The organism is Psychrobacter sp. TB67, from assembly GCF_000511065.1.
GTDB classification, from domain to species: domain Bacteria; phylum Pseudomonadota; class Gammaproteobacteria; order Pseudomonadales; family Moraxellaceae; genus Psychrobacter; species Psychrobacter okhotskensis.
The window spans coordinates 57,672-115,342 of the sequence record NZ_AYYA01000044.1; the positions used below are offsets into that span (position 1 = coordinate 57,672).

A 57,671-nucleotide genomic window follows, 5' to 3' on the forward strand; every position below is an offset into this window, starting at 1 on the left:
CATTAGGGCGTGTCCTCATTTTAAAAATGGTCATAAAAATGAGATAAACTGCCGTCAAATGAGGAAAATAGCGCAAATAATATCGGGATATTAATCAGCTATTTGACGATACTTGGCAAGATTTAGCCCATTTAGAGACAAGCGCTTGAATTGAGGACATGCCCTAATAATGGATGAGTTTTTTTAATGATAAATGACTGCGAATAACAGCTCAGTACCTTTCTACACCGCTATATCTAAACTCCTAGGATAAGAATATATGCGCGTTCTACCAGCATAATCGCTTTTTCCATTATCAAGCAACCATTCAACGACTTGCTCACGCACCCTTCTACTATGAATTAAGTTCATATGATTGACGCCATAAAACACCGCTTTATGACCATCTGGGACAAATAACGCATGCTCGGCATCATCCTCGCCTAGCGCTGATGCGACCGATACCAAGCTATCGCCAAGTAAATCTGTCATCTTTGAATCATAATGAGTCTCGACCAAGGCACTAGCGACAAAATATGTTTTGATACCACTTGGCAGCCGTGCAGGATGGCGGAAATCTTGTGGTAGCACGCTACGACCTTCTAGAGACTTCCAATCAGCATCCCGAATGCTACCATGACGCAGATCAATAATACCGGCACTTCGCATATCGCCTAACTTGGCAAGTGAGCCTGCAAAGGGTAGCTTGGCGATAATATCTTGGACGTGGTTGCCGATGCGCTCAAGGACAGCCCCATGATGCGGCGAGCCTAACGTGATAAGATTGCCCACCCGTTTGACCCAATCCAAGCGTTCTTGCTGACCATAAAACAGTGCACTACGAGCGACCAAGCCGCCCATACTGTGCCCGACCAGATCTATCTGACTGATGTTTGGATTGTTATCCACTAAGTCTTTTAGCAATTGCGAGAATTTACGACCACTGCGTGAGATGCGTCGGCCAGTATTATAGTCCAGCAACAGCACAGTAGTGTCTGGCTGGGTGTTCTTGATGGCATCATCGATACCATTACCTTCTCGCGATTGCCAGCTCAAGTGGCTCATACACAAACCATGACACAAAATGGTGACACGCCCTGATAGCGCGTCACGTTGTAGATTGCCGTCTCTGTCGTATAGCACCATCGGCACCGCAAGCGCATTACCATTATTCACGAGGTGATCGCCCATGACACCATTGAGGACATTGACCAGCTTTTTTAACGAATCTGGTAGTGGTCGCGCACTTTTTTGACTGATGATATTTTTATAGATACGCAGCACCGATGCGAGATTATTGCCCACCATCAGCATGATATGGCGTATCGTGCCATAGATGCGTCCGGTGATACCACGTTGCCAATTGTTAACATTGCCTTCGTTAAAACGCCCCAAAGGACGCAAGATAACTTCGCGGTGGATGGCTTCTACAATCTCAGTGATCTCGACCACTCCCGTCGTCGCCAACTGCGCCAATCCTTCAAAAAAATCAGCAAAAGTGACAGGCGTTGTTGTTATTCCATTGCCTTCATCCGCGAGCAGTTTCATCAGCTCGTCCACATCGATGGCTTCGAGTTGGTCTATCTGCTCATACAAATCACTGTAGCGTGGCTCATTGTTGTCTGAGCCGAAATGCGCCTCAAGCTCATGCCGAGCTTTGGCGTCACTGTTAGCACTGCCATAGCTAACACTGTCGTGATAAAACAAGTCTGGATTGCTCATAGTGTTCATTACGTTGGCACATTCAGCGAAAAGAATAGTTGCCTATATTATCCTTTAAATACAGAAAATAAAAGAGAAGGATTTGACCTTCGCGTATGTTTCTTGACAAATAACTTAATAATTTTATAGAGATAAGCCTTAGACGATGTCATTGATCTCATAAAAACAAAAGAATCCCAAGCCATTACTTGGGATTTTTTTGACTGATTAATTTTTTATAAATTTGTTATATATAGTTAATCGCTTATATAAAGGACTCGGCCAGTATAACATCGCCATCCTCGCGCGTAATCATGACCGTGGCTGAACGTGGCGTACTGCCACCAGCGATGGCGCCCCAAGTATTACCAGGATGCTGAATATTGATAAACAGCGTTTTAAAATCTGGCGTCATGGTAATACCTGTCACTTCGCAGCCCTCAGGACCAACGAAAAAACGTTTGATATTGTTATCACTAGCAAGCATGCCGACTGGCGTTTGTTGCCCAGCCGAAGTGGTGGTCAGCGCACCATCATTCACCTTGCCCGGTAGCGCCGCCAGTAACATGCAGTTCGTGGTATCGGTATACGCACCATCATCGGTCTGAATCCACAACACACCACGTGGGTCAAAGTATAAGCCGTCTGGCGAGGACAAATCATTGCTGGCATTTAACTGCGATAAATTCTCTGCGGACAAACCACTAGGCGCAGCAAACAGATAAATATCCCATTCAAAGGTCGTTGCCGCATGATCGCCGCCCGCTTCTGCCCAGCGGATGATATGCCCATTGTCATTGCCACGCGCTTTGCCACCTGCTTCATAGCTGCGCGGATTGGATGCTGAAACGGGCTGGTCATCACGCTCGCCGCGATATTTATTATTGGTCAAGGTCACGTACACCTCGCCAGTCATGGGGCTGACTGACACCCATTCAGGTCGATCCATCTTGGTTGCACCTAGCGCGTCAGCAGCAGCACGGGCAAAGATTAAAACCTCATCCTGTCCATTAAAAGGCAAGTCGCGATTAGAAGCGTCCAGTCCATTTTGACCATGAATCAGTGCCTTCCATTCGCCTCGACCATTTTCATTAAAGGTCGCGACGTAGAGCGTGCCCTCATTCATATACTTGTCGCCAGCTTTTAGGCCGCCACCGATATCAGTATTTGACCATGTGGCTTTGGAGACGAATTTATAGATATACTCACCGCGTGCATCATCGCCCATATAAAAGACCACGGGCTTGCCTTGCTCAACAGGCGCGTAGGCACAGTTTTCATGCGCGAAACGCCCTAGTGCGGTACGCTTTCGTGGTACGGATTGCGGCTCAAACGGGTCAATTTCTGTGATATAACCAAAGGTATTAAAGCCATTACGATAATCATCGGCAGCGCTTGCTCCAACGGCAGTCATGTCCCAACGTGAGAATTCGTCAGGGATTTTGGCGTCTTTGGCCTCAGGTGTGTGCCATAAATATTCAAAGCCAGCAAAGTTCTCTGTTGCCCCATAGCGCTTGCGACCATAATTATGCTCAGCACTCAATTGACTGGCATCTTGTCCACGCGCGAATACCCCTAGGAAGTTCTCTTCGGTGGTCAGATACGTGCCCCAAGGTGACAGCCCTGCACCACAATTATTATTGATGCCGCGAGTCTGAAAACCGGTTGGGTCAAATTTGGTCTTAACCAAATCAGAACCAGCAACAGGCCCCGCCAATTGCGTCGTGGTACTACTGGTAATACGGCGATTGTATTTTGAATCAGTCACCATCTCATAGCCTATCCCATTGGCGCGTCGACTCATCTCAACCACCGCAACGCCATGGCAATTAACCTCTCGGCGTACATCGCTCGCGAGGCGACGGTTCTGGAATATCGGCGCAGCATCATTATCTTGAGTCACATAGTAGCCAAACGGGCTAAGCTCGCTACTATTCACGTACTCATGGTTCATGACCAGCAGACCATTGTCTGACGCTTTGGCATCATATGCGCCGCCTTTTTTGCCAAAGAACCACATACCATCATGGTTGTCACCCATGCGCCATTCGAACGACTCGGCAGACTGCTCACGATTGTCTTTCCAATCATCGATACCAGACATGAGCGGCGTACCCAGTGGTAATATCATCTCCGCTTTGTAGCCTTCAGCCACGCTCATCGTTTCGGCAGTGGAATGCGCTACTGCGGTAAACTTCAAGGCTTCCGGACGCTTAAGATCGCCCTGTGCAGGAATAGCAGCATTGTTGCCTGCGCTATTATTGATAGTATTGCTGTCATCGTCGTCACTACAACCGACCAACGGCAGCGCACCAAAAAAAGCAGCAGCCGTCAATCCCGTGCCACCTTTTAGGATACTGCGGCGGTTCAAGCGGCGGCTAATAATGGTTTGAAAGTCAATATTATTAGTAGGATTAGAGTCTTCAACGACTTCATGGGCAAGCAGTTGCTTATTATTCAATACGGTCATTATCAGTCACCTTGCTGTTGGCTGGATTGGCATAAAAAGGCTCGTTGCGGCGGTATTTTGTCCGCCACAACAATACGAATTACGCTTAAGTCTACCGAGCATTTATGACAGTACGTTGAAAGCCAGATGACAGTTTGATGACAATATTTCTGATAAAGAATGGCTGATGGACAGCTTTTATAGACACTGATAAAACAAAAACCCCAAGCGTTAACTTGGGATTTTTGATACTTCATACTTGAGACTAATTTTAGCAAGTTTAGTGTACTTGCGCCTGCCATTCATGTGCGCCCAACTTTAGCATGAGCTTATCACCTGCATGCAATATCCCAACGCCGCTTGGCGTACCAGTCATGATGACATCGCCTGCTTGTAAGCTAAACGCATGACTGATATTGGCCAATAATTCATAAACCGGAAACAACATCAAAGCGCTCTCGCCATCTTGCTTAAGCGTGTCATTGATGGTCAGTTGGTAGTGCACATCGGTAAAGTCATCGAACGCTTGTGGATCGAGCCAGTCAGCGAGTACACAAGCACCGTCGAAACACTTGGCACGCTCCCATGGATGACCTTTTTCTTTTAACTCAGTTTGCAAGTCACGCAAGGTCAAATCTAGTCCTAAGGTCACGCCACCAATCGCCTGCTGGGCTTGCCCAATGGTCGCAGCCGACAGGTCAGCTGACAGCTGAACGCATAGCTCTGCTTCGTAATGGGTCTCACCAAATACTTCTGGATTTGGGCGGATAACGCCTTGACGAATAGAGACCACCGCAGAGGCGGGTTTCATAAATAGCATGGGCGCGGCTGGCACCTCATTACCCAATTCGTGAGCATGAGCGGCATAGTTACGACCGACGCAGACGACCTTTCCGATGGGTGCGCGTAAGCTCTGATTGGCACTCGCAGCGCCGTCATCATCATTGACATTTGCGGCAATGGCATCGACTAATGACATATGTGGTGATTGGCTCATACTAGATTCTCACAGCAAAATTATGGAAATTTTTATTGGCAAATTTAGCATTATCCAATATGACTTTAGCGATAAATCACTTTAATAATAAATCATTAAGGAATCGTATTGGTCATCACATCTGGTGGCACATAGCTGGCATGACGGTTCATTCTTTTTTCAAACAGTCTAAAGCTAAATAAGATCACCCACGATAACAACAAATAGACGATACCGGCTGCAAAGAACAATTCCATCAAGGTATAAGTACGGGCACTAATCGTACGAGCAACGCCCGTGATATCCATCAAAGCAATGGTTGACGCCAGAGCGCTGCCCTTTAGCATAAAGATAACTTCGTTACTGTAAGCGGGAATCACAATGCCAAAAGCACGCGGTAAGGTAATACGAGTCAGCTTCTGCCATTTTGACATCCCAATCGCATCAGCAGCTTCGAGCTCGCCCACGGGAATGTTTTGAATCGCGCCGCGAATGATTTCTGCCAAATAAGCGCTGGTATTGAGCGTGAAGGCAATGATGGCACACCAATAGGCTTGGCTCAGCACTGGCTCCCATAAGAATGAATCACGTACCGCTTCGAACTGACCAAGACCATAATAAATCAAAAATATCTGCACCAGTAGTGGCGTGCCACGGAAAAAGAAGATATATAAAAAGGGCAGTATCTGTACCACCCAATTTTTAGACAGTCGTAACAGCGCTAAAATCAGACCAAAGAACAGTCCTATAATACCTGAGATGACCACAAGCTGAACGGTCAAAACCGCGCCGCCTAGTAAGTCAGGGATATGCTCAAAAATAACCTGCCAATTCCAATCCATAGTATCTCTCCTCTATCCTATGGTCGATTGACGTTGAACGGATTGACGACTCAGCTTTTTAGCATAGCGCGCCGCTGGGTTGGCACGCCATTCAAGCCACATCATAAAACCCGTAATCAGCACGGTTAAACCCAGATAGATAATCGCCGCCGCCATATAAAAAGTAAACGGCTGCTGTGTTGACTGCGCCGCGCGCGAAGACTGATACATGATATCTTTGAGACCAACCACCGATACCAATGCCGTGTCCTTAAGCAGCACCAAAAATAGATTGCCCAATCCGGGCAGCGCAATCTGCCATACTTGCGGTAGGGTAATACGATAAAAGGTCTGAAAAGGACGCATGCCTATCGCTTGCGCCGCCTCACGTTGGCCTATCGGAATCTCTTGAATCGACATGCGAAAAATTTCAGTCGCATAGGCACCAAAAGCAATCGACAACGCCATGACGCCGCCCCAAAAAGCACTAATTTCGACATAGTCGTTATAGCCGAACTTTTTGAGAATGCTCATCAGCAGTATAGAACCGCCATAATAGATAAACAGCACCAAGAGCAGCTCAGGAATCCCGCGCATCGTGGCGGTATAAACAGTCGCAAGCTTACGTAGCAGCCAGATATTTGACAGCTTAGCTGTGGCACCGAGCAGACCTAAAAACATGCCGATGACTAAACTGGTCATGGCAAGTTGTATGGTGACGGTAGCGCCGCTTAATAGAAGCGCGCCAAATCCTTGTAAATCAAACACAATTATCCACTCAGTCTCTTTATATTAGCAATATTAGCAAAATATGAGTTAAAAGAATCAGCATCAATAGCTGAGCGCTGCCTATAACCGTATTTTATATCAAATTGATACGGACAATCTGTTTAATAGCACGACAACAGATTAATACCATCATAGAAGCGGTAATTGACACAGTAGAAATGAGCGCCGATTTTATCATATTCGCTCGCCGCTATGTTAATACTGACACGTAAAAGCGCGCCCTAAATCGCCACTTATCTCTACAAAAAGAAAATAAATAAGCAAGATTTGACCAAAGTTGACCCTCAATATTGATTCAATCAGCAAGATGTCATCGAAGCGTTCAAATTATTACACAAAAGGTTGTAAGGCATTCTATAAAACAATAAAAAAGGACATCACCATTATAGTAATGTCCTCGTTATTAATACTAAAGTTTCAAACCTTACGATAATATTTATATTAAACGGTTATTGCGCGGTGCTATCTACCACTGGCTGCTCAGTATTTTCTAACGTAGCGTCCGTAACTATGCTGTTACTAGCGGCTGGCACGGCAAAGTACTTTTGATTGATTTTGTCATAAGTACCATTGGCCTTTAGATTGGCTAATGACTGATTGATCTTTGCTTGTAGTGCCTCATCATTAGGACGCACCGCTATGGCAAAGTTATCATTAATATCAATCTCATCACCTTTTAGCACATAATTACTGCCTGTGGGTGAGCTAAGCCACTCTAACGCCGGTAGTTTGTCAGATATCATTGTATCAACGCGACCGGAACCCAAATCTAAAAAGGCATTACTCAAGGTATCATAGAGCTTCATATTGGCTTTTGGATACGTATTCTCTAACCACTGCGAAGAGATGGTCGAGCGCTGCGCGGCAATCGAGTGCGCATTGATATCATCGCTGTTGCTTGGCTCAAAGCTGCTGTCTTTTTTGGCCAAAAAAACCAACGTATTACTAAAGTAAGGATCCGTAAAGGCAACTTGTTGCTCACGCTCAGGGGTCACTGACATCGCCGCGACGATGGCATCATATTTACCAGCCTTGAGACCAGGGATAATACCATCCCAGTCTTGGGCAGTAATCTCGCAGGTGACTTGCATATCATCGCAAAGGGCATTGGCCATATCCACATCGAAGCCGCCGAGTGTGCCATCTGCATTGGTATAGTTGAAAGGAGCATAAGCGCCTTCAGTACCGATACGTAGCACCTCCTCTGTCGCCGCAGTTGCGGTCTCAGTGGTCTCATTAGCTGCAGAGTTGCTGTCGTCAGCACTGTTTTGACTGTTGTTACAACCCGCTAAAGTAAAGACAGCAGCCATGCCCAACAGCGGCATAGACCAGCGGCTGGTCGTTACCAGCGTTCTGATTGAGGTACGAGTCATATTGAGGGCTGGGATAAGATAGTGGCTCATGATCATCCTTGATATTTATACAGTAGAAAACAGCTTAGTAAAACAACGCCTGCCTTTTATTAGGGCGTGTCTCATATTAGGACATGCCCTAGGCCAAACTCGTCCTAGTTGGTTGCCGTTTCTGTTTGTTCTTCTTCAGCAATCACTGCATTGGCATCGACATTACCTTCATCAACGACAACCACTTGCTCAACACTACCATTAGCGGCTGTTTTTTGTGCAGCAGCCGTTGTGCTAGTACCAAAATAGCTGCCAGTGATTTGATCATAGGTGCCATTGGCTTTTAGCTCTGCCAATGCTGCGTTAAATTTGGCAACTAGTGGATCACCTTTACGGAAGGCAATACCCATGGCGTCATCATTGGTGCTGATCTCTTGACCTTTGACTTCGTAGTCTTTGCCCGCTTCCGTTTTTAGCCAGTCAATACCCGTTACTTTATCAGACATCATCGCACGTACACGACCTGAGGTGAGATCTAGATAAGCGTTGTCCTGAGTATCATAAAGCTTGACATCGGCATCGGCATGTTCGTCCTGCAAGTACTGTGACGCAACGGTTGAGCGCTGTGAAGCGACTGGCTGACCTTGTAGTGACTCTACTGTAATATCATCACCTTTTTTACCGATTAAGATGATGCCACTGTGGAAGTAAGGGTCGCTAAATTCCACGACTTCTTTACGCTCAGGGGTGATTGACATCCCTGCGATGGCCGCATCAAATTTCTGTGCATTCAGTCCCGGAATCAGACCATCCCAATCTTGGGAGATGACTTCACACTCTGCTTTCATTTGCGCACATAGTGCATCGACCAGCTCAATCTCATAGCCGATCAGTTTGCCATCGGCATCTGTGTAGCTAAAAGGCTTATAGCTTGATTCGGTGGCGATTTTGATGTTCAACGGTGTATCAGTTGCCGCATCAGCTTCGGCACTGTCTGTTGGTGCTGAGCTATTATTACACCCTGCTAGCATTAGCATGGCAGCGCTGAGCGGCGCAAGCCAAAAGGCTTTTTTGGTCATTAATGATGTCATTGAAATGGTCATGTTTGCTATTCCTTAATATATTTACCAGCCGTGTATTAACCCACTATTCGTTGATCGACGCTTATTCGTTAAAGCTTATTCATCAACGCTTACTGATCAAAGTTAATTTGCTCAAGACGTGCCAGCTCACCATTACTACGGATTTCGCTAAGCGCTTTGTTAAATTCGTCTCTGAGTGGGTCGCCTTTACGGACAGCAATAGCAATATTATCGTCGTTATCAATCTCATCACCAACGACGCCGAAGCCTTCAGTATTGTCTGCTAACCATGACTTGGCTGAGACTTTTTCAGCCAATACCGCATCGCTACGTCCAGATTTTAGATCCAAATAAGCATTGTCATAATTGTCATAAAGCTTGACGGTGTTGCCGTCTTTGCCTTCATAGTTGTCTTGTAGGTACGCGCCTGGCGTCGTTGAACGTTGACCGCCAAGGGTTAGGTTTTTGATTGCCATCGGATCAAAGCTGCCTTTGGTATCGGTCAGCCATACCATAGTATTGGCAAAATAGGGCTCACTGAAATCGACTTTTTCTTGGCGTTCAGCGGTGATAGACATACCAGCGACCACAGCATCATACTTTTGTGCCAACAAACCCGGAATGATACCGTCCCAATCTTGGGCAACGATTTCACATTTGGCTTGCATCTGATCACACAGGGCATTGGCAACGTCAATATCAAAACCGGCCAGCGTACCATCGGCATTGGTGTAGTTAAAAGGAGGGTAAGCGCCTTCGGTTGCGATACGAATGGTTTTGCCAGCCGTTTCTGCTGCTGGCGCATCGGCGTTGGTAGCAGCCGTTTCATCAGCAGGTTGACTACAAGCACTCAGCATTAACGCTGCAGTGACGGTCATCGATGACCATAATAGGCGAGAATTCGACATCATACATTCCTTAAGTTCTAATGGGTTTTTTAGGGTTCTGATATTTTGTTCTCTGACTTCCCTGCCAGACAAGCAATATAGATAGCAGAAAATGCAAGCAACCGTTATTAACGACCGCCTGTCAACCTTTTGATAATACCTGAGTAAAATATCAAAAACAAACGTTTTGCATACCGACTGTTATTATTGGGTAATAAATGGTCAACGGTACTTACCAATCAGCAGTTTGCGCAGCATAAGCCCATGTGCAATAAAAGCTTAATCACCATGAGCGACGATACATTTTATCGGAATGCATCATCATTCTAAATGTCATTGGCTAAATATTATTGGTCAAGCGTCAGTGGTTATAGGTGTTGACGATGCGATGCCATAAAGTCTTTGACACGCTCAGAGGTAGGATTGTCAAAGACTTGTTCGGGCGTACCCATCTCTTCAACGATTCCTTGATGTAAGAATACGACTTGGCTGGAGACTTCACGGGCAAAACGCATCTCATGAGTGACGATTAGCATGGTGCGCCCCTCTTCTGCCAATTCACGCATGACCGCCAGTACTTCATTCACCAGCTCTGGATCTAACGCTGACGTTGGCTCATCAAACAATAATACTCGTGGCTGCATAGCAAGGGCACGGGCAATAGCGACGCGCTGGCGCTGACCACCGGATAAATTGGCAGGATAAGCGTCTTTTTTATCCAGCAGACCCACTTTATCGAGCAGTTTTTCAGCATCGCTAATGGCTTGATCTTTTTTAATCTTTAAAACTTGCGTTGGCCCTTCGATGATGTTTTGCAAAATCGTTTTGTGTGGCCACAAGTTGAAGTTCTGAAAGACGAAGCCCACCCGCGCACGCAAACTCTCTAATTGCTTGATATCTGCGGCTTGAAGCTCACCTGATTTACTGGGCTTTAACATCAGCTCGTCGTTACCAATGATGATACGACCCTGATTGGGCTTTTCAAGCAGATTAATACAGCGCAATAAGGTAGATTTACCAGAGCCAGACGAGCCTAAAATAGAGATCACATCACCATCATAGGCGGTGAGCGACACCCCTTTTAGTACTGCCAATGAGCCATAGCTTTTATGGACGTCTTGTAAATCTAAGGCGATAGGCCGAGTCGGATTTTTTGCAATATCAAGCATGGTTCAGCAGACTTCCAATAAATATGAGTGAATACGAGAATAAAAAACAGCACTATATATAGTATAAATCAATGCTCTATAGACCGCTTTATATGATAGCGCGATGACTGATGTGCCATAAGAGAGGTATTGTCTCCTATAATGCAGAGAAAACGCAAACTTTGCACAGCATTGGCTCATAAATCAGCCAATAAATGACTGGCACAAAAAAGCCCAGACTGCATTTAAGCGCTGGGCTTTATTTTATCACTTTAGCGTACAAGACGTTGTTTTATCTGAGCATCGAGTCATCATACTTCAACCTGACGTCTTAAGACGATTTTTGACGTACTCATTTAATAGGTTGAGACGTGCTCTTGTTGTTCAGAGCCGTCTAATACGTCGTCATCAGCAGTCGAAACAGCCACATCATCTTTATTGCCCACTGCCATAGCCTCATCGTCGGCACTAGCAATGGCTATATCATTTTCTGTCGCTTTGTCAGCCGTTGAGACACCAGTGGCGCCTTGCTCGACTTCGACTTGGGCGTCAGTCGCGGTACTGGCCTCAGCCGTTGTTGCTTCTTTATCAGCACAAGCGCCTAGCATTAAGGTTGCAGCGGCTAGCGTGGCATACAACCATTTTTTACCCTTGTCATTCTTGTCATTAATGATAGCCATTGTCCTTCTCCATGCTCGTTAATCGATAAATTGATAGTCAACAATTTGTAGACTTAGTAATGACTATACTGACCATCGACACTGGCGTCCTTAGTAATTGCAGCGCAGTTCTGTTAAAAACACGTAATTATCAATTCATTTTGTAATGACACTCATATCGTTTTATTTTAGGTTAGCAATTACAACCATTTCACTATGAAAAACCTCTATAAGCGCTTTGTAAAGCGGGTTCTGTTCACAAATTCAACTTTACTATCGACCTAATCTGCTCTATGTTAAATGACATAGCGCCATAATCGCGCTCAGAACCATTTTTTGTAGACTATTGATGATATTTGGCAGTTTTTCTGCCTTTTTAGGTATTTTTGCAGCTACTTTAGTTATTTTTGTTACTTTTAATCAGTTAATAGAAATAATGATTTAATAAAACTGATCATTTGATCAAAGCAATGATTTGATAGAAGTAACTCTTTGATAAAAATTGAGTGTCTATCATTACTTAGTCTACGAATCGTTAAATTAGAAATATAAGGAAAAAGATTTATGAGTCAATCGAACACCACAGACGTTACCGCCTATATGCAATCTGTTGGCAAACAAGCGCGCGCCGCATCACGTGCTTTAGCTGCGGCCAATACGGGTGACAAAAATGCTGCTTTGATGTCGATTTATGACGTCCTGATGAATGCCAAACAGGATATTTTGTCTGCCAATAAAATCGATATGGACAATGGTCAAAAAAACAACTTAGACGCCGCCTTGCTTGACCGTCTAGAGCTAAACGATGCGCGCTTCGACGGTATGCTACAAGGTTTAAAAGACGTATCGGCGCTACCTGATCCTATCGGCGAAGTCACTGACATGACTTACCAGCCATCAGGGATTCATTTGGGCAAAATGCGTGTACCACTCGGCGTGGTCGGTATGATTTATGAGTCGCGTCCTAACGTCACATTGGAAGCCGCCTCTCTTGCTCTAAAGTCGGGCAATGCGATTATATTGCGCGGTGGTTCTGAAGCATTCGAATCCAACCAAGCAATCGCCAAATGTATCTTAGAAGGTCTAAAAAAAGTCGGACTGTCTGAGCACAGTGTGCAAGTACTACAAACGACCGATCGCGCTGCTGTCGGCGAGCTGATTACGATGACAGAATATGTCGATGTAATCGTGCCACGCGGCGGTAAGGGTTTGATTGAGCGTATTAGCCGCGATGCCAAAGTTCCTGTGATTAAGCATCTAGATGGTAACTGCCATACCTTTATTGACAGTGATGCCGATCCTGAGATTGCTATCAAAGTCAGCGTCAATGCCAAAACCCATCGCTATGGTACTTGCAATACCATGGAGACCCTCTTGGTCGATGAATCAGTCGCGGGTGAGCTATTACCAAAAATCGCTGAAGCTATTATTCAAGCCGATGATGCCATGCAACTACGCCTCGATGATAAGTCGCAAGCCATCTTAAATGACAACGCTAAGCTTGCTGGTCATTTATCTGCCGCAACTGCTGAGGATTGGGATACCGAATACCTTGCGCCTATCTTAGCGATCAAAGTATTATCAGGCATTAATGAGGCCATCGAACACATCAATACTCACGGCAGTCATCATACCGACGTCATCATTACGGATAATTACACCAAGTCGCAGCGTTTTATCCGCGAAGTAGACTCAGCCAGCGTGATGATTAACGCCTCTAGCCGCTTTGCTGATGGTTTTGAATATGGTCTGGGTGCAGAGATTGGCATCTCAACCGACAAAATTCATGCGCGTGGTCCTGTTGGACTAGAAGGTTTGACCTCACAAAAATGGATCGTTTATGGTCATGGTGAGACACGCACCTAATTTATTGCGCTCCGCCCTATCATCTACCGTCTAAATTAACGTATAATCCAAAAAAAACGTCAGCTTAATTGCTGGCGTTTTTTATGAGTTATAAAAACAGGAAGCTTAGAGGACGACATACTGATGCAAAGTGGCAAAATCAAGCACTGGAACCAAGATAAAGGCTATGGATTTATCGATGTGGACAATCAAAACGAAGACGTGTTTTTTCATGTGAGTACAGTGCGCTTGTCACAGCCCATCAGCGAAGGCCAACGTGTCTATTTTCATAGTCAGCGTAATGACAAAAACCAATTGCGCGCCACTGAAGTCACTTCCAACGACTTGAGTATTTTAGAAACCTCAGACATCACACCTGCTGCCCGCTCCTCCAATAATACTGAACGAGACCGCCAGCAGCATAAACGCCACACGACTCAAAATAATAATGTTAAAAAGAGTCGTGGTCATCAAAAGAAAAAAAGCCCGCTCTCGACTTTATTTAGTTTGATTGCGATCATAGCGGTAGCGGTTTATTTCTTTGCCGATCTAAAATCCACCCTTCTTGCTGACAATGCTCAGTCGACGCCCATATCACAGACTTCCTCTATAGCAGCGGGTCAAGCACAGACGTCAGCCATTACTGGTGATGCACAGATTGACACTACCATTGCGCTGATAAAGCAAGGCGGGCCGTTTCCCTATCCAAATAAAGATGGCACGACGTTCTATAATCGCGAAGGCCTACTACCTGCTCAGTCGCAAGGCTACTATCACGAATATACCGTCCCTACCCCTGGCGTTTCTCATCGCGGGGCGCGGCGCATTGTCACCGGTGGCAACCCGCCGACCATTTATTATTTGACGGTGGACCATTATGATAGCTTTAGCAAACTGGAGGTGAATTAAGATGAGTGACGCCATTTATTATATTGACTCAGCCAACAGCGAGCTTAACGACATCGCTTTTGTTCCTGCACACGCTATCGACATTCCACTCGATGAGGTGCTTGATAAGCGCGCACTTTTAGTCAGTTTGGCTAAAGCCTGTGATTTTCCTAGCTACTTTTCGCATAACTGGGACAGTGCATGGGACTGCTTAACCGATAGCGAGGTCACGCAGTTAAAGCTTGATTTAACAAGGGTAAAAAACATAAATACTGAAGACTTTACTATATTTAAAAGTATCATCGAAGATGCGTATAGAGATTTTGGTAAGCCGCAGTTATGGATTGTGGTATCGAGTAAAGATAAATAATTTGGGGTGTGTCATCGATGACATGCTTTAGTGCCTTATTGAAAAAACCTAAATGTAAGACAGCACTGATTCTGTCCTACATTCAGGTTAATTTATATTTGTAAAAAGGATCAACTCATGGAAATTACTTTAAATGGATATTACACGCTGATCTTGGCAACGTTCGTGCTATTACTCGGACGTTTTTTGATTAAAAAAATCAAGGTATTAGAGGATTTTAATATTCCAGAGCCTGTCGTGGGTGGCTTGGTCGCCGCGATGATTGTTTACGCGCTTAACTTAATTTGGGGCTACAGTTTCAACTTTCATCAAGGTCTGCAAACAGCGACTATGCTGATGTTTTTTGCCTCTATTGGTCTCAGTGCCGATTTTGGACGACTAAAAGCCGGTGGTTCGCCATTATTTATTTTCACGGTTGTGGTCTCGGTGTTTATCATTTTGCAGGACGTCGTTGGCGTCGCGATGGCGAGCGCACTGGGACTCGATCCTTTGCTTGGACTGGTGACTGGTTCTATCGCGCTCACTGGTGGGCACGGTACGGCAGGGGCTTGGGGCGTGGTATTAGAAGAAGAGTATGGCGTGGTCGGTGCGACGACACTTGGTATCGCTGTTGCCACTTATGGCTTGGTGGCCGGTGGTCTCATTGGTGGACCTGTCGCTCGTCGCTTGATTCAACGTCTTGGTCTAAAACCGACTCCGGCTAATCCAAACCCAAGCGATGTCGAAAAACTGGCTGGCGAACAGTCGTTATACAGCACCAAACATACCGAAGATGGGGATCATAGACAGGAAGAGATGTTTGAAAAACCTGATAACATCCGCCTTATTACCGCCTCATCTACGATTGAATCATTAGCACTGTTTGCGGCGGCCTTAGCTTTCGCCGACATAATGACCATCGTCGCAGAAGGCACTTGGTTCCAACTGCCAACGTTCGTATGGGCGCTAGCGGCTGGGGTAATTATTCGTAACTCGTTAACTATCGTCTTCAACTTTGATATGTTTGACCGTGCTATCGATGTCATTGGTAATGCGTCCTTGAGTCTATTCTTGGCGATGGCGCTGTTATCATTGAAGCTCTGGCAGTTGACTGACTTAGCGGGCCCTGTGCTGATTATTTTGCTGGTGCAAACCTTGATTATGATTATCTATGTTTACTTTATTACCTTTAGAGTCATGGGTAAGGACTACGATGCGGCCGTGCTGTCAGCGGGTCATTGTGGTTTTGGTATGGGCGCAACCCCGACGGCGATTGCCAATATGCAGGCGGTAACGGATCGCTACTTGGCCTCGCCTAAAGCGTTCTTAATTGTGCCGATGGTTGGTGCTTTCTTCGTTGATATCGTCAACGCGACGATCTTGCAGATATTTACCAAGTTGCCGTTTATGTAATTTTATAAGCAATAAAGTCGAATTAACCTGAATAAGGCTGGGCTACGCTATCGTAGCCCAGCCTTTTTATTGGTTATTCAGGCTTCCTTAGATCTAGTTTTACCTTCACTGAAGTAATATTTTTGTTAACACTCAAAGCTTATAGGATATACTGATAACAGAGCATTGAATCTAAACAAAGTTTTATAGAAATCTGGAAAAAACATGGAAAAAGAAATTACATCAATTGGCAGCTTAATTGAAAACTTAAACCAAGATATTGGTGATTACGATGAAGATGTATGGTTTAGAGGTGAGGCTTGCTTTGATTGGAAGTTACTACCTGGAATATTTCGTAGCAGTAAGAAAATAAGCGAAGAAATACTACTAACTAGGTTTAAACAATCCGCATCAATGCTTATAGATACGAGTCCTAAGAGCGATTTTGATTGGATGTTTTTAATGCAGCATTACGGAGTGCAGACTAGATTGCTAGATTGGTCTGAAAGTGCTTTAGCTTCTCTATATTTCGCAATATCTGAAGAAGACCACTTACTCAGTGATGGTACTCTTTGGATGCTTAAGCCCATCGAGTTAAATAAACTTGCAAATATTGAGGATGAAAATAAGTATTATATTCCATCTTTTGATGATGTTCATCTTACAAACTATGGAATCCAAAGCTTAAGAAACTCTCGTATACAGATGAATCCTATTGCGACAATAGCTACTAGAAATAATGCTAGAATTCAAGCTCAACAAGGCGTTTTCACTATTCATCATTTAAAAGATAAGCCACTTGAAGATTACTGCGACATTAACCAACAAATTTTCAAATATAAGATACCTAAAGAGAGTAAGTTGAGATTAAAAAAAGAGTTAGAGCTATTAAGCTTTAATAGATTTTCTCTTTTCCCAGAGCTTTCTAGTATTGGACTATTACTTAAGGATAAGATGAAATGAGTTATATTGAAACAAGCCCTCTGCAAAACACTACAATTTTAAGAGTTTTTTCTGAAAAAGATGAGATTGAAATATCACCAGAGTATCAAAGAAACGGAAGCGTTTGGACTCTCGAGAAGAAAAAGCTTTTGATTGACTCGATTCTTAATGATTACGATATACCTAAAATATATTTTCATAAATTCACTAGAGAAGAAAAAAAAGAAACAGGGAAACAATACTCTATTATTGATGGTAGACAGCGGTTAGAAACTATTTGGTGGTTTATGGATAATGGTTTTCCATTATCTGATGACTTTGAGTATCAAGATGATGAAAGTCTAAAATTAGCTGGAATGACCTATCAAGATATAGCGCAAAAACATCCAAAAATAAAAATAAAATTTGATTCTTTCGTTCTACCTATAATAGGTGTTAGCTCTGATGATATTGACTTAATTGAAGATATGTTTTCTAGACTTAATGAAGCTGTGCCCTTGAATTCTGCTGAAAAAAGAAATGCGTTTGGGGGAGCTATGGTATCGGCCATTCGTGAAATCTCACAACATCCATTATTTATTAAAAAGGTTAAATTCAGAAATTCACGGTATCAACACATGGAAGTCTCTGCAAGATTTCTACTTGTTGAAACTTCAAGTCATGAACACAATAAATTAATTGATACTAAAAAAGTATATCTAGATAGTATGGTCAAAAACTATAAAGAAAGATATGATGAGGTTTCTTGTTTCCAAGCTAACGTAACAAGTGTCTTAGAAAATATGAACACTGTTTTTTCTGATAAAGATGACTTGCTGAGAACTCAAGGTATTATGGTTGTTTATTACTTACTGTTTAAAAAATCCATTCAATTAGGTAAAGACATTCGAAGAGTTGAACTCTATGAGTTTGATAAATCAGTCAAAGATAATAGAAAGCTTGCAGAAATAAAATATGAAGATGCTGACTATGATTTACTTGAATATGACAGGCTTTCTCAGCATGGTACCAATGATGTTTCAAACATTAGAGAAAGGTTGAGAATACTCTCCGAATATCTCAATCTTGATTAACAAAAAAACCGCCTAGCTATGCAGCTAAGCGGTTTTTTCATTTGAAACTTAAAATTCGATAATTAATACTTACTGATTTTTAGCATAAACTGGTAATTCTTTACAGATGGCTTCTACTTTACCGCGCACTTCAGCAGCCACTTTTTCATCGCCACGGCTGTCTAGCACGTCACAAATCCAACCTGCCAACTCGCCCGCTTGTGCTTCATTGAAGCCACGAGTGGTAATCGCTGGCGTACCGATACGGATACCAGACGTCACGAACGGCGATTTTGGATCGTTTGGTACAGCGTTTTTATTCACAGTGATATGCGCATCGCCAAGCCATTTGTCCGCTTCTTTACCGGTCATTTCTTGCTTGACTAGGCTGATAAGCATGAGATGGTTTTCAGTACCGCCAGAGATGATTTCATAACCACGCTCTTGGATGACTTTTGCCATCGCTTGGGCGTTTTTAACCACTTGCTGCTGATAGGTTTTGAAGTTATCTTCTAGCGCTTCTTTAAAGCAAACCGCTTTTGCCGCGATGACGTGCATCAACGGACCGCCTTGGTTACCTGGGAATACCGCAGAGTTTAACTTTTTAGCAAGCTTCTCATCACGAGCCAAAATCATACCTGAGCGTGGACCACGTAGGGTTTTGTGCGTTGTAGTCGTGACCACATCCGCAAATGGTACTGGACTTGGGTACACGCCACCAGCAATAAGACCAGCCACGTGTGCCATATCTACCAGTAAATACGCGCCTACTTCGTCCGCGATTTCACGGAAACGCGCCCAATCGACCACTTGTGAATATGCTGAAAAACCAGCGATAATCATTTTTGGCTTATGTTCTTTTGCCAAACGCTCAACTTCGTCATAATCGATAAGGCCAGTGCCTTCGACCAAGCCATACTGTACGGCGTTGTAGTTCAGACCTGAGAAGTTAATGTGCGCGCCATGCGTCAAGTGACCACCAGCGTCTAGGCTCATGCCTAGTACCGTGTCATTGGCTTCAAGCAAGGCTAAAAATACCGCAGAGTTTGCTTGGCTACCCGAGTGTGGCTGGACGTTGACGTACTCAGCACCGAACAGCTCTTTTGCACGATCAATAGCCAATTGCTCAACCACATCGACGTGCTCACAACCACCGTAATAGCGCTTACCTGGATAACCTTCAGCGTATTTGTTGGTAAGGTCAGTGCCTTGTGCTTCCATCACTGCTTGCGAGCAGTAGTTTTCAGAGGCAATAAGCTCTATGTGATTTTCTTGACGAACGCTTTCTGCGGCCATGGCTTCAGCAAGTGCTGGATCAAACTCTTTGATAGAAATATCTTTAAACATAGTGATGTCCTAGGTAGTGGCTATCGTTAATGGTAGTGTTTATGAAAAAGAAGCGAGTAGTAAAAGGAGGTAAAATAGGCAAGCAAAGGCAATTGGCCTTGTTATTAACTCGTCCATTATAGGCAATAAATTCGACATATAAATGCATCGATATCATCGCTAAAGATTAAGTGTAACATGAAAATTTGTACTGCGAGCGCAAAAAAACCTCACAGCAAGCTGAGCAGTTTAAATGGCGATATCACGCAGATAAATAGCCAATAAAATAAAGTATTTACTGGCGGCTCACCCATACGGTTAAAAAAATATTTTTATTAATATCCTAACTTATATAGTAGCGCGTGCTCATTTTAAAAATGAAGCTAAAAACGTTTCGCTAATCAGTAGCGTGCGCCCATACCAATCATAACGTGTTTGTCGTTGCCAGCCTGCGCCCGTGTGTTGGATAAAGCGCTGATTGGGCAAAGTACGACTGCGCTTAAACAACACATATCCGATGGGCGTGCCTTTTAACTGTTGCAGACGACGGGCGCGCCCTTTGAGACTGGGTAACGGAAAGATACTCTGTGCCTCGACCCATGGTTGCTCATCATTACCATATAACTGCACGTCACGTATCCACGCTAGTAAGGGACGATTCAGCGCTGAACCTTGCAGTCCTAATTGTCGTTTTTGTTGCAAGGTTAGCGCTCGAAAGCCCTCAAAACTGCGTTCTACTCGTAATGGCTGCCCTGCTCTTTGTTCCAACATCGCAGTCAGAGAGCCTTCGGCATTAAGCCAAGATACCAGCTCAGAGGGCGGGGTAAAAGTGGCAGGACTAGCAAAAAGATTACTGGGCATAGTTAACGGCCTAATAGTGAGAATTTAAAAAGTAAACGGCTGCGAGTGTCTGTGAATAAAGCAATGTTAATAAAAGTGAGATTAATAAAAGCAGCAGTAATAATAACGAGCATTAACGATTGATATCAAAGTCTGGCATATTATCGGCGTTAAACGGTAATGCCTCAAATGCCTGCTGACGATATTGCGCCATATGCAAGCGATCTTTTGCACAAAAATCGCTAATCGCTGGCACAAAGCGCGCATCATAAATACGGTGGATAGAGTGAGTGGTCGTTGGAATAAAACCGCGAACCAGCTTATGCTCCCCTTGCGTGCCCGGATCAAAATACCTTAAGCCTTGCTCGATAGCAAACTCAAGCCCTTGATAATAACAAAGCTCAAAGTGCAAGCTATCATACTCACCGAGCGCGCCCCAATAGCGGCCGTACAAGGTAGCATTATCATCAACATTATCGCTGTCCGCTTTATCGTATAAGAATAAGCTACTTGCGATGATTTCACCATCGGCATCCATGGCTTGCGCCAACATGATGTGCTCAGGCATGCTGTCGGCTAGCGCCATAAAAAAATCAAGGGTCAAATATGGCTTTTGCCCACGTACCGCATAAGTCATCACATAACAATGATAGAACGCTTGCCAGTCTTCATCCGTGATGTCGTTACCACACTTACGCTGACAGCTAATGCCTTGCTCGCCGACCTTGCGACGCTCAGCCCGAATAGTCTTGCGTTTTTTGGCTTTTAATGTCGCCAAGAATCCTTCAAAATCCATAAATAGCTGGCTGTCTTGGCTAAGGTTTTTATTTTGCCATAAAAACTGACAACCTTGACGCTCAAGTATCGGCATTTCAATGATAGTCGTAGTAGGAGTAGCGATAGGCGAGCCAATAGGCTTGCTCGCTAAGTCATTCTTTTGGGCGGCGAGCGCTTTTTCTATATCAATCTTAGTCGGCATAGAGTTGATAGCAAGCGAGGACAGCTCATCTGTGACAAACAATCCATGCCAGCCCGACGCGCCTACTTGCTGGGCGACATCATCAACGCCAGCAATCGCCGTCTTTATAATGTCTGCAGTTAAGCTCTCGCCTTCTGCTAACCACAAGCGCTGTCCGGTAATCGGGGTGTAAGGGACACTTGTCACCAGACGTGGGTAATAATCGAGACCGTATTGAGCATAAGCTTGTGCCCACGAATGGTCAAATACAAACTCACCTTGATGATGACCTTTTATGAACACGGGCATGACGGCTACCGGATGCGTTATGTCTGCCAGTGCTGCCTCTGTCAACTTAGCCGATTCTGCTACAGCATCATTCTGAGTACCCTCTACCCGATGTACCAAGATATAAATAGGTAGCCAGCCTGCTCGCTCACCAATTGCGCCAGTATCACTAAGCGCTTGCCAAAAATCAAATGACATAAAAGGAGTATCTGGCGCTTGCCACTGTGCTTGGCTCTGCCAACTGGTATCACTGAGTAGCGCATATTGTAAAGTCATAGTACCCACACTGTTTTTTCTTAAGGGTTTAGCCTACCAAATATCAGCGCTTTTGCTGTCACAATTTGCAAAAATAGCCATATTTCTTGAAAATTACGTAGCACGCCTTAATATCAAAATAGCATAAAAAAAGCCAGCCACACGAATGTAGATGACTTTACGAAACTAGCCGTACTATTTTTAATTGAGCGCTTTCAGCTAATGAGCACACTATTTTTATGAATGATAGGGTGAACGATATATCTATTAATTGCTGTTACCTGATGACTTAAAAAACAGGGTTTAAAGAACGGTAATTGTATAGAAAAGATGATATCAACGCTCATGACTGGTAGAATAAGGCTATTATTAGCTTAATATAATTTGTATACATGAGATATGAATAAAAATAGTACAATTGGTTCATTATGCGAGATTGACATCGCCTTGGATCTATAGTGGGTCAACTATAATCTGCTGTTAGTCAGCCAGTTTTGTGTAGAGAATCACAATACTGTCTCAACGTACTATTTTTAGTTTTGATTCACCACAGTTAGCGACAGAAATTTTTAAGTTGCCTTGAGGCTCTCCAAAAGATTACTCATGTTACATTTGCTCCAAGCATGGCCCACTATCGCAGAGAGTCTCTATAGAAGCACCCATTGATTTAAGCATTAATATTAACTACAGCCTAAAGGGATACACTACTATAATGTCAAAAATTATTTATACAAAAACTGATGAAGCCCCAGCGCTAGCAACCTTGTCCTTCTTACCTATTGTCAAAGCCTTTACCCAAACCGCAGGGGTTGAGGTGGAAACCACTGATATCTCTGTTGCCGCGCGTGTGTTGGCTGAATTTCCAGAGTATTTAAGTGAAGAGCAGCGCGTTCCTAATAATCTAGCTGAGCTTGGTCGATTGACGCAAGATCCTGACACCAACATTATCAAACTGCCAAATATCAGTGCTTCTGTTCAGCAGCTAAAAGCCTGTATCAAAGAACTACAAAGCAAAGGCTTTGCTATCCCTGACTTTCCAGAAGATCCAAAAACCGACGAAGAACAAGAAATTCGTCATCGCTATGGTAAAAGTCTAGGCAGTTCGGTCAACCCTGTACTGCGCGAAGGCAACTCAGATCGCCGTGCGCCGAAAGCCGTTAAGAACTTTGCGCGCAAGCATCCGCATTCTATGGGCGAGTGGAAGCAATGGTCAAGTACCCACGTATCACACATGCACAGCGGTGATTTTTATGATGGCGAACAATCGATAACTTTAGATAAAGCCCGTAACGTGCGTATGGAGCTGTTACTTGAGGATGGTACAACGAAAGTATTGAAGCCAAAAATTGCGTTGCTTGATAAAGAAGTCATTGACCTGATGGTCATGAGCAAAAAATCGCTACTAGAGTTTTATGAGCAAGAAATGGAAGACTGCCGCGAAGCTGGTATCTTGTTTTCACTGCACGTAAAAGCCACTATGATGAAGGTTTCGCACCCTATCGTGTTTGGACATGCGGTTAGAATTTATTATAAAGATGCATTTGACAAGCACGGTGCTTTTTTTGATGAATTAGGCATTAACGTCAACAATGGTATGGCTGATCTATACGACAAAATCTCTACTCTGCCATCCTCTAAACGTGAAGAGATCGAGCAAGACTTGCATGCCTGCCAAGAGCATCGCCCACGTCTAGCGATGGTTGACTCTTCAAAAGGTATCACCAACTTCCATTCGCCAAGTGACATTATTGTCGATGCGTCAATGCCTGCGATGATTCGTAATGGTGGTAAAATGTGGGGCGCTGATGGCAAACTATATGATTGCAAAGCCGTCATGCCAGAGTCTACCTTTGCCCGTATTTATCAAGAAATGATCAACTTCTGCAAATGGCATGGCAACTTTGATCCAACCACCATGGGTACGGTTCCTAACGTAGGCCTCATGGCACAAAAAGCAGAAGAATATGGCTCACATGACAAAACCTTTGAGTCTAGCGCTACCGGTATCGCCCGTATTGTAGATATTGATACCGATGAAGTATTGCTTGAAAAAGATGTAGAAAAAGGCGATATCTGGCGCATGTGTCAAGTCAAAGATGAGCCTATCCAAGATTGGGTGAAACTTGCCGTTCGCCGTGCGCGTGAGTCAGATACTCCCGTCATCTTTTGGTTAGACCCGTACCGTCCGCACGAGAACGAGCTAATCAAAAAAGTTAACATGTATTTGAAAGACCATGATACTGACGGTCTGCACATTGAAATCATGTCACAGGTGCGCGCCATGCGTTATACCTTAGAGCGCGTCGCTCGCGGTCTGGATACTATCTCTGCCACAGGTAATATTCTACGAGATTATCTCACTGACTTATTCCCAATTCTCGAGTTAGGAACCAGTGCTAAGATGCTATCAGTCGTACCATTAATGAAAGGCGGCGGTTTGTTCGAAACTGGCGCTGGTGGTTCTGCACCCAAGCACGTTGAGCAGCTGGTAGAAGAAAACCATCTACGTTGGGATTCATTGGGTGAATTTTTAGCCTTGACGGAGTCATTGGAGCATTTGGCCAAAAACGATGACAATGCTAAAGCGCAAATCTTAGCAGATACGCTCGATAGAGCCACTGAAACGTTGCTGCTAAATGACAAATCACCGTCACGTAAAACCGGTGAGTTAGATAACCGTGGTAGCCATTTCTATCTGGCGATGTACTGGGCTCAGGAGCTGGCCACACAAGACCAAGATGCAGATCTTAAAGCGCAATTCGCCCCGCTAGCGCAAAAGCTTGAGAGCAATGAAGACGCCATTATTAAACAGTTTAATGATGCTCAAGGCAAAGCGGTAGACATCAAAGGCTACTACTTCGCAGATGAAGCATTGGCTGAAAAAGTCATGCGTCCAAGCACCTTATTCAATGAAGCGTTGGCATCGTTGTAATAGATTTAACTGGCTAGCCTTAAGTAACGTTACTTCTTTATACTTTTGCAGCTAGCGTCAGTTAAAAACAATAAAACACCCCGCAGCTCGATAGAGTTGTGGGGTGTTTTTTATTGTCTGTAGATAAAAAGGTAATAGTGCTTATATAGGGTCTGTGCAGACAGAGGCGACAAAAAATTGATATCAGCAGTATCGTAGCGATTCTAAAATTCCTTGACCATAGTTATAACATCAGCATAAAAAAATCACCTACATGATTGTAAATGGCTTTTTCAACAGCTTATATTAAATTGCTTTTAGCTCATCATAAAGCGATGACTAGGCATCCATGTGCTTAATGATTGCTTTACCAAACTCAGAAGTGCTGAGCAAAATAGCATCAGGCATCAAACGCTCAAAGTCATAAGTGACCGTTTTATTAGCGATAGCGCCTTGAATACCATTGATAATGAGGTCAGCGGCTTCTGTCCAGCCCATGTCACGTAACATCATCTCAGCCGATAGAATCAACGAGCCGGGGTTTACTTTGTTCTGACCAGCATATTTAGGCGCAGTACCATGAGTCGCTTCATAGACAGCGATTGCGCCGCCTTTGTTGGCACCCGGTGCAATACCGATACCGCCCACTTCAGCCGCTAGGGCATCAGAGATGTAATCACCGTTTAGGTTAAGCGTGGCGACGACAGAATAATCGGCAGGACGCATCAGAATTTGCTGCAAAAAGGCATCAGCAATGACGTCTTTGATAATGATGTCATTACCCGTTTTTGGGTTTTTCATCGTCATCCAAGGGCCACCATCTAACAACTCTGCATCGAAGCGCTCTGCGGCTAATTCATAGCCCCAGTCTTTAAACGCGCCTTCGGTGAACTTCATGATATTGCCTTTGTGCACTAAAGTCACACTCGGCAAATCGTTATCGATAGCGTGTTGAATGGCTTTACGCACTAGACGCTGCGAGCCTTCTTTGGATACAGGTTTGATGCCAATGCCGCAGTCATCGTCGAAACGAATCTTCGTCACGCCCATCTCTTCTTTTAAGAACTTGATGATTTTCTTCGCGTCATCACTGCCCGCCTTCCATTCGATACCGGCATAGATATCTTCTGAGTTTTCGCGGAATATCACCATATCCGTCAGCTCAGGATGCTGCACGGGGCTTGGCACGCCTTCAAACCAGCGAACGGGACGTTGGCATACATAGAGGTCAAGCTCTTGACGCACAGCGACGTTTAATGAGCGGAAGCCGCCGCCTACTGGCGTGGTTAATGGCCCTTTGATACTGATCACGTAATCTTTTAAGATCTCTAGCGTTTCGCTTGGCAGGTAGTCACCATCATAGATTTTGGCCGCTTTTTCGCCCAAATACGCTTCCATCCAAATGATGGACTTTTTGCCGTGGTAAGCTTTATCAACTGCAGCATCAACCACCTTGACCATGACCGGAGTGATATCTACCCCAATTCCATCGCCTTCAATGAAGGGAATGATGGGATGATTGGGGACATTCAACGATAAATCAGCGTTGACGGTTACTTTTTCGCCGTCTCTAGGTACGATAACCTTATCATATGACATGGATAAAACTCCTTGGTTGTATGTTGGATGTCGCAAGTTTCATTGGTACTCTAGGCGCTCCATTATGCTTGCGCTACTTTATTATGGCTATGCGTGGTTATAGTTATACGTAATTCACGTCTTTAGCTAAGCGAGAAAAAATCAAGTACTTACGATCTTATATTTACGGCTCTTAAATGTGGGCATTTTGCAAATCCATTCTGAACTCACATTATGGCACTCAATGCTTTAACATAAAAAATTGAAAAAAATTTTAATAATAGCCATAGGCAGCAATGAAAAGAAAAGCCAGTTAACAATAACATCAGCAAAAAAATTATGAAAATAAGTAAAATAACAAAAATACTTTATATAAACTTAATAATTATTGATAATTTACAAGCCTAGGTAACTGTACAAATCTGATGTGCTATCCTAATCATTGTACTAAGATAAAGGGCTGCGTAACAATTTTTCTAGCGCATAACTCATGTGCAAGTATCAATATTATAAATACCACTATTATAACATGGTTTTACTGTAGACATAAAAGCGCACCTTCATAGGCTATGGCTGATAAGTTAATACATTATTTGTTGTGTGTTCTTTTTTGATTACAATAGCGTTAATTAAGTTATCAGCCGCTTCATAATCGGTCTAATTCTTACCTTTCATGCTTTATCAATATCTTTATTTAGGAAATGCTATTTTATGTCGACCACCAGTCTCATTCTGTTTAATAAGCCTTACGGTGTGCAAAGTCAGTTCCGTGATGACAGCAACAACGACCACACCACCCTATCGGAATATTTCACGGATAAGTCTTTGCGCGTTGCTGGCAGATTAGATGCGACATCTGAAGGGTTATTGATTTTGACGAGTGATGGCAGGGTTAATAAAGCCATTACTCATCCACCAAAAGCCAATGCTGGACGTAAACAAGGTAAGACTTATTTAGTACAAGTTGAAGGTACTCCTAATGCCGAGCAACGTGATAAGCTTCGACAAGGCTTGATTCTCAAAGATGGTAAAACTCTGCCTGCCGACATCAAACAGCTTAGTGAAGAGGATTTACCGATGCCACTTTGGCAACGTGACCCGCCTATTCGTGAGCGTAAAAGCATACCCACATCATGGTTGATGCTGACGATTTATGAGGGTAAGAATCGTCAAGTCAGACGCATGACGGCGCATGTTGGCTTGCCTTGTCTGCGTCTTATTCGTTGGTCAGTGGCAGGCTTTGAATTGGGAGAACTGGCAGTTGGTGAGTTTGTGCGTATCCATTTAGACAGTGCAAAACTGCGAGAATTGGGTGTTCATAATTAATCGAACCTAACATCATGTTGATGTCGGTATTATGAGGGTCTGTTGAACATTCAAATGTGGTACTGGCAGCGTCTATTTTTTAGACAATACGCAGTGAAATTTTTGACGACTAGTCGTTCTAGGTTAGACAATTTCGCCATGTATTGGTAAAAAATAGCCCTGCCCTGAAAGGCTGATACTAAAATCACCCCAAACATTGTTGTAAACCTAGCTAAGGTCTCGACATTATCGTCGGTTTACGCCTGATTTGATAAAAGGTTTGATGCGATTTTAGCGATCAGCAGTCCTAATATTTGAATGTTCAACAGACCCTAACATTAATTATCACTTTTATGAATAATATCTACCAACTATCACGTGTTCGAGTATAGATAGCAACAACAGATAATATAAATAAGATAATGGATAAATCGACACACGTATCTGCTTGAGAGAGCTCAGTCATGAAATCGAGCAAATATATTACGACCTGTTAAACATAGCGTCTCGAACTGGTAAGGTTTATCTGCTAAGATTCAGCACTTCACTGCCTTAGTGCCATATTAGTGGCGTACTTTGACTTTGCCTCTATTTATTGTTCCTCTTATCTCTTTTAAGGATATGTCATGATTCCTTCGCGTCGTTTCGCCTTGTTCGCCACCAGCATTGCTGCGGCACTTATACTGAGCGCTTGTCAGCCAGCAACCGAGAACGATGAAGGGATGCCTACAGAAAAAGTGGCGACACCATCGACTGAGATGCCTGCGAATCATGAAGGCATGGACATGGATGCTCACGCAGGTCACGATATGACAGGTGGCGATGCAATGGCGGATGAGATGCAAATGACGGATATCCTCCAAGACTACACCAAGTCAATGACGAGAATGCATGATGAGATGATGATCGGCATGGTCTATAACGATGCTGATACTGCCTTTGCGAAAGGTATGCTGGGACATCATCGCGGCGCCCTAGACATGGCAAAAATCGAGCTAAAGTATGGTACTGACGCCGCCATGCGAGAGCTGGCGCAAGAAATCATAACGGCGCAGCAAGCTGAAATAGACATTATGAATAAATGGCTCGCTGGCCATCCCGATGCAGCTAAACCCAAGCCTAATACTCAAGCGATGCAGCAAGCTTATGCCAAGAGCATGGATGCAATGCATGATGACATGATGCTAGGTATCGCTGACCCTGTCCCTGATATGGCGTTTGCACGAGGTATGTTGCCCCATCACATGGGCGCTGTAGACATGGCAAAAATACAGCTCAAGTACGGTACTGATGCCGAGATGCGCAAATTGGCTCAAGATATCATCGATGCCCAGCAGTCTGAAATTGAACGCATGCAAAACTGGATTGCCGCTAACAAAACCGCCGAGGTTAATAACAACGCTGTTAGTAACGATACTGTTGGCAATGACGCTACTGTTAAAAATGAGGCATCCACTAAAGCGCCTGCTGAGCAACCTGCTATCTAAATTGAATATGGTTCAATCGGTACCGATAAATGTACAAGCTATCACATCAAACCCCTGCTAATCATAAATGCTTAGCAGGGGTTTTTGTTTTTACTCGGACATATTGAATCATAGCTACGGTTCTAAGTATGTTAAAACTGCTCTATTTACGCTTGTTGACGTGCCATGACATCAAGCCATACCTGCCAGCTTGGCTGTACGGTTGAATGGTCACTACTATCGTCTGATACTGACTCTGTCTTTGCTAAGTACAAGCTTACTTTGTGCGGAAAGGTTTTGTCGTCTATGCTCTGCTGTTTTGCACTATTAAGCACCGCTTTAGGTAGTACGCTGACGCACATCAACTCATCGCGACGAAACAGGTAACATTCAACCTCACGCTCTGCTTTAATAAGCGACGCTAATTGCTTGGTGTCTGCCTTGATACCGTCAATAGCGATGATGACATCATGCGCCGATATACCAGCGTTGGCAGCCACACTGTCACGCGTCACGCGATTAACCTTCAGTCCAGCTGGCGTCTCACTACAGCGCATACCCCAAGGCACATGCTTATCGGCAGTTTCTTTGCTATTAACATGTATTTTTATGCCGTTTGCCGTTAATAATGCTTCAATGGGTAATTCTTCCACCCCATTGACATAGCGGCGCTCAAACTCTTGCCAGTCAGTAAGCGCCATAAATTGCCCGACAACTTTGCCCATATCGGCACTGCTGATACCAATCCGTCGGTTGTCATTCTGCGTTGCTTGGTTATAAAAAGCCTTGACCACATCAAATAACCGATAACGACCGTTGCTCTTTTCGAGTAAAGTTAAATCTAAACAAAGCGCCACCAATGCGCCTTTATTGTAGTAACTGATCCCAGCATTACCTGTGTTTTCATCATTACGATACAGCTTAATCCACGCATCAAAACTCGACTCAGCGACACTTTGATAGGCGCGTCCAGGGGTTTGATAGTAACGATTGATTTGTTCAGCCAGTAATTTAAGATAGCTTGGTTTATCAATCACGCCTGATGCTTGCAACATAAAATCATCAATATAAGAAGTAAAACCTTCAAATACCCAAAGCAGCGGTGTAAAAGCTTCACGGCGCAAATCGACATCCAACATGACATCTGGGCGTACGGTTTTTACCCACCACGCGTGAAAGTACTCGTGGCTACATAAGCCTAAAAATCGCTGATAATCGCTGCTAGGTACTTTTGGTTCGTCAATACTTGGTAAGTCGCGACGCGGGGTAATCAGGCTGGTCGAATTGATGTGCTCAAGACCTCCGTAGTCTTGCCCACTGGCAAACGTCATAAACGTATAGTCATTGAATGGTGCATCACCCAGCCAATCGAGATACGTCTGACAAATGTGGGTGACGTCTTGCTGTATCCTACCCATATTGGCACTATGCTTACCCGACAGATAAAAACGGTGAGGTAGGGTCTGATGCGCATTATCTTGGACAATAAAGTCAAATTTGTCCTGTTCAGCGATTTCAAAAGGATAATCAATCAGCTCGTGATAGCTGTTTGCCTGTAGTGCAAAGCACTGCTGCCCATCAAGTCGTAAATGGGTAGATTCAAGACCACAAGCTAAGAGCACACGGCTTTCTTGTTTATCCGCAAAAAATGCGGCTGGCACCATTAATCTCACTTGTATGGGCGTTTGTTCTTGACCATCTACCGCTAGCGCTAAAGAGGTAAAGTTTCCGTATAAGCGCTGCTGATCGACATAAGCGGTGCGAACAGATAAGTCATAACAATAGACTTCATAATAGACGTCTACGGTCTGCCCTGCTTTAATTTTTGGCAATTGCCATGTATTTTTGTCTGTCTTTATCGCGCGCTCTATCTCAACGTTTTCATTACTATCATCAGTGATTTGGTAATATACCGCGGTAATGTTGCGAGCAAACTCGCGCATCAGATAGCTCCCTGGTATCCATGCTGGCAACCACAGCTTTGGTGAGTCTACGTTTGCTGTAAAGGTAAGCGACACATCTACTAAGTGCTCATAAAAACGCTCAAAATCGAATCGATAACTGCTATCGGCTACGATTTCAGCATTCTCACTGATTGAAGTCGTACTTATTGACTTATTATTGGGAGTGTCGGTGTTAGAACTATTGATATCAGCTTTATTGGTAAATGAATTCATCGTCTTTCTCATCTTTATTTTTATCGTTATGGTAGAAGTCCTTAACCGAAAACGCAACGGGCAAACCAGAAAAAACAAGCACGCTACTCTGTAAATGATAGAAAACAACGTTTATTTTCATAAATTATGATATTAATTTGCATTTTTTATCACTTTTCCCTTGAAAGTTATGTGAGCCATCGCAATTAAAGATGCTAACTGCTAAAGTTACTTTAATAAACTGATGATAATTGACTAATGACGTGGCTATCTGGCTTGCCGATTGGCTTTTTTAGGTTTATTGCAACCGTATTTAATTTTTTACACAGATATATTTAGGATAATTTATGACTACTATCGCAAAAGACACTGCCGTCAAATTCAATTACACACTAAAAGACGACGAAGGCAACGTGCTTGACCAATCACCAGAAGGTCAGCCACTTGCTTATCTACATGGTCACAGCAACATCATCCCAGGCCTAGAAAAACAACTAGAAGGCAAATCTGCTGGCGAAACAGTAAACGCTGTCGTTGAGCCTGCTGATGGCTACGGCGAATACCAAGAACAAGCGGTACAGCATGTGCCACGCGATAACTTCCAAGGCGTTGATGACATCCAGCCTGGTATGCAATTCCAGTCAGAAGCCGGTGGCCAAGTAATGTTGGTGACGGTTACTGAAGTAAATGATGACGAAGTGGTCGTTGATGCCAACCATCCACTAGCTGGTAAGCGTTTGACTTTTGATGTTGAAATTCAAGAAGTACGTGCAGCGACTGAAGACGAACTAAACCACGGCCATGTCCATGGCGCAGGCGGCGTTGAGCACTAATCTCTATTTGAGTATTAGAAAACATTTAAACGATAAGCGAGTACGATGAAGCTTGTCGTTTATCGTAAAAGGTCAGTAGATACGTCTACTGGCCTTTTTTTATGTTTTACGGCTTATCTATAAAAATACTTTATCCCAAACGTAACAAAGCCGCATAACGACGAGCGCTATGCGGCTTTTATCACCAACCATCCATGTTAACGCTACATGATACCTAATCCCGAGGCATCCTATAACTAGCAGGCATCCAGCCTTATTATCCCTAATTAGCAAACCATCTATCCCTGATGCGATCTTTAAGATACCAATCCCTAGTATCAATGAACTGTTTCGTTCAATCGTGCCGTACAGTTATAATCGCAGATTGACCCAAGGTTAGTAAGAGGTCGAAGCGTCAATCCATGTAAGCATATGCTTACATGGTTGTTTATATGACCGCTTTTATGGTTCGCTCATATACGGCTGCTATAGACTCTCTTCAGGGCTAACCGTTGCTTTTCAATCAGCGCTGAGCATAATATAAGCCGCTTCATTGATAAAAGCTTCGTCTTCAGGTAGCTCTGGACGCTCATTGGCTTTCATTTGACTACGCTCTTCAAACTTCGCATCCATCGCCGCCTGATAAGTGTTCCAGTTGGCATACGGACGCTCACCTGTAGCGATAAGGCGCTTATTCTCCGCTTCTAATGAACGCTTTTCGATCAGCTGCATTTTGGCACGGCGGCTATTGATATCGAGATTGACAGGCTTTTTCTCATCATCCATATCGCGAATGTCATTCAACGCAGATAAGTAAATAAACTGTGGATCCTTTTGCTGACGAATTGTAGACTGCTGGTTCAGCGTCGCTAACGTATCGCTAGTGAATTTACCTTCAGGCTTATAAGGCGCGGTTTTGATGGTATCCCAAGGCAGCGCTTTTTTCTGTGCCCGCTCGCCAAAGGTAGCATCGTCATAGATATTAACCAATTCGACATCGGGGACTACGCCTTTATTCTGCGTACTGCCGCCGGTGATACGATAGAATTTACGTTGGGTTAAGGTCGCTGAACCCAAGGCTAAATTGTCCAGCTGAATCTGGGCAGAGCCTTTGCCAGTTGTGGTACTGCCAACCACCAAACCACGGCCATAATCTTGAATGGCGGCAGCAAAAATCTCACTTGCAGAGGCAGACGCTAAGTTAGTAATGACCACCATCTTGCCGTCATAGAGTTGTTCGCCACCATCGTCGTCACGGTATACTTGGATGTTGCCGCGATTGTCACGGATTTGGACCAGTGGACCACTCTTAATAAAGAAGCCGAGCATTTTGGCCACTTCATCTAACGAGCCACCAGGGTTGTTGCGTAAATCAACCACGAGGCCATCGATGTTTTCTTTATTTAATTCTTTGAGCGCTTTTTCGGTATCGATACTGACACTACGATAATCTTCACCGTTACGGCGCGCCTGATAGTTCAAATAAAAGCTTGGTATCTCAAGGACACCAATACGCTTGGGTGTTTTATCGATATTCGGACGCTGTACTTCTACGACGCGCTGGGTAACGCCTGATTCTTCTTGCTGAATAATATCGCGCACCACAGTGACGGTACGGGCGCTGGCTTCTGGTGCGCTGGCCTGACGTAGCTTGAGCGTGACTGAAGTACCGCGCTTACCACGAATGAGACTGACGATTTCACGCGTCGACCAACCGACTACATCGGTCATGTTTTTGCCGTCTTTGGCGATACCAATAATCAAGTCATTGGGCTTAATCTGTCCCGTTTTTGCCGCTGGCCCACCATCTACCAAGGTCACGATGCGTGTATAGTCTGGGTTTTTACGATCTGGCCGGATAGAAACACCAATGCCTTCTAACTGTAGACTGGATTGAATCTGCAACTCTGTCGCTTGAATAGGTGCATAATAATTGCTGTGCGGATCATAAGTCAGCATCGCTGTGTTTAAGATAGTCTCCATGATTTCGTCATCTTTGAGACGCTTAAACTGCTCTTGTTGACGTGACAAACGATTGAGCAAAATCTCACTGGGCGTGCGCTCATCATTACGGATCAAATCCTGACCACGAGTGATGTCTGGATTATTTAAGAAAACTTGCTCTTTGGCTTTTTCATCTTCTTGACCCAAAGTGATACTCATCAGCTGAAACTTCAGCTGACGCGCCCAATAATCACGCTGTTCTTTTTTGGTCTTAAAATGGCTAAGCTTTTCGCGGTCAAGGACGATGGTCTCATCGCTGGTCAAATCCAGCTCCGTCTTTAGCATTTTGCTTGCCATGGCAAAATATTCGTTTGAGCGTTTACGATAGCGCTCGAATACCTCTACCCCTGCAGACAAATCACCACGTTTGAGGCGATCACCGAACTCGGCGGCATATTTTTTCTTTAGCTCATCAACATCAGATTGCAAAAACAAAGTATGGTTTGGATCAAGGCTATCAATATACATAGACAGAATTTCGCTGCCTGTTTTGCTATCGAGAGACTGATTGAGATAGTGGCTGCGATCCAGCAAGGCGGCGACCTGACGAGTAGTGACTTTTTGTTCAGGTGTCTGGACGAAACCTTCGGTGTTGGTATCTGCCACTGCGGTACCGTAGCTCTGAGTAAGAATAAGACCGGCGATGCCCACTGACGCTGCACTGAGTAACCACTGTGCTGGTTGTTTTTTCATCATATCTACCTAGTTATTTTAAGTTAAAAGTATTATTAATTTTCATCGAAAGAATTTGCTTGGTCATTCCCTATGCATCAAATTTAGTTATTCTCTTACAGCGCTGCTTTTCACAAACCATCTTTATGGCATTCACTTTATATTGCATTAACCTTGTTATGAATTTGACGATTTCTAAGCAAGATACTTTATAAGACTTCAGCATTGGCATTACCTACTTCAGCATTGGTATTACCTAATGATATTGCTACTTAATAAAATGACTGCTTTATCATATTGATCGTTGAACAAAATACTGCCAACGTCTTGCAAAAAATCAATCAATACTAGCATGAGCATAAATGTGCAACTGTCTCAATCTGTATAAGCAATATTACACTTTACCTCGGTACATACCAAACTTTCTAGCATATTTATTAGCGATGGCTGCTGCTCGCTGCTTGACAGATATCGGTCATTCATTTCGGTCAATTTAACCAGTAGATTATGCGCAGCTCACAATAGCTGTCATAATATATCGATAATAGTGAGTGATTATTGCGCTTATTTACCCTGATTGATGGTGCGCTGAGCTCATAATATAACACTGAATAGTCGATTCTATTTGCCTTTGTTACAAAGGAAATTGCGTGCAGTTAGGCAGACCGTACTGTACGCTGATTGATACAATAATGGTTTTAGAGTAGATGACTGATATAACATAATAAGGATCACGCGATGTATGGCGTCTTAATGATTGATATTGATAGTACCGCACTGACTGCTGAAGATGTGAGTTTAATCAAACAAGCCCAAGTTGGTGGGATCATCTTGTTTGGCCGAAATGTCAAGGATGCCGCGCAAGTGCGCGCAATGTGTGACGATATACGCTATCACAACGCCGATATCTTGATCGGTGTTGATCAAGAAGGTGGGCGCGTCGCAAGATTACGTGAAGGTTTTACCCCATTGCCCGCGATGGGGCGACTGGGTGAGTTATTTAATCAAGATCCTAGCCGTGCGCTTAGCTGCGCTTATGACTGTGGCTATCTAATGGCAGCAGAAGTGCTGGCCGTGGGCATAGATCTGAGCTTCGCACCGGTACTCGACACAGACGGTATTAGCCAAGTGATTGGTGACCGTAGCTTTCATCAGCAGCCGCAAGCCATTACGGCTTTGGCGACCCAGTTTATGCGCGGTATGAAAGCGGCTGGCATGGCAACCACTGGTAAGCATTTCCCCGGTCACGGCGCCATCGCTCCTGATTCTCATGTATCAGAAGCGATCGACAGCCGCAGTTTGGATGAGATTATGCACAGTGACATGCAGCCGTTCGCCCAAACGCTGCCTTGGCTTGATGCGTTGATGCCAGCGCACGTGATTTTTTCACAGGTAGATAACAAGCCAGCGGGATTCTCTAAAATTTGGCTGCAAGACATCATCCGTGATGAGCTAAAATTTGATGGCGTTCTATTCTCTGATGATTTATCTATGGCAGGCGCGCAAGCAGCTGGGGATGTTAGCGCGCGCGTCAAAGCAGCGATTGAAGCTGGTTGCGACATTGCTTTGGTATGCAATGATAGAGTTGCGGCTCATGAAGCGGCCGAAGCGGCGCAAAACTTGCCCTACCCCAATCAAAAACGTATCAAAACCATGTGCGGGCAGATACCCGTTTGGCAAGGTAATCTTGAGGCGACTTGTCAGCAATTTGACTATTGGCAGCAAGCAAAGCAGAACGTCACTCAGACCTTTTTTAATACCTCGGCAGAGCAGCCATCTACAGATCATGCGGCATCAAAAGATCCTACTGTCTATAAATAATAGCCTGTCATTTTTTTAGTAAATCCATAAATATAGTCAAAATATCCTAAAATCGCGACGGTATTGCTGATATCAATTTTTTGTCGCCTCTGTCTGCGCAGGCACAGCAAGCAACAAAAATGGATATCAGCAGTGCGTGATGGTTCGATATTACTTTTCACTGACTATATATGCCAAATCTATAGCAAATAAAAAACCGCATCTTTTTTTAGATGCGGTTTTTTGGTATTAATGACTTTTAAATATCAATAGTTTTCTTACTATCAATAACTGTCTAAAGACTACTGAGTATTAACTTGTGGATCTACTACCGTCCTACGACTTGCATCATCACCATCTGGCAAGAGATCATCATTGTTGCTGTCTAATGGGTTTAAGTCCGGATCAAGGGCATTGTTAGTGATCGTCATACCATCATTTGCACTGACAGTCTCATCATTGACCAAAAACTCAATACGGCGGTTGCGGAAGCGACCTTGTTCCGTTGAGTTATCAGCGATAGGATCTGTTTCACCCATGCCTTTGGTGCTCAGCTTGCTCGCATCGATACCTTGAGAGACTAAGTATTCTTTTACAGATTCGGCACGGTCGCGAGACAGCTTCAGATTATAAGCATCCGATGCTTGGCTATCGGTATAACCAATAATCATCAGATTCATATCTGGGACGTCTGTCATAATCTTGGCAGCGCGGTCAAGAAACGCTTTATTAACATCAGGAATAAAAGCTTTATCTACTTCAAAGTTAATTACTTGTAGACTTAAAGCACGGGCAACATCACGTGGATCTGGATTGTCTCCAAGGTTTGACATAGCAACATCGGCTGCCGCTAAACTATTATCAATTTCACCCTGCAAATCTAGTGGCCCCTCAGCTTGCACCGTCATCGCTGGTGCAGCCGCTTGTAAATCAGCGACCAGTTTATCCAACGCTGCTGCATCTGGTGCATTGACAGTAATGTTATCACCTTTAATAATCATACTGGCGTTTGGTACATTTTTGACAATAGGTAAGATAGTGGCAAGTTGCGCAGCAGCTGGCATGTCTATTGCAAAATTATCATCAACATCGGCGCGGCACTTATTGGCTTCATCCCCAAACGCACTGGTAAGCGCATTCATGACATTGGTCTGTAGCGTCTCATTACCCACATTCATGCGGCAAGCGTACAATTCACTATTTTCACCAGTAGCAATGCTCAATGAGGCAGGCTCAACAGCAGCAGCAACCGCTGCACCATCGCCTTCCGCCGCTTGCTCTTGGGTGACAGCAGGCGTAGCGACAGGCTCAGGGTTGTCTTGGCAGCCTCTCAGCAAAGCCCACGCCAAAGCACCTAAAATAATCAGACCAATAATAGGCAGCAGCGCTTTCATAAAGCTGCCTTCTTTCTCTTCTTCACGTTGTAGCGGTGCGGTACTGACCGTATCAGACATTCGCGCACCTGCAGGAGCAGCGGCAATCATACCGGCAGGCAGAACCGCACTTGCCCATGCAGGGATATGATGCTGATAGCTAGCAAGGTTGTCGTTCAAAAACTGTGGCACCGGTGTGGTTCCTGCCAAGCTTTTTATTTCATGGTAAGCAAGCGGTGCTGCCATCGCAATCAAACCACGAGATGCAGTGACATCGACATTGTGTTTGCCAGCCAGCTCGCGAGCTATCTGGTCACGGTGAGCGCTATCCGTCCATACCCGATCATAAAATCCTTGATCGTCACGGGCGATATTTTCGTTAGCAAAACGCTCATGCGTATCTTTGTCTGCCAAACGCGCCGCAAAAATAGCATAAAACTGCTCAAGTAGATTTTGTTTAGCAGGGCTACGGTCATCTCCCAATACTGCGGGGCTGACTGTTCGCGTTAAATGACTGATAATATCCATAGTATAAGTCCTCCATTAATTCTTATTAATATAATTTGTCTTTTGAATAGGAATAAGGTTTTTTCTCAGAATTATTAGAATTTACTTTTTTATTTTTTAATTCACTAAAAGCAAAGTCGATAATTATGATGGTAGCAACTATTTACCTATTCGTTAAAACATCTAAAAAGCAAAATCATCATGCAAGTCACTATAAAATAAATAGCTGTAAAAAAGGTTCGTCACTATTAATTCACTATTTAAGCACTATAAAAAAGCAACAAGCGCAATTGATGATGATTACATTCAACTTTCGTTATTATAAAAGTATTAAGGTATTTTTCACAATCAATACGCTGTTGTGCAAATGCTACATTAAGTAATGTTTCAGTTGTTACACGTAACTAGAAAGCCGCTGAAGTACAAATCGCTAACACAACAATAGTAAATAAGGTCGTATGTGTATTATTTATTAAACAGTCATTTTCAATAGCAATAAAACGATTTGATTTTATCTTCCATATTATTTATTTAAAAAAAAAGTTGTGATTACGGTATGACTCATACTAAAGCTCAGCGACTGACCTACTTATTTCTTACTTGTGCAGGTTCAGCGACGATAACATTACTCGCCATATCCTCTACTTCAGACAAAGAGATGGGGCCTGACGGCCTATTGTTTGTAGAGGAATTGCTATTTGAGTTACTATTTAAATTACTAGGTACATTAGTGAGACTGCCATTATTACTGCGCACCGGATTGTTGCGTGCTGGCGCAGGCATCATACTATCGTCCGTATCGTCATCGCTTGCTTGATACTCTCCAGCACCATTATTGCTTGCATTGTTGTTATAGGCGTCGCTATTAACATTGTTTGTAGCGCTGCCACTGGAGTCAAACTGAGGGTTCTGACCATTCATAGCCGCCATATCCTCTACGCCACTGCCATTGTTAGGTAATGGCAGTGGTGCCGCGCTATCAATCATCAGCGCTGGCGCTAACGTACGCATATCAGTGACCAAACGCTGTAATAGCATACTGTCTGGTGCTTCCAAGCTCACCCGCTCATTTTGCAGATGTAGCCGAGCAAATGGCGTTGATCTCAGCATGGTCAAGATATTCGGCAATACCTCTGTTGGCATATTAGCCATACTCTTAGCCACGCCCGCTTGTATCGTCAGCTCACAGATACCGGCCTGCTCACCAAAACTTGTATTAAGCGCTTGTTGCAACGTGCTTTGTAGCGCCTCATCGCCAACCGTTGCGCTACAAGTATAGAGACTGCCACTATCGTCTACCCCGACGATTAGCTCAACTGGCGTCAAAACCTGTGGTGCTGGCTCAGTAGGGGGCGGGGCAACGACAGGCGCAGGCGCTACAGGTTCTACTGGCGCTTTTATGTTGGGCTTGATCAATAGCGCCCATGCGGCAAAGCCCAACGCAGCAATGGCGGCTATTAATAAAAATACCCGTACCAATAGATCGTTGCGTTGATTACGGGTGCGAACTTTTTCCCGTTTCATGCTGCCATTTTCTGCTAAATGATGGGCAGCAGGGCTGGCATGGATAGCATCAGAAGCATTATTTATATCTTTATTGCTATGCTTATCTAAATGCACACTAGCATTTAGAGAGCTATTGCTATTCTCTGTAGCCGCTTCTATTGGCGGTGCTGGCATTGCTGCTGTATTAGCAGATGCTATGACATTTGGCGTATTGCTAGATGTCTGAATATCTTGAGCAGCGCTGATAACTGGTGCTGACCATATGGGTAAATACTGGCGCAAGGTGGGCTGCTCTTTTTGCAAAAACGCAGGCAAAAACTGTCCACTCGCCAGTGCCTTTAGTTCACGGTAAGCCAGTGGCGCAGCATTTATAAGCAATTGGGTGGTCGCAAGCTCATCGATATGATGAGTGGCGGCAAGTTCCTGTATGAGTGTCTGCCGCATATTTGGGGCGGGCCAGAGCTGCTCAAATAAAGGGCTTTCTGTCACGCTATCAGCAACGATCACTTGATCAGATCGCAACAACTGCGAATATACCTCTGGCAAAGCCAAGCGTGCGGCCAAAATCGCATAAAACTGCTCAAGGAGACTGACATGGGCAACGCTGCTATTATTGCCTAGCACAGCGGGCGTGACGCTTTGTTCTAGTTGTTCAATGATACTCATGACTGACGGCCTCTATCGGCTTAATATAGTTAATCCTAGTGAAATCAGATACAGTGTCAGGCTCGTTCAGTCTACTATTTGCAGTCCTGTCACTCGCTTTTCTTGTATCTAAATTCCTTTCAACCGACTATAGTTTATATTTATAAAAGCAATAAATCATTCCTTATCACTTTATTTGATGTTTTTTCTACAAACTTATGCCTTATAAATGGCACTCTATAAAACAGCTATATCCGTGACAGTGCTTATGGTACATCGCTTGTATGACCCAGCTTATAATTTGTACTTACACTTATATCAGCAGCACTATAGACTGCTGCTATCAACGTATTTAGCGCTACCGTTACTGTCAGTATACGAAGCATTACTTACTCATCTTTATACACTGCTATATTGTTAGGGTATATCTTCAATTCACTCTATAGTCATCTAAATGGGCTAAAAATGGCTAAATCTTGCCAAACATCGTCAAATAACTGGTTAATATCCTGATATTATCTACGCTATTTTTCTTGTCTGACGGCAATTTATCTCATTTTTATCGCCATTTTTGAAATGAAGACGCACCCTAATAACAAATGATTATTAAAGCACAATTCTCTACATAATGGGTTTTTGCTTTATTCTTGTCGCTGTTGACGTAATGATTAGGAGTTGGCATGGGAATTGCCATGTCACTACTTATTATTATTGACCGTCTTATCCATTAGCAATTTGGGCATAATATTATTTACACATAGTATTTAGGCGTAGTATATATACATAGTATTTAGGCTTTTAACATTGCCATATTACACAATCACACACTAGGCTCGGCCTAAGGATTACCCTTTGTTTAACCACACGACCCTTATCATTATTATTACTGTTATTGTCAGCTTGCTTGCTTGGCAAAACAAAGCGCTATTTAATCGGCTTATTTTTTATCCGCCTGCGGTAAATAATGGGCAATGGGATCGTTTCGTGACGCATGGTTTTATCCATGCTGATAGTATGCATCTGCTGTTTAATATGTTTACTTTGTATTTTTTCGGTCGTGCTATCGAAGGGTTATATCAATCGTTTTTGTTCGGTTATGGTTTCGTAGTGTTTTACGTATTGGCTATCATTGTTGCGATGATTCCAAGTTATCTTAAGAATAAAAATAACGCCAGCTATCTCAGCCTTGGCGCCTCAGGTGGTGTATCAGCCGTATTGTTTGCTTTTATTTTGCTTGCACCATGGGAAAAAATCTATTTATTCGCGGTCATTCCTATCCCAGCGATATTATTTGCGGTCGCTTATGTGGCTTATAGCATCTATGCGGACAAACGCGGTGGCTCAAACATCAATCATCTGGCACATATGTGGGGCGGCGCGTTTGGGATAATCGCCACTATTATTTTAGAGCCACAAGTGCTACCACACTTTTTAAATGCACTATTATCGCCAGGCTTTTAGTAAAGGCTAGCTTTTAGAGCAATTTTTTAAAAATTTTTTTTGAAAATAATTAAACCCTTATTAACTTTATCGCTCTACTTAAGCGGTTAAATACGTTTACATTTTAAGATTAGACAACGAATTATGATTATAGATATTATCGGTGACATTCATGGTTATGCAGACAAGCTAGTCGGTCTACTCACCCAGCTAGGCTATCGCCATAACGGACAATGTTTCGTGCCGCCAGCAGGTCATCGGGCGTTGTTTATCGGTGATTTGATCGACCGTGGGTCGCAGCAAATGGCCACGTTAGAAATCGTGTTTGCCATGCTAGATGCTGATGTGGCCGATGCAGTCATGGGCAATCACGAATACAATGCTTTGGCTTTCGCGACGCTTGATCCTAATAATCCTCAGGAATACCTACGCTCACACAATGAGATACATATGCGCCAACACGAGGCCTTTTTGGCAGAAGTACCGTTTGGCTCAGAGCGTCATCACTATTGGCTACAACGCTTGTATGAGATACCCTTATGGCTTGAGACCGACTATGCTTGCTTTGTGCATGCTTGTTGGGATGTAGACAGTATGGCGGTACTGACGCCGTTATTGACTGCTGATAATTGCTTAACGCCTGAAGCACTTGTCGCCACTGCCCAAGAGCATAGCGAACCTTTTGAAGCGTTGGAGAGGGTATTAAAAGGTGTGGAAACCCCGCTACCTGCGGGCATGGTAATGGTTGATAAAGAAGGAACTGAGCGCACACGAGTACGGGTACGTTGGTGGCTTGAAGGCCTCAACGAACGTACACTATATGAGGTTGCGCGTGCCCCTTCATCAGCATTGGCACAAATTCCAGCGGATATATTGGCAGAAAATATCGACTTTGCGCTTAAAACCGATAAACCCGTATTTGTCGGTCATTATTGGCTAACTGGGACGCCTGAACCATTGAGCCCGCAAGTAGTCTGTACTGATTATTCGGCAGCGGTCGATAGCGGTTATCTAACATGCTATCAGCTCGATACCGAGCAGCCTTTGCCACTCAAAGCCGGTAATTTTGTGCAATATCGCCACGACAAAGACCCAGTGATATCGTCATAATAAAAGCGCTATTCAACTCGCTTTCGCATTAATCAGTAAACTTGGCTTTACGAAGGCGGCAAAATTTTTGTATGATGGTCGTTTTGAGGATATCAAAGCATGAGCACTCTATCAGCTAGTGTTAACTCTGTTGAGCAAAACAGTCCAATCACCTCTCCTGCTGGTCAACCAAAAGTTGGTATTATCATGGGCTCGCAGTCTGATTGGGCGACCATGAGCGCCGCTGCGCAATTGCTCGCCGACTTTGATATCGCTTTTGCTTGTGAAGTCGTGTCAGCACACCGTACACCTGACAGATTATTTGACTATGCCAAAAACGCTAAGAGCAATGGCTTACAAGTCATTATCGCTGGGGCTGGCGGTGCAGCACATCTGCCGGGTATGTGTGCCAGTCAAACGCCGCTACCGGTCTTTGGTGTCCCTGTAAAATCCTCGATGCTCAGCGGTTGGGATAGCCTATTGTCTATCGTACAGATGCCAAAAGGCGTTGCTGTCGGTACTTTAGCGATTGGGGCGGCAGGTGCTTATAATGCAGCATTACTGGCGATTCAGGTCTTGGCCTTGCATGACGACGTAATCGCTAGCAAGCTAGATACGCTACGCCAAACACAAACTGACACCATTCTCGCCAGCCCCACACCGGGCATTATCAACAACTAGATTGGCGATAATGGTTAGAAAATATCAAGACCAATCATTTAGACTATAAAATCTAACCGTCAAATCCAACGATCAATGTTGTAAACTTGATATTTATGCTTAGATGAGCTCTACTAAATACAAGGTGCATACAGTGCACCTTTTCCTATTTTAATAGATTAGATTTTAGACTTAATAAACCGAATAACCTTTATCCATTTCCAATTCAAAGAGCCTGCCATGACTACAGCGAACGCTTATCCTGTGACCCAAAACATTCGTACTATCGGTATTTTAGGCGGTGGTCAGCTTGGCATGATGCTTGCCGAAGCGGCCATGCCATTAGGTTATCAGTGTGTTTTTTTAGAAGACAGCGCCGACTGCCCTGCCAGTCTTTACGGGCGCGTCTTTCATAGTGAGCAACTAGAAGCCTTTATTGCCGCCGCCGATGTATTTACCTTGGAGTTTGAAAACACGCCGACGGCGACCGTTGAACAACTGGCCAATTTATCAAAATCTGGCAGCAAACAAGGCATGTTTCCGCCACCGATTGCTCTTGATATCGCCCAAGACCGCTTAAAAGAAAAGCAGATGTTTAATGCGCTTGAGATCGCTACCGTACCCTTTAAAGAAGTTAACTCTGAAGCTGAATTGCAGCGAGCTTGCAGCGAGCTAGGACTGCCAATTGTCCTCAAAACCAGCCGCGGTGGTTATGATGGTAAAGGTCAATTTGTCATCAAGCAAGACAGTGATATCAAAGCGGCGTGGCAAGACCTCAAAGACGCCGTCAGTGGCCAAGGTGAGTTGACGCCAACGCCAGCGCCACTCATTGCGGAAGGTTTTATTCACTTTAGCCGTGAGGTTTCTATTATCGCGGCACGGGGACAGAACGGCCAGATGCGCTGTTATGATTTGGTCGAAAACCATCACCATCACGGTATTTTGGCCAAAACTCAAGCGCCCGCCGTTGGTACTAGCCATTTACTAAAGCAAGCGACCGACGCCATTACCACGATTATGAATCATTTAGACTATGTAGGCGTGATGGCACTTGAGCTGTTCGTCACCAAAGACGCGCGTGGCAATGACTCTGTACTCGCTAATGAGATTGCGCCGCGTGTGCACAATTCTGGACACTGGAGTATCGAAGGTGCTGTCACCAGCCAATTCGAAAATCATATCCGTGCTGTGGTCAATTTGCCATTGGGTGATACCGACAATGTCCATCCAGCGATTATGCTCAACATCTTAGGGCAATACCCCGATATCAGCGCCGTGCTAAACATCGATGGTGCCCATTATCATAGTTATCATAAAGCAGAACGCGAGGATCGAAAAATTGCGCATATTACCTTGATGCCTAATGATGTCGCTGATTTAGAGCCTGCTTTGGCCAAGCTAGTTGCGGTACTTCCCAACAAAGTAGGTCTCGATAAAAAGTCTGCCACGGTGAATAACCAGCCAAAAATGGTAGATAATCAGTCAGCTACTGGCGATGACAATAATAAAGCTTTAAAAAAATCTCAGGTAAAAACTGATGACAACCAAAAAGATATTGCCGTAGACGTTAAGGCAAAAACAGAAAAGGTTAAGAAATAATGCAGATTTGGGTGGATGCTGATTCGGTGCCATTGATTGCCAAAGACTTGATTATCAAAACGGCTGAGCGGACACAAACGATGGCGATATTCGTCGCCAATCAACCGATTAAACTGCGAAAGTCGCCATTACTAACGATGACAGTGGTGCCACAAGGATTCGATAAAGCCGATGATTATATCGTCGAGCACATACAAGCAGGCGATTTAGCCATCACCAGTGACATCCCATTGGCCAATGATATCTTAGACAAAGGCGGCATGGTCTTAACCACACGCGGTATGGTCTACGATAAAAACAACATCAAGCAAAAGCTTAACATGCGCGACTTTATGGATACCATGCGTGGCACTGGCGTATTAGAGTTGCAAGAAATGAGCGGACAAAAACCTTATGGTGACCGTGACAAAAAAGCCTTTGCCGACGGTCTTAATCGTTTGGTTCGCTGATTTTTATAGCCATAATCTTTGCTATCTATCTTAACCCCCTCCTAGCCTGTGCTCTTTGCAAACCGTATACATTCATAACCAAACACTATGCAATCGGCACGCTTCATAACGAAGTGTGCCCATCATTGTTGTTACGCTGTAGTCAACTTTTAAGACAAACAGTTTTTACAACAACAGTAACGTATATAAGAATAGGAATGACTATGAAAATTTTAGTAATTGGCGCCAGTGGACGAGTGGGAACTGATTTAGTTAAGCAGTTATTAGCAGATGATCATCAAGTGATCGGTACCACACGTGATAAAAAGAAATTGTTCGATGCAGATAATTACTCGCAATTGGATTTAGACTTATTAGCAAATAAAGACGCTATTCAAAAACAGATTGATGATGACGTTGAGGCCATCTATTTTGTAGCAGGTTCTGGCAACAAAGCCTTGTTAGAAGTGGATTTACACGGTGCAGTGAAAACCATGCAAGCGGCACAGGACAAAGGCATCAATCGCTATATCATGCTTAGCACAGTATTCTCATTAGACACTAGCAAATGGACCAGCTCTGCGATTGAAAATCTAAAAGAATATTACATCGCCAAACATTACGCTGACCAATGGTTAGTCAACGACAGTACTCTTGATTACACCATCGTCCAAGCTGCTGCCCTAAAAGAACGCGCTGGAACTGGCAAAATTACGATCAATGGTACTGATGCTGGCGAGAATGCGATTGCGGATGTAGCATCGACTTTAGCAGCGGTTTTGAATGCTGATAGCGCAAGTAAGAAAGTCTTTAGCATGCAAAATGGTGAGACAGCCATCGATAAAGCTATCGCAACATTATAATCAAGCTCAGCGCTACCATGTTTATAATTAAAGAAAAAAGCGAGTAAGCCTTCCGGTCTACTCGCTTTTTTTATGATGGACCATCTAATAAATTATCAGGCCAGACCACTTGGAAACGGAATGACGTCCTCTACTCTGTCGGCTCCTGTGATGACCATAAGCAATCTATCCAACCCCACAGCAATGCCACTACAAGGTATCAAGTCATTAGATGCCGCCAATAGATGCTCATCGATTGGCATGACTGGCAAATTATGGCGCTGGCGCAATTGATTGTCTTGCTCAAAACGCATTCTTAACGCCTGCCCATCTGCCAGCTCGTCATAGGCGTTGGCAATCTCAATACCATTGATATATAGCTCAAAGCGCTTCGCAACCTTATTACCGTCTTTATCTAAAGCCGTTTTTGCTAATGCTGCCGTTGCTGGCGGATATTCTATAATCAAAGTCGGCAAATCGTGACCCAAATTTGGCTCGACTACATGGCTAAATAATAGGTCTAACCAGCTTTGACGAATATCTTCTTCACTATTGGTTGTCACGCTCTCTACATTATTAAAATTAAAACCGGTCAAACCTTTATCTTCTGCCACTGCTTGTAATGTCGCCAAACTGGCCGTCAGTGGATGTATGCCAACGAAGTCCATAAACGCATCAACGTAGCGGTAATGATTCATCACAATCGAGTAGCCATATAGGGCTTCTAGTAGTTCGCCAAGCTCAGTCGCCATATCGGCTAAGCTATAGTTTGGCTGATACCATTCCAACATGGTGAATTCAATATTGTGGCGTACGCCTATTTCATTATCTCGAAATACCGGGCAAATTTGATAAATAGGCATTTGCCAGCTGGCCAATAATCGCTTCATGGCAAATTCAGGTGACGTATGCAGGTAATAAGTGCGTGGTCGATCTTGATAGGTAACTTGCGCAGCGACGGACTGCAAAAAGGTATCCGTATTGCCAGCTTGCGACAACAGCGGAGTCTGCACCTCAAGCACCTGCCGCTTATTAAAAAACTGACGAATATCGCCCATAAACTGCGCACGCTGCCGCGCCATCGCTAGGGTCATGGTGGGCGCGTAACTGGGCTTAGTATCTGGCTTAGCAAAAGAACGGGTTGATTGGCTCATTAGTATCTACTGTGACTGATGAATAATAAAAATAGGGTGATAAGTAGGCTTTTGACTTTAGAACTGCCATTCACGGCGCAAATGATAATCACGGCGCAGTTGATCAAAATCAGCGCCATTAACTTGTCCATCAATGACCTGACGTCGCAAGGAAGCATCATCTTGCATAATGTCATAAAACTTAATCAACTTATCTGGATGCGCTTTTAATTCAGACCACAAAAACATATTCAGTGGCAGCAGCTTTTGCATAGACTGTGCAGGTGTGACCGCCAGTTTTTCACATAGCGCATCATAGATAATTTGGGTACCGCGCAGCTTCCCCTCTACAGTATAACCAGCGATATGTGGCGTTGCGATAGCCAACTTGCTTAACAAACTCTCGGCAATCTCTGGCTCATGCTCAAACACATCAAGCACTGCTTGGCGTCCCGTACGCTCAATATCTGCTGCTAAATCACGCGCATGAATGACGGGTCCGCGCGCGCTATTAATGAGCATAGTATGCGCAGGCATCATACTCAGGGCATCTGCGTTGATTAGATGCCGCGTTGGGTAATCGCTACCACTCGGGTGAGTATAGTCTCTCTTATCAGTCAGTGGCACATGTAAACTGACAACGTCGCTTTGGCTAAGTACTTGCGCAAAGCTGGCGTTATTCGTCTCTGAAGGGGGCAATAATGGATCATAGCCCAATACTTGCCAGCCCAAATCATTGGCATACTGAGCGAGCGTGCTACCAATATTGCCAAGGCCAATAAGACCTAAGGTTAATGGCCTCGTTGGTGACGTCGTTGATAGCATCGTTGATGGCTGCCAATACTGCGGACGCAGTGTCAAAATAGCCGTCAGCACGTATTGGGCGACCGAATGCTTGCTACAACCCGCAGCATTGGCAAAAGTGATGTTGCGCGTCGCTAGATAATCTTGATCAACATGATCGGTGCCGATCGTTGCCGAGCCTACAAATTCTACGCTTTCATTATCAGCCAATAACTGCTCGTTCACTGGCGTCACCGAGCGTATCAACAATACAGTGGGCTGTAATTCAGCAAGCAATGCCGCATCGATATCGCGCCCCGCAACTTTAACGATATTTACTGTTTGTTCAATCACCTGTCCAAGCGTAGTGGCATTAAAAAACTCATCAAGGCTAGCGATATTACTATCAGCCACAATAGTCATGCTGTTTATCGTATCTATCATCGCATTAGACCTTATTAAAAATTTCTATCAATCAGTACGTCATTTATCAGTGACTTGTTATCTATGACCTGTTTATTTATGACGTTATTTCGCTAAATATTTTTTACTACCGCTGTCGGCGTAGGCACAATACGCAAGAAAAAATTATTTCAGTCTCGCGCTAAAATGCGCCGTCTCTGTTTTATTTGGTATCAACTATATCCGCTATTTTCATTTTGCTCATCAACCGCTAATGGTGTATTTTTATCGATCAACACCTCTTCTTGTGGCGCAAATAGCTCATTTTTATGATTTGAAATCCATTCACGCCATACCGCAAGGCCGATAGCTAATACGACAGGACCGATGAACAAACCAACGAAACCAAAGGCTGTTAAACCGCCTAACACCCCGATAAAAATAATGATAAAAGGAATCTTGGTGGCACCACTAATGACGATAGGACGGATAAGATTGTCCACCCAACTGATGACCAATATGCCCCATAAAGCCAAACCAATACCTTCTACCGTATGACCTTGACTTAATAACCAAATCGACACCCCACCCCACACAAATGGCGTACCAAATGGGATTAAGGCAATGATAAAAGTGACAATCGTCAGTAAAATCGGACTTGGTGCGCCAGAGAAATAATAACCAATACCCGCCAAGATTGCCTGCGCCAATGCGGTCAGACCAATACCATATACCACAGCGCGGGTGGTCGTACCCACAGAGTCAATATAACCATCGATACGATTGCCAATGATATTGCGTAAGGCTTGGCGGATTTGACGCACCAAGCTTGTGCCATCACGATAAAAGAAGAATAAAGTCATCAGTGCCATACCAAGCTTGGCAAGACTGCTGAACACCACATCAAAGGCGACTTTGCCATAATATAAATGCGACTGCACCCAAATACGAAAGGCTTCTAGCGTTCCTTCAGGATTTTTATTAATGCGCCACAGCACATCTTTGACTTGTTGCCCGATAATCGGCAAATCCTTAACAGAGTCAGGCACATCCAAATACCCTACTTTAATACGATAGATTAAATTGCTGATAAGGCTCAAAGCTTCCTGCTGCAAGATAAAAATACCAACCACCAGCGGCACACCGATGATGAGAGTAATACTCACAGTCATGATAGCGGCACTAAAATTTGAACTGAACTTTACTCGTTGGTGAAAAAAGTTATAAATAGGAAAGGTAACATACGCTAAAATCGCTGCCCACAATGCCGGTACAATAAAAAACTGTACCACTTGAAAACATAATATAAACAACACGACCAACAAAGTAATGGCCAATAAGCGCTGAATAATAAATTCTTTTGTCCAGTTTTCTATCATAGTGTATAAACCAAAAGCGGACAGCAAACCTCATACGGTATTGCTGAGAAGTTTATAAATGGGTGAACAGCAATTTATGGACAACATCCATAAATCGTATCCATTAGCGAAGGTGGTTGGCTATAAATCTACAGCTCAATTATTGGCGGCCATTACGCTCTGTGCCGAGACAACCGTAACACAGTTAACGCCAGTAATGTCATAGAAAACAGATGGCTGACCGACGATTATTATGCAACAAAATGGCTCAAATAAATAACGCTATGTTGTAACCTTTACTTACAACTTTCTTAGACCAGATTCACTAAAGCCTTACCTGAATAACCAAATCATCGTACGCAGAATGAATACCGAAAAACAATGACCACTAAGTACCCTACGCCGTCACTTTGTCAGTCATTATCTAGCAAGGTAAATCACTGGCGCGTTCTATTAGTAACAACAATTGATGTTATACTAGAATAATTATTTTGAACTTTTAAATGCCGCTACATTAATTTGACCTTATTTATTTTTGTCATTATTAAAGCGCATCACTTTTCACAACCCTTCTTTATCCTTCCTCTTTAAACGACATTAATATCTAATCGTTAGAGTAGTGCGGCATAAATTGGGTCTACTACATAAGCATTACATTGATGCTTATACAAGCGTTGCACGCATCATGCGAGTTCGATATCAGGACTCAGGGTCAAAAAAAATGTAAAAGAAACCATGATTGACGCGCGATGCTTTGAGTAAATTTCGGATTGATTTTATTTTAAAGCAACACTGCCTCACCAAATTTTAAATACTATATTCATAGGAACAATAACAATGTCAAAAGACAATGATAACCCTAACCTTACTGTCTCAAATGAGGCGAGTAAGAGCACTAAAACCCAAGATAGCGTTACTTTTGCTTTAGCCCAATCACACTTTTTGGTCGGTGATATCACTGCCAATGCAGCAAAAATGCGCACGCTGGCATTAGAAGCGCGTGAGCAAGGCGCTGATGTGATTGTCTTTCCAGAACTCGCACTATTAGGCTATCCACCCCAAGATTTATTGCTACGCCCTAGCTTGTCAGGTCGTATCAAAAGCGCCTTGTCTACTCTAAGTGATATCGATGACATCGTCATGATCGTCGGCTATCCACACGTTGATCACCATGGTACCTTCAACTCAGCCGCCATCCTGCATAACGGTCATCAAAAAGGCTTTTATCATAAGCAAATATTGCCAAACTATGGCGTGTTTGATGAACGCCGTTACTTTGACAAAGGCCGTAATCAAGTTCTGTTTGATTATAAAGGCATTACCATTGGCCTGCTCATCTGTGAAGACTTGTGGGAAAAAGGCCCTATTGCTGATCTCAAAAAGCAAGGCGCGGATCTGGTCATCAGCTTAAATGCGTCACCTTTTGAAATCGAAAAACAAGACAATCGTAAAACCATGCTGACCAAGCGCAGCCGTGAAAATGGCCTGCCGATTATCTATGTCAATGCGGTTGGCGGTCAAGATGATTTAGTCTTTGACGGTGGCTCTATGGCCGTGCAAGCTGATGGTAGCGTTGCCCACGAAGCGCCGCGTTTTATGAATCAGTTGCTACTGGCGACGTTAGATGTCAAAACCAGCAAGTTTAACACCCAGTCTAAAGCGCCTTTGACCCTTAGCCGCGAATCAGAGATGTATCAAGCGCTGGTGGTTGGTTTGCGTGATTATGTCAATCTTTCAGGATTCTCTGGCATTCTCGTTGGGCTATCAGGTGGTATTGATTCGGCCTTAACCCTCTGTATCGCTGTCGATGCGTTGGGTGCGGATAAGGTTTATGCGGTTATGATGCCGTACGAATATACCTCACAAATCAGCCTCGAAGATGCACAAGCACAAGCCCGTCGACTCAACGTTTCTTATACCGTTTGTCCAATTTTTGATGCCGTCGAAGGCATTCGTCATACCCTTGCCCCACTCTTTAATAAATCACCTGCGGACACCACTGAAGAAAACATCCAAGCACGTGCGCGCGGCGTTGTATTGATGGCACTGTCTAATAAGTTTGGGCATTTGGTCATCACCACCGGCAACAAATCAGAGCTGGCGGTTGGTTACTCGACACTGTATGGCGATATGGCAGGCGGCTTTGATGTCCTAAAAGACGTCTATAAATCACAGGTTTATAAATTAGCCAGCTATCGTAACCGCTTAGAAGACACCCCCGTTATTCCTGAGCGCGTGATTACCCGTCCACCATCGGCAGAGCTACGCCCTGACCAAAAAGATCAGGACAGCTTACCTGACTATGACGTATTAGACGGCATCTTAATGTCTTATATCGATGAAGATATGGGCTATCAAGATATCGTAGATAAAGGCTTTGATGCAGACTTGGTCGCCAAAGTCATCCAAATGGTCGATAATAGCGAATATAAGCGCTGCCAAGCACCGATTGGCACCAAAATCAGCCATAAAGCCTTTGGTCGTGAGCGCCGTTATCCATTAGTGAATAAATGGTCAATAAAAGGCTAGAGTGTAATCGTCATCTGGCTGCTACATAGAAAGTCAGATGACGACAGACCTTACTTATAAATCGATTGCTTATTATTAGCTGGGTGCTTGCCCAGCTTTTTTTAGTTTCTGACCACAAAATTTTCTTGTTATTCCGACGATTCAATCCATTACTTTTAATTTATCTACCCCTACCTATTTCTATCCGAGTATGTCATGAGCTTGCTAACTGCTAGTGTGTTTATCTTTTTGCTAATTGCCCTCAGCGCCCTTGTCTCTAGCTCCGAGCTGGCCCTAGCCTCCGCCCGAAAAATCAAACTGCAAGTAATGGCCAAAGAAGGTGAAGTACGCGCGCTTGATGTCCTCAATATGCAAGAACACCCTGGCAGTTTTATTACCGTGGTACAAATCGCGCTTAATGCGGTGGCCATTTTGGCAGGTGTTATCGGCGAATCAGCCATCAGTCCTTATTTAGTGCGCTTGTTCGGTCATGAAGCGCTCGCCTCTGTGGTGTCATTCATCATTGTCACCAGCGTTTTTGTCCTGTTTGCTGACCTCATGCCAAAGCGTCTCGCCATGTCCAACTCTGAACCTATCGCCATCAAAGTCGTACGGCCAATGATATTTTTGATTTTTATCTTAAAACCTATCATCTGGGTGTTTGATGGTGCGGCGAATTTTCTCTTTAAACTGCTGGGCATCTCTACGGTACGCAAAGATGAGATGACATCCGAAGATATTGTCGCGGTGATGGATGCCGGTGCGGAAGCGGGCGTCATCAAACACCAAGAGCACCACCTGATTGAAAATATCTTTGAGATGCAAGAGCGTACCGTCACCTCAGTGATGAATCCACGCGAGAATATTGTATATTTTGACAGCAAAGTCAGTACCGAAAAAATTGTCGAGGTGATGATTAAGCAGCCGCATAATAAATTTTTGGTTTGTCTTGACGATGATTTAGAACATATTATGGGCTATGTGGAGTCACGCAGTTTTTTAGCTTTAGTGTTGAATCAGCAAGAGGTAAGCTTAACCGATAAGGCATTATTAAAACCGGCGCTTTTTATTCCTGATACTTTATCTTTATTTGAAGTGCTTGAGATGTTTAAATCGACGGGCGCTGACTTTGCGGTGATCGTCAATGAATATGCGCTGGCGGTAGGCGTCATTACCCTAAAAGATGTGATGAGTATTGTTATGGGCGAGCTGGTCACGCTAGAGGAGCAGCCTATCGTCCAACGTACCGATAACTCCTGGTTAATCGACGGTATGACGCCAATCGAGGATGTCATTCGCTCATTGGGTATCGTCAATTTACCCAACAGCCAAAACTATGAAACGATCAGCGGTTTTATGATGTATATGCTCCGCAAAATCCCTAAGAAAACCGATAGCATCGAATATGCCAATTATCGTTTTGAGATTCTGGACACGGATAAGCTGAAAATTAATCAGCTGCTGGTGACCAAACTTGAAGTGGTTGTTTAGCGTAGTTAAGGTCTGTTGAATTGAGGACACGCCCTAATCTCGAGCACCAAATATGGCGGTACCGACGCGCACCATGGTCGAGCCATTGGCAATCGCCTCTGCCATATCATCACTCATACCCATGCTAAGCGTATCCCAACCAGTTAATTCTGGATGATCGCGCTTAATGTCTTCAAATAATTGCTTGGTGCGAGCAAAAGCATCGGTGTTGGCTTTTGCGGGAATAATCATCAGACCACGCAACTGCAAACGCTCATAGCCTTTCATTGTGGTGATCAATGCTGGTAACTGGGCTGGTAAACACCCTGACTTGCTGTCTTCATTATCAATATTGACTTGAATCAAAACGTTTAGTGGCGACAACTCGCTTGGACGTTGGTCGTTTAGACGCTTCGCAATAATGTCACGCTCAACTGTTTGTACCCAGTCAAAATGCTCAGCGATATCGCGCGTCTTATTACGCTGGATACTGCCAATATAATGCCAAACGATAGCGTCACCAACCGTCTGAGATTTTAAAGTACTGATTTTTTCGATAGCTTCTTGTAGATAATTTTCCCCAAAGTGATACTGACCTTGCTTGGCTAACGCCGCAATCATGTCAGCAGGTTTGGTTTTAGAAACCGCAAGTAAAATGACCTCATCTACTGCACTGTCTTTGGCTCGTTGCTCTGCCTGCGCGACCTGCTCTTTTACCTGTTGCCAATTGTCAACGAGGCTTACCTTATCAATATTATTTTCAACATCTTTCATATATGGCTCACAAGGATAAATTACTCAATTATTTGTTTTGGCTGTTATTAAGACTTTTATAAAAATTTTGCCATGAGCAAAATTTAAACAATAAATAAATGACTGCCTAATTTTACATTTTCTTAGCCTAGTAGATGGTTAAATGCCAAGAGTCTTGTTATGATATTGTTACATGGTTTAACATATGCTACTAAAGATAGTAGTAACAGTAACAACCATGACCTACTCCATCGCCAAATAACTGAGCTAGCATAGGATGAGTGAAAAGGTTATTGTTTAAAACCTGCTGCTAAGCTCTTTTTGCCTTACCTTTATTCATTGATAGGAATGCCTGATTATGGCTGAAAAAAACAATCTAAGCATCGAAGATCTGCTGCGTTTTACGGTCAAACATAAAGCGTCGGATTTACATATTTCAGCCGGCATGCCAGCGATGATTCGGGTCGACGGTGAGATGACGCGCATCAATATGCCAACGATGACACATCAAGTGGTGCATCAACTTATTTATGACATCATGAATGATAAGCAGCGCGCTGACTTTGAAGAGTTTTATGAGACGGATTTTTCTTTTGAAATTCCTAACTTAGCACGTTTTCGGGTTAACGCTTTTAACCAAAATCGCGGTGCCGGTGCTGTCTTTCGTACCATTCCTTCCAAAGTTCTGACCATGGAAGACTTGGGTATGGGTGAAGTGTTTAAACGCGTCTCCGACTTCAAGCGTGGCGTCGTGCTAGTAACAGGTCCGACAGGCTCAGGCAAGTCAACGACCCTAGCGGCTATGATTGATTATATCAATGAGAGCCGTAAAGAGCATATTTTGACCATCGAAGACCCGATTGAATTTGTGCATGAATCTAAAAAAAGTCTGATTAACCAACGCGAAGTACACCGTGATACCTTGGGTTTTGAGCCAGCGCTACGTTCAGCATTGCGTGAAGATCCCGATGTTATCCTCGTCGGCGAGCTACGTGACCTTGAGACCATCCGCCTTGCACTGACAGCTGCTGAGACAGGTCACTTAGTTTTTGGCACTCTACATACCAGCTCAGCGGCCAAGACGATTGACCGCGTGATTGACGTATTCCCTGCGGCCGAAAAAGACATGATTCGCGCCATGCTGTCAGAGTCGCTACAAGCGGTAATCTCACAGACTCTATTGCGTCGCCAAACTGGGGGACGGGTTGCCGCGCATGAAATTATGCTGGGTACGCCAGCGATTCGTAACTTGATTCGTGAGAATAAAATTGCCCAGATGTACTCGGCTATCCAGACAGGGGCTGGCGATGGCATGATTACCCTAGATCAAACGCTTAAGAACCTTGTGACCAAAGGCACGATTAGCAAAGACGTTGCTCGTCCTTATGCCAAACAGCCTGAAGCATTTCTCTAGTTATAGTATTGCCGATTGGTTGACACTTCCTATTTGATGAAAATCCCTAGAGCGTGTTCTCACTTTGAAAATGGTGATAAAAATGAGCTAAATGGCAGCCAAACAAGGAAATAGCGCAGGTAATATCAGGATATTGACTAGCTATTTGACGCAGTTTGGCAAGATTTAGCCCTTTTCATTCCGTTCAGGCGCTCCCATTCAGAGTGAGCACAGGCTCTGATAGTCAGTGATTTTTTTACACCTTATTTGTTTTTAATGATCATGATGACTGATCTTTAAAAATTGATATTAGACAATTTTTAATCGATTTACATCGAATGCAGGTACGATATGGATATTGATAAATTATTACAGTTGATGATCAATAAAAACGGCTCCGACCTTTTTATTACCGCTGATGTAGCGCCTTCCATGAAAATAAATGGCAAGATTCTACCGGTTGGTAAGACGCCTCTGAGCGCTGAACAAACCATGAAATTGGTTAAAGGTGTGATGACAGCAGGCCAACGCCAAGAGTTCGAAGAGACCAATGAGTGTCAATTTGCCATTACTGATGAAGCGCAGCAAGCACGCTTTCGAGTCAGTGCCTTTATACAGCGCGATATGGCAGGCATGATTTTACGGAAAATCGAAAATAAGATCCCAACCGTCGAAGAGCTACGTCTGCCGCCAGCGTTAAAAGAGCTGGCCATGAAAAAACGCGGTATTATCTTATTGGTCGGCGCAACTGGTACGGGTAAATCGACCACCTTGGCTGCCATGATCGGTCACCGTAACCAAAACTCTCATGGTCATATTATTACCATCGAAGACCCGATTGAATTTGTCCACAAACATCGTGGTTGTATCATTACTCAGCGGGAGGTCGGTATCGATACTCACTCCTTTGAGGCCGGTCTAAAGAACACCTTGCGCCAAGCGCCAGACGTTATTTTGATTGGTGAGATTCGTAACCGCGAGGTCATGAGTTATGCGATCCAATATGCAGAAACAGGCCATTTGGTATTTGCTACTTTGCACGCCAACAATGCCAACCAAGCAATTGACCGTATCATTCACTTTTTTGAAACCAGTCGCCACAATCAGTT

The 57,671-nt window shown here is 43.9% G+C and carries 44 protein-coding genes (1 of these 44 only partly in view); 22 read left to right on the forward strand and 22 right to left on the reverse strand.

Annotated features, from left to right (window positions below; genetic code table 11):
• Nucleotides 1-222: 222 nt before the first annotated feature.
• From W293_RS0106500 to W293_RS17350, 10 genes are all read right to left on the reverse strand, one after another.
• On the reverse strand, nt 223-1,701 hold the full coding sequence (locus tag W293_RS0106500; protein ID WP_025651662.1) for an alpha/beta fold hydrolase: 1,479 nt from the start codon (nt 1,699-1,701) through the stop codon (nt 223-225).
• A gap of 244 nt (nt 1,702-1,945) precedes the next feature.
• Nucleotides 1,946-4,150 carry a PhoX family protein gene (locus W293_RS0106505; RefSeq protein ID WP_025651663.1) on the reverse strand — a complete coding sequence of 735 codons (2,205 nt, stop codon included), beginning with the start codon at nt 4,148-4,150 and terminating at the stop codon, nt 1,946-1,948.
• A gap of 259 nt (nt 4,151-4,409) precedes the next feature.
• On the reverse strand, nt 4,410-5,126 hold the full coding sequence (locus W293_RS0106510; RefSeq protein ID WP_025651664.1) for a fumarylacetoacetate hydrolase family protein: 717 nt from the start codon (nt 5,124-5,126) through the stop codon (nt 4,410-4,412).
• Between the two features lie 95 nt (nt 5,127-5,221).
• Complete coding sequence (locus W293_RS0106515; RefSeq protein ID WP_025651665.1) at nt 5,222-5,947, reverse strand: ABC transporter permease; 726 nt, start codon at nt 5,945-5,947, stop codon at nt 5,222-5,224.
• A gap of 12 nt (nt 5,948-5,959) precedes the next feature.
• Nucleotides 5,960-6,694: an ABC transporter permease gene (locus W293_RS0106520; RefSeq protein ID WP_025651666.1), complete on the reverse strand. Its 735-nt coding sequence runs from the start codon at nt 6,692-6,694 to the stop codon at nt 5,960-5,962.
• Between the two features lie 470 nt (nt 6,695-7,164).
• A complete protein-coding gene (locus W293_RS0106525; protein ID WP_413771498.1) occupies nt 7,165-8,025 on the reverse strand; it encodes an ABC transporter substrate-binding protein in 861 nt (286 codons plus the stop codon).
• Between the two features lie 197 nt (nt 8,026-8,222).
• Complete coding sequence (locus W293_RS0106530; RefSeq protein WP_037024996.1) at nt 8,223-9,161, reverse strand: transporter substrate-binding domain-containing protein; 939 nt, start codon at nt 9,159-9,161, stop codon at nt 8,223-8,225.
• Nucleotides 9,162-9,250: 89 nt separating this feature from the next.
• The gene (locus W293_RS0106535) at nt 9,251-10,051 is read right to left on the reverse strand and encodes a transporter substrate-binding domain-containing protein (protein ID WP_025651669.1); all 801 of its coding nucleotides are present in this window, start codon (nt 10,049-10,051) and stop codon (nt 9,251-9,253) included.
• 344 nt (nt 10,052-10,395) lie between these two features.
• Nucleotides 10,396-11,196: an ABC transporter ATP-binding protein gene (locus W293_RS0106540; protein ID WP_025651670.1), complete on the reverse strand. Its 801-nt coding sequence runs from the start codon at nt 11,194-11,196 to the stop codon at nt 10,396-10,398.
• 335 nt (nt 11,197-11,531) lie between these two features.
• The gene (locus W293_RS17350; RefSeq protein ID WP_025651671.1) at nt 11,532-11,855 is read right to left on the reverse strand and encodes a hypothetical protein; all 324 of its coding nucleotides are present in this window, start codon (nt 11,853-11,855) and stop codon (nt 11,532-11,534) included.
• Between the two features lie 543 nt (nt 11,856-12,398).
• Between W293_RS17350 and W293_RS0106550 the strand changes: the two genes are divergently transcribed.
• The 6 genes from W293_RS0106550 to W293_RS0106575 all read left to right on the forward strand — a co-directional run bounded on the left by W293_RS0106550 (nt 12,399) and on the right by W293_RS0106575 (nt 18,323).
• Nucleotides 12,399-13,700, forward strand: a complete 1,302-nt coding sequence (locus W293_RS0106550; protein WP_025651672.1) for a glutamate-5-semialdehyde dehydrogenase — start codon at nt 12,399-12,401, stop codon at nt 13,698-13,700.
• Nucleotides 13,701-13,823: 123 nt separating this feature from the next.
• Complete coding sequence (locus W293_RS0106555; RefSeq protein ID WP_101211763.1) at nt 13,824-14,588, forward strand: ribonuclease domain-containing protein; 765 nt, start codon at nt 13,824-13,826, stop codon at nt 14,586-14,588.
• 1 nt (nt 14,589) lies between these two features.
• Nucleotides 14,590-14,937, forward strand: coding sequence for a barstar family protein (locus W293_RS0106560; RefSeq protein WP_025651674.1), 348 nt, complete (start codon nt 14,590-14,592; stop codon nt 14,935-14,937).
• 117 nt (nt 14,938-15,054) lie between these two features.
• Nucleotides 15,055-16,329, forward strand: a complete 1,275-nt coding sequence (gene gltS, locus W293_RS0106565) for a sodium/glutamate symporter (RefSeq protein WP_025651675.1) — start codon at nt 15,055-15,057, stop codon at nt 16,327-16,329.
• Between the two features lie 204 nt (nt 16,330-16,533).
• The gene (locus tag W293_RS0106570) at nt 16,534-17,271 is read left to right on the forward strand and encodes an FRG domain-containing protein (protein ID WP_025651676.1); all 738 of its coding nucleotides are present in this window, start codon (nt 16,534-16,536) and stop codon (nt 17,269-17,271) included.
• Complete coding sequence (locus tag W293_RS0106575; protein WP_025651677.1) at nt 17,268-18,323, forward strand: DUF262 domain-containing protein; 1,056 nt, start codon at nt 17,268-17,270, stop codon at nt 18,321-18,323. The genes W293_RS0106570 and W293_RS0106575 overlap by 4 nt, the downstream gene beginning before the upstream one ends.
• Before the next feature lie 69 nt (nt 18,324-18,392).
• Here W293_RS0106575 and glyA read toward each other — a convergent pair whose 3' ends face one another.
• From glyA to W293_RS0106595, 3 genes are all read right to left on the reverse strand, one after another.
• Entirely contained in the window at nt 18,393-19,649 is a 1,257-nt protein-coding gene (gene glyA, locus W293_RS0106580) for a serine hydroxymethyltransferase (RefSeq protein WP_025651678.1), read from the reverse strand.
• Nucleotides 19,650-19,994: 345 nt separating this feature from the next.
• Entirely contained in the window at nt 19,995-20,489 is a 495-nt protein-coding gene (locus W293_RS0106590) for a chorismate--pyruvate lyase family protein (RefSeq protein ID WP_025651679.1), read from the reverse strand.
• Nucleotides 20,490-20,601: 112 nt separating this feature from the next.
• Nucleotides 20,602-21,990 carry a GNAT family N-acetyltransferase gene (locus W293_RS0106595; protein WP_025651680.1) on the reverse strand — a complete coding sequence of 463 codons (1,389 nt, stop codon included), beginning with the start codon at nt 21,988-21,990 and terminating at the stop codon, nt 20,602-20,604.
• Between the two features lie 691 nt (nt 21,991-22,681).
• Between W293_RS0106595 and W293_RS0106600 the strand changes: the two genes are divergently transcribed.
• A complete protein-coding gene (locus tag W293_RS0106600) occupies nt 22,682-24,901 on the forward strand; it encodes an NADP-dependent isocitrate dehydrogenase (protein WP_025651681.1) in 2,220 nt (739 codons plus the stop codon).
• A 318-nt stretch (nt 24,902-25,219) separates the two neighbouring features.
• On the opposite strand, the gene icd is transcribed toward W293_RS0106600, so the two are convergent.
• Nucleotides 25,220-26,479 carry an NADP-dependent isocitrate dehydrogenase gene (icd, locus tag W293_RS0106605; RefSeq protein ID WP_025651682.1) on the reverse strand — a complete coding sequence of 420 codons (1,260 nt, stop codon included), beginning with the start codon at nt 26,477-26,479 and terminating at the stop codon, nt 25,220-25,222.
• Between the two features lie 690 nt (nt 26,480-27,169).
• Between icd and W293_RS0106610 the strand changes: the two genes are divergently transcribed.
• On the forward strand, nt 27,170-27,784 hold the full coding sequence (locus W293_RS0106610; protein WP_025651683.1) for a pseudouridine synthase: 615 nt from the start codon (nt 27,170-27,172) through the stop codon (nt 27,782-27,784).
• A 605-nt stretch (nt 27,785-28,389) separates the two neighbouring features.
• A complete protein-coding gene (locus tag W293_RS0106615; RefSeq protein ID WP_025651684.1) occupies nt 28,390-29,250 on the forward strand; it encodes a DUF305 domain-containing protein in 861 nt (286 codons plus the stop codon).
• 146 nt (nt 29,251-29,396) lie between these two features.
• Here W293_RS0106615 and W293_RS0106620 read toward each other — a convergent pair whose 3' ends face one another.
• Entirely contained in the window at nt 29,397-31,406 is a 2,010-nt protein-coding gene (locus W293_RS0106620) for a M61 family metallopeptidase (RefSeq protein WP_025651685.1), read from the reverse strand.
• Between the two features lie 326 nt (nt 31,407-31,732).
• Between W293_RS0106620 and W293_RS0106630 the strand changes: the two genes are divergently transcribed.
• Nucleotides 31,733-32,218 carry an FKBP-type peptidyl-prolyl cis-trans isomerase gene (locus W293_RS0106630; RefSeq protein ID WP_025651686.1) on the forward strand — a complete coding sequence of 162 codons (486 nt, stop codon included), beginning with the start codon at nt 31,733-31,735 and terminating at the stop codon, nt 32,216-32,218.
• Nucleotides 32,219-32,716: 498 nt separating this feature from the next.
• On the opposite strand, the gene W293_RS16175 is transcribed toward W293_RS0106630, so the two are convergent.
• On the reverse strand, nt 32,717-34,894 hold the full coding sequence (locus W293_RS16175) for a carboxy terminal-processing peptidase (RefSeq protein ID WP_037025003.1): 2,178 nt from the start codon (nt 34,892-34,894) through the stop codon (nt 32,717-32,719).
• Between the two features lie 717 nt (nt 34,895-35,611).
• On the opposite strand from W293_RS16175, the gene nagZ reads away from it, so the two are divergent.
• Entirely contained in the window at nt 35,612-36,694 is a 1,083-nt protein-coding gene (nagZ, locus tag W293_RS0106640; RefSeq protein WP_025651687.1) for a beta-N-acetylhexosaminidase, read from the forward strand.
• Nucleotides 36,695-36,975: 281 nt separating this feature from the next.
• Here nagZ and W293_RS0106645 read toward each other — a convergent pair whose 3' ends face one another.
• Nucleotides 36,976-38,574: an OmpA family protein gene (locus W293_RS0106645; protein WP_025651688.1), complete on the reverse strand. Its 1,599-nt coding sequence runs from the start codon at nt 38,572-38,574 to the stop codon at nt 36,976-36,978.
• A 564-nt stretch (nt 38,575-39,138) separates the two neighbouring features.
• On the reverse strand, nt 39,139-40,725 hold the full coding sequence (locus W293_RS0106650; RefSeq protein ID WP_025651689.1) for a hypothetical protein: 1,587 nt from the start codon (nt 40,723-40,725) through the stop codon (nt 39,139-39,141).
• An 831-nt stretch (nt 40,726-41,556) separates the two neighbouring features.
• Here W293_RS0106650 and W293_RS0106655 point away from each other — a divergent pair.
• From W293_RS0106655 to W293_RS0106680, 6 genes are all read left to right on the forward strand, one after another.
• Nucleotides 41,557-42,165, forward strand: coding sequence for a rhomboid family intramembrane serine protease (locus W293_RS0106655; protein ID WP_025651690.1), 609 nt, complete (start codon nt 41,557-41,559; stop codon nt 42,163-42,165).
• Nucleotides 42,166-42,288: 123 nt separating this feature from the next.
• Nucleotides 42,289-43,254 (forward strand): metallophosphoesterase, encoded by a 966-nt coding sequence (locus tag W293_RS0106660; RefSeq protein ID WP_025651691.1) that lies wholly within the window; start codon nt 42,289-42,291, stop codon nt 43,252-43,254.
• Nucleotides 43,255-43,353: 99 nt separating this feature from the next.
• Nucleotides 43,354-43,914: a 5-(carboxyamino)imidazole ribonucleotide mutase gene (gene purE / locus W293_RS0106665; protein ID WP_084212283.1), complete on the forward strand. Its 561-nt coding sequence runs from the start codon at nt 43,354-43,356 to the stop codon at nt 43,912-43,914.
• Nucleotides 43,915-44,133: 219 nt separating this feature from the next.
• Nucleotides 44,134-45,492, forward strand: a complete 1,359-nt coding sequence (locus tag W293_RS0106670) for a 5-(carboxyamino)imidazole ribonucleotide synthase (protein WP_037025005.1) — start codon at nt 44,134-44,136, stop codon at nt 45,490-45,492.
• Nucleotides 45,492-45,941, forward strand: coding sequence for a YaiI/YqxD family protein (locus W293_RS0106675; protein WP_025651694.1), 450 nt, complete (start codon nt 45,492-45,494; stop codon nt 45,939-45,941). Before W293_RS0106670 ends, W293_RS0106675 begins: the two co-directional genes overlap by 1 nt.
• Nucleotides 45,942-46,144: 203 nt before the next feature.
• Nucleotides 46,145-46,783: an NAD(P)H-binding protein gene (locus W293_RS0106680; RefSeq protein ID WP_025651695.1), complete on the forward strand. Its 639-nt coding sequence runs from the start codon at nt 46,145-46,147 to the stop codon at nt 46,781-46,783.
• A 95-nt stretch (nt 46,784-46,878) separates the two neighbouring features.
• Here the strand turns inward: W293_RS0106680 and epmA are convergent, their stop codons facing one another.
• The 3 genes from epmA to W293_RS0106695 all read right to left on the reverse strand — a co-directional run bounded on the left by epmA (nt 46,879) and on the right by W293_RS0106695 (nt 50,459).
• On the reverse strand, nt 46,879-47,916 hold the full coding sequence (epmA, locus tag W293_RS0106685; RefSeq protein WP_025651696.1) for an EF-P lysine aminoacylase EpmA: 1,038 nt from the start codon (nt 47,914-47,916) through the stop codon (nt 46,879-46,881).
• Nucleotides 47,917-47,973: 57 nt separating this feature from the next.
• On the reverse strand, nt 47,974-49,110 hold the full coding sequence (locus W293_RS0106690) for a 4-phosphoerythronate dehydrogenase (protein WP_025651697.1): 1,137 nt from the start codon (nt 49,108-49,110) through the stop codon (nt 47,974-47,976).
• A 203-nt stretch (nt 49,111-49,313) separates the two neighbouring features.
• A complete protein-coding gene (locus W293_RS0106695; protein WP_025651698.1) occupies nt 49,314-50,459 on the reverse strand; it encodes an AI-2E family transporter in 1,146 nt (381 codons plus the stop codon).
• Nucleotides 50,460-50,517: 58 nt separating this feature from the next.
• Between W293_RS0106695 and W293_RS17235 the strand changes: the two genes are divergently transcribed.
• The 3 genes from W293_RS17235 to W293_RS0106705 all read left to right on the forward strand — a co-directional run bounded on the left by W293_RS17235 (nt 50,518) and on the right by W293_RS0106705 (nt 54,437).
• The gene (locus W293_RS17235; protein ID WP_156915598.1) at nt 50,518-50,664 is read left to right on the forward strand and encodes a hypothetical protein; all 147 of its coding nucleotides are present in this window, start codon (nt 50,518-50,520) and stop codon (nt 50,662-50,664) included.
• A gap of 611 nt (nt 50,665-51,275) precedes the next feature.
• Nucleotides 51,276-52,967: an NAD+ synthase gene (locus W293_RS0106700; protein WP_025651699.1), complete on the forward strand. Its 1,692-nt coding sequence runs from the start codon at nt 51,276-51,278 to the stop codon at nt 52,965-52,967.
• 195 nt (nt 52,968-53,162) lie between these two features.
• Nucleotides 53,163-54,437, forward strand: a complete 1,275-nt coding sequence (locus W293_RS0106705; RefSeq protein WP_025651700.1) for a hemolysin family protein — start codon at nt 53,163-53,165, stop codon at nt 54,435-54,437.
• Between the two features lie 33 nt (nt 54,438-54,470).
• Here the strand turns inward: W293_RS0106705 and W293_RS0106710 are convergent, their stop codons facing one another.
• The gene (locus W293_RS0106710; RefSeq protein WP_025651701.1) at nt 54,471-55,190 is read right to left on the reverse strand and encodes a YggS family pyridoxal phosphate-dependent enzyme; all 720 of its coding nucleotides are present in this window, start codon (nt 55,188-55,190) and stop codon (nt 54,471-54,473) included.
• Between the two features lie 337 nt (nt 55,191-55,527).
• Here W293_RS0106710 and W293_RS0106715 point away from each other — a divergent pair, with 337 nt between their 5' ends.
• Nucleotides 55,528-56,583: a type IV pilus twitching motility protein PilT gene (locus W293_RS0106715; protein ID WP_025651702.1), complete on the forward strand. Its 1,056-nt coding sequence runs from the start codon at nt 55,528-55,530 to the stop codon at nt 56,581-56,583.
• Nucleotides 56,584-56,913: 330 nt separating this feature from the next.
• Nucleotides 56,914-57,671, forward strand: partial view of a PilT/PilU family type 4a pilus ATPase gene (locus W293_RS0106720; RefSeq protein WP_025651703.1) — the 5' portion only. The gene runs 364 nt beyond the window's last position; the window shows 758 of its 1,122 coding nt (coding positions 1-758); the start codon lies at nt 56,914-56,916; its stop codon lies off the right edge, out of view.

Coding starts and splice junctions, on each gene's coding strand:
- W293_RS0106680 (WP_025651695.1), top strand. CDS start 46,145: ATGAAAATTTTAGTAATTGGCGCCAGTGGACGAGTGGGAACTGATTTA.
- W293_RS0106615 (WP_025651684.1), top strand. CDS start 28,390: ATGATTCCTTCGCGTCGTTTCGCCTTGTTCGCCACCAGCATTGCTGCG.
- icd (WP_025651682.1), bottom strand. CDS start 26,479: ATGTCATATGATAAGGTTATCGTACCTAGAGACGGCGAAAAAGTAACC.
- W293_RS0106540 (WP_025651670.1), bottom strand. CDS start 11,196: ATGCTTGATATTGCAAAAAATCCGACTCGGCCTATCGCCTTAGATTTA.
- W293_RS0106595 (WP_025651680.1), bottom strand. CDS start 21,990: ATGACTTTACAATATGCGCTACTCAGTGATACCAGTTGGCAGAGCCAA.
- W293_RS0106645 (WP_025651688.1), bottom strand. CDS start 38,574: ATGGATATTATCAGTCATTTAACGCGAACAGTCAGCCCCGCAGTATTG.
- W293_RS0106515 (WP_025651665.1), bottom strand. CDS start 5,947: ATGGATTGGAATTGGCAGGTTATTTTTGAGCATATCCCTGACTTACTA.
- W293_RS0106530 (WP_037024996.1), bottom strand. CDS start 9,161: ATGACCATTTCAATGACATCATTAATGACCAAAAAAGCCTTTTGGCTT.
- W293_RS0106710 (WP_025651701.1), bottom strand. CDS start 55,190: ATGAAAGATGTTGAAAATAATATTGATAAGGTAAGCCTCGTTGACAAT.
- W293_RS0106555 (WP_101211763.1), top strand. CDS start 13,824: ATGCAAAGTGGCAAAATCAAGCACTGGAACCAAGATAAAGGCTATGGA.
- W293_RS0106620 (WP_025651685.1), bottom strand. CDS start 31,406: ATGAATTCATTTACCAATAAAGCTGATATCAATAGTTCTAACACCGAC.
- W293_RS0106505 (WP_025651663.1), bottom strand. CDS start 4,150: ATGACCGTATTGAATAATAAGCAACTGCTTGCCCATGAAGTCGTTGAA.
- W293_RS0106575 (WP_025651677.1), top strand. CDS start 17,268: ATGAGTTATATTGAAACAAGCCCTCTGCAAAACACTACAATTTTAAGA.
- epmA (WP_025651696.1), bottom strand. CDS start 47,916: ATGAGCCAATCAACCCGTTCTTTTGCTAAGCCAGATACTAAGCCCAGT.
- W293_RS0106570 (WP_025651676.1), top strand. CDS start 16,534: ATGGAAAAAGAAATTACATCAATTGGCAGCTTAATTGAAAACTTAAAC.
- W293_RS0106700 (WP_025651699.1), top strand. CDS start 51,276: ATGTCAAAAGACAATGATAACCCTAACCTTACTGTCTCAAATGAGGCG.
- W293_RS17350 (WP_025651671.1), bottom strand. CDS start 11,855: ATGGCTATCATTAATGACAAGAATGACAAGGGTAAAAAATGGTTGTAT.
- W293_RS0106560 (WP_025651674.1), top strand. CDS start 14,590: ATGAGTGACGCCATTTATTATATTGACTCAGCCAACAGCGAGCTTAAC.
- W293_RS17235 (WP_156915598.1), top strand. CDS start 50,518: ATGGGTGAACAGCAATTTATGGACAACATCCATAAATCGTATCCATTA.
- nagZ (WP_025651687.1), top strand. CDS start 35,612: ATGTATGGCGTCTTAATGATTGATATTGATAGTACCGCACTGACTGCT.
- W293_RS0106670 (WP_037025005.1), top strand. CDS start 44,134: ATGACTACAGCGAACGCTTATCCTGTGACCCAAAACATTCGTACTATC.
- W293_RS0106695 (WP_025651698.1), bottom strand. CDS start 50,459: ATGATAGAAAACTGGACAAAAGAATTTATTATTCAGCGCTTATTGGCC.
- W293_RS0106525 (WP_413771498.1), bottom strand. CDS start 8,025: ATGGCTGCTGTCTTTACTTTAGCGGGTTGTAACAACAGTCAAAACAGT.
- W293_RS0106600 (WP_025651681.1), top strand. CDS start 22,682: ATGTCAAAAATTATTTATACAAAAACTGATGAAGCCCCAGCGCTAGCA.
- W293_RS0106660 (WP_025651691.1), top strand. CDS start 42,289: ATGATTATAGATATTATCGGTGACATTCATGGTTATGCAGACAAGCTA.
- W293_RS0106650 (WP_025651689.1), bottom strand. CDS start 40,725: ATGAGTATCATTGAACAACTAGAACAAAGCGTCACGCCCGCTGTGCTA.
- W293_RS0106630 (WP_025651686.1), top strand. CDS start 31,733: ATGACTACTATCGCAAAAGACACTGCCGTCAAATTCAATTACACACTA.
- W293_RS0106715 (WP_025651702.1), top strand. CDS start 55,528: ATGGCTGAAAAAAACAATCTAAGCATCGAAGATCTGCTGCGTTTTACG.
- W293_RS0106550 (WP_025651672.1), top strand. CDS start 12,399: ATGAGTCAATCGAACACCACAGACGTTACCGCCTATATGCAATCTGTT.
- glyA (WP_025651678.1), bottom strand. CDS start 19,649: ATGTTTAAAGATATTTCTATCAAAGAGTTTGATCCAGCACTTGCTGAA.
- gltS (WP_025651675.1), top strand. CDS start 15,055: ATGGAAATTACTTTAAATGGATATTACACGCTGATCTTGGCAACGTTC.
- W293_RS0106705 (WP_025651700.1), top strand. CDS start 53,163: ATGAGCTTGCTAACTGCTAGTGTGTTTATCTTTTTGCTAATTGCCCTC.
- W293_RS0106610 (WP_025651683.1), top strand. CDS start 27,170: ATGTCGACCACCAGTCTCATTCTGTTTAATAAGCCTTACGGTGTGCAA.
- W293_RS0106590 (WP_025651679.1), bottom strand. CDS start 20,489: ATGCCCAGTAATCTTTTTGCTAGTCCTGCCACTTTTACCCCGCCCTCT.
- W293_RS0106510 (WP_025651664.1), bottom strand. CDS start 5,126: ATGAGCCAATCACCACATATGTCATTAGTCGATGCCATTGCCGCAAAT.
- W293_RS0106535 (WP_025651669.1), bottom strand. CDS start 10,051: ATGATGTCGAATTCTCGCCTATTATGGTCATCGATGACCGTCACTGCA.
- purE (WP_084212283.1), top strand. CDS start 43,354: ATGAGCACTCTATCAGCTAGTGTTAACTCTGTTGAGCAAAACAGTCCA.
- W293_RS0106675 (WP_025651694.1), top strand. CDS start 45,492: ATGCAGATTTGGGTGGATGCTGATTCGGTGCCATTGATTGCCAAAGAC.
- W293_RS16175 (WP_037025003.1), bottom strand. CDS start 34,894: ATGAAAAAACAACCAGCACAGTGGTTACTCAGTGCAGCGTCAGTGGGC.
- W293_RS0106500 (WP_025651662.1), bottom strand. CDS start 1,701: ATGAGCAATCCAGACTTGTTTTATCACGACAGTGTTAGCTATGGCAGT.